Source organism: Streptomyces phaeochromogenes (genome assembly GCF_001418655.1).
Lineage (GTDB): Bacteria > Actinomycetota > Actinomycetes > Streptomycetales > Streptomycetaceae > Streptomyces > Streptomyces phaeochromogenes.
The window spans coordinates 1-55,470 of record NZ_LIQZ01000011.1; the positions used below are offsets into that span (position 1 = coordinate 1).

At 70.5% G+C, this 55,470-nt stretch carries 53 protein-coding genes and 1 pseudogene; 28 read left to right on the forward strand and 26 right to left on the reverse strand.

Annotated elements, in window-relative coordinates; translation table 11 throughout:
- Nucleotides 1-661: helix-turn-helix transcriptional regulator (locus AOK17_RS01620; RefSeq protein ID WP_157881264.1), on the forward strand; the 661-nt coding region annotated here is incomplete at its 5' end.
- On the opposite strand, the gene AOK17_RS01625 is transcribed toward AOK17_RS01620, so the two are convergent.
- From AOK17_RS01625 to AOK17_RS01640, 4 genes are all read right to left on the reverse strand, one after another.
- Complete coding sequence (locus tag AOK17_RS01625; protein ID WP_055610433.1) at nt 649-2,013, reverse strand: phosphoinositide-specific phospholipase C-related protein; 1,365 nt, start codon at nt 2,011-2,013, stop codon at nt 649-651. The two genes, AOK17_RS01620 and AOK17_RS01625, sit on opposite strands and share 13 nt — an antisense overlap.
- A 177-nt stretch (nt 2,014-2,190) precedes the next feature.
- Nucleotides 2,191-3,078, reverse strand: coding sequence for a glycoside hydrolase family 19 protein (locus AOK17_RS01630; RefSeq protein WP_055610434.1), 888 nt, complete (start codon nt 3,076-3,078; stop codon nt 2,191-2,193).
- A gap of 196 nt (nt 3,079-3,274) precedes the next feature.
- Nucleotides 3,275-4,690 carry an aldehyde dehydrogenase family protein gene (locus AOK17_RS01635; RefSeq protein WP_079052735.1) on the reverse strand — a complete coding sequence of 472 codons (1,416 nt, stop codon included), beginning with the start codon at nt 4,688-4,690 and terminating at the stop codon, nt 3,275-3,277.
- 109 nt (nt 4,691-4,799) lie between these two features.
- Nucleotides 4,800-5,246, reverse strand: a complete 447-nt coding sequence (locus AOK17_RS01640) for a MarR family winged helix-turn-helix transcriptional regulator (RefSeq protein WP_055610436.1) — start codon at nt 5,244-5,246, stop codon at nt 4,800-4,802.
- Nucleotides 5,247-5,451: 205 nt separating this feature from the next.
- Between AOK17_RS01640 and AOK17_RS01645 the strand changes: the two genes are divergently transcribed.
- The 6 genes from AOK17_RS01645 (at nt 5,452) to urtE (ending at nt 11,728) form a co-directional block, all read left to right on the forward strand.
- Nucleotides 5,452-6,564 (forward strand): substrate-binding domain-containing protein, encoded by a 1,113-nt coding sequence (locus AOK17_RS01645; RefSeq protein WP_055610437.1) that lies wholly within the window; start codon nt 5,452-5,454, stop codon nt 6,562-6,564.
- A 297-nt stretch (nt 6,565-6,861) separates the two neighbouring features.
- Nucleotides 6,862-8,085, forward strand: a complete 1,224-nt coding sequence (gene urtA, locus AOK17_RS01650; RefSeq protein ID WP_055610438.1) for an urea ABC transporter substrate-binding protein — start codon at nt 6,862-6,864, stop codon at nt 8,083-8,085.
- A 72-nt stretch (nt 8,086-8,157) separates the two neighbouring features.
- Entirely contained in the window at nt 8,158-9,054 is an 897-nt protein-coding gene (gene urtB / locus AOK17_RS01655; RefSeq protein ID WP_055610439.1) for an urea ABC transporter permease subunit UrtB, read from the forward strand.
- On the forward strand, nt 9,051-10,178 hold the full coding sequence (urtC, locus tag AOK17_RS01660) for an urea ABC transporter permease subunit UrtC (protein ID WP_055610440.1): 1,128 nt from the start codon (nt 9,051-9,053) through the stop codon (nt 10,176-10,178). Before urtB ends, urtC begins: the two co-directional genes overlap by 4 nt.
- A gap of 19 nt (nt 10,179-10,197) precedes the next feature.
- Nucleotides 10,198-11,025, forward strand: a complete 828-nt coding sequence (gene urtD, locus AOK17_RS01665; RefSeq protein ID WP_055610441.1) for an urea ABC transporter ATP-binding protein UrtD — start codon at nt 10,198-10,200, stop codon at nt 11,023-11,025.
- 7 nt (nt 11,026-11,032) lie between these two features.
- Nucleotides 11,033-11,728, forward strand: a complete 696-nt coding sequence (urtE, locus tag AOK17_RS01670; protein WP_055610442.1) for an urea ABC transporter ATP-binding subunit UrtE — start codon at nt 11,033-11,035, stop codon at nt 11,726-11,728.
- A 39-nt stretch (nt 11,729-11,767) separates the two neighbouring features.
- On the opposite strand, the gene AOK17_RS01675 is transcribed toward urtE, so the two are convergent.
- The 9 genes from AOK17_RS01675 to AOK17_RS53880 all read right to left on the reverse strand — a co-directional run bounded on the left by AOK17_RS01675 (nt 11,768) and on the right by AOK17_RS53880 (nt 19,932).
- Entirely contained in the window at nt 11,768-12,964 is a 1,197-nt protein-coding gene (locus tag AOK17_RS01675; protein ID WP_055610443.1) for an RNA polymerase sigma factor, read from the reverse strand.
- Between the two features lie 41 nt (nt 12,965-13,005).
- Nucleotides 13,006-13,359 (reverse strand): YciI family protein, encoded by a 354-nt coding sequence (locus tag AOK17_RS01680; RefSeq protein WP_055610444.1) that lies wholly within the window; start codon nt 13,357-13,359, stop codon nt 13,006-13,008.
- A 92-nt stretch (nt 13,360-13,451) separates the two neighbouring features.
- A complete protein-coding gene (locus AOK17_RS01685) occupies nt 13,452-14,168 on the reverse strand; it encodes a nucleotidyltransferase domain-containing protein (protein ID WP_055610445.1) in 717 nt (238 codons plus the stop codon).
- A 143-nt stretch (nt 14,169-14,311) separates the two neighbouring features.
- Nucleotides 14,312-15,457, reverse strand: a complete 1,146-nt coding sequence (locus tag AOK17_RS01690) for an LLM class flavin-dependent oxidoreductase (protein ID WP_055610446.1) — start codon at nt 15,455-15,457, stop codon at nt 14,312-14,314.
- 43 nt (nt 15,458-15,500) lie between these two features.
- A complete protein-coding gene (locus AOK17_RS01695) occupies nt 15,501-16,685 on the reverse strand; it encodes an SfnB family sulfur acquisition oxidoreductase (protein WP_055610447.1) in 1,185 nt (394 codons plus the stop codon).
- A 2-nt stretch (nt 16,686-16,687) separates the two neighbouring features.
- Complete coding sequence (gene ssuE / locus AOK17_RS01700; RefSeq protein WP_055610448.1) at nt 16,688-17,242, reverse strand: NADPH-dependent FMN reductase; 555 nt, start codon at nt 17,240-17,242, stop codon at nt 16,688-16,690.
- 57 nt (nt 17,243-17,299) lie between these two features.
- Complete coding sequence (locus AOK17_RS01705; RefSeq protein ID WP_055610449.1) at nt 17,300-18,517, reverse strand: acyl-CoA dehydrogenase family protein; 1,218 nt, start codon at nt 18,515-18,517, stop codon at nt 17,300-17,302.
- Nucleotides 18,518-18,560: 43 nt separating this feature from the next.
- On the reverse strand, nt 18,561-19,697 hold the full coding sequence (sfnG, locus tag AOK17_RS01710; protein ID WP_055610450.1) for a dimethylsulfone monooxygenase SfnG: 1,137 nt from the start codon (nt 19,695-19,697) through the stop codon (nt 18,561-18,563).
- A 151-nt stretch (nt 19,698-19,848) separates the two neighbouring features.
- Nucleotides 19,849-19,932 carry a putative leader peptide gene (locus AOK17_RS53880; protein WP_359844138.1) on the reverse strand — a complete coding sequence of 28 codons (84 nt, stop codon included), beginning with the start codon at nt 19,930-19,932 and terminating at the stop codon, nt 19,849-19,851.
- Nucleotides 19,933-20,069: 137 nt separating this feature from the next.
- Between AOK17_RS53880 and AOK17_RS01715 the strand changes: the two genes are divergently transcribed.
- Entirely contained in the window at nt 20,070-20,990 is a 921-nt protein-coding gene (locus AOK17_RS01715) for a LysR family transcriptional regulator (RefSeq protein ID WP_055610451.1), read from the forward strand.
- Nucleotides 20,991-21,050: 60 nt separating this feature from the next.
- Here the strand turns inward: AOK17_RS01715 and AOK17_RS01720 are convergent, their stop codons facing one another.
- Nucleotides 21,051-21,239, reverse strand: coding sequence for a hypothetical protein (locus AOK17_RS01720; protein WP_055610452.1), 189 nt, complete (start codon nt 21,237-21,239; stop codon nt 21,051-21,053).
- Between the two features lie 163 nt (nt 21,240-21,402).
- Between AOK17_RS01720 and AOK17_RS01725 the strand changes: the two genes are divergently transcribed.
- Nucleotides 21,403-22,935 (forward strand): SDR family oxidoreductase, encoded by a 1,533-nt coding sequence (locus tag AOK17_RS01725; protein ID WP_055610453.1) that lies wholly within the window; start codon nt 21,403-21,405, stop codon nt 22,933-22,935.
- A gap of 62 nt (nt 22,936-22,997) precedes the next feature.
- Entirely contained in the window at nt 22,998-24,371 is a 1,374-nt protein-coding gene (locus AOK17_RS01730) for a cryptochrome/photolyase family protein (RefSeq protein WP_055610454.1), read from the forward strand.
- Between the two features lie 42 nt (nt 24,372-24,413).
- Here AOK17_RS01730 and AOK17_RS01735 read toward each other — a convergent pair whose 3' ends face one another.
- Nucleotides 24,414-25,592, reverse strand: a complete 1,179-nt coding sequence (locus tag AOK17_RS01735) for a MerR family transcriptional regulator (protein WP_079052737.1) — start codon at nt 25,590-25,592, stop codon at nt 24,414-24,416.
- 112 nt (nt 25,593-25,704) lie between these two features.
- On the opposite strand from AOK17_RS01735, the pseudogene AOK17_RS51900 reads away from it, so the two are divergent.
- Nucleotides 25,705-26,319, forward strand: a pseudogene (locus tag AOK17_RS51900) (sigma-70 family RNA polymerase sigma factor); the annotation flags it as partial.
- 133 nt (nt 26,320-26,452) lie between these two features.
- Nucleotides 26,453-26,893 (forward strand): SPW repeat protein, encoded by a 441-nt coding sequence (locus AOK17_RS01745; RefSeq protein ID WP_079052738.1) that lies wholly within the window; start codon nt 26,453-26,455, stop codon nt 26,891-26,893.
- 132 nt (nt 26,894-27,025) lie between these two features.
- On the opposite strand, the gene AOK17_RS01750 is transcribed toward AOK17_RS01745, so the two are convergent.
- A complete protein-coding gene (locus tag AOK17_RS01750; RefSeq protein WP_055610456.1) occupies nt 27,026-27,811 on the reverse strand; it encodes an ArsR/SmtB family transcription factor in 786 nt (261 codons plus the stop codon).
- Nucleotides 27,812-27,987: 176 nt separating this feature from the next.
- Here AOK17_RS01750 and AOK17_RS01755 point away from each other — a divergent pair, with 176 nt between their 5' ends.
- From AOK17_RS01755 to AOK17_RS01775, 5 genes are all read left to right on the forward strand, one after another.
- Entirely contained in the window at nt 27,988-29,223 is a 1,236-nt protein-coding gene (locus AOK17_RS01755; protein WP_055610457.1) for an aminoglycoside phosphotransferase family protein, read from the forward strand.
- Nucleotides 29,224-29,276: 53 nt separating this feature from the next.
- A complete protein-coding gene (locus AOK17_RS01760) occupies nt 29,277-29,837 on the forward strand; it encodes a GNAT family N-acetyltransferase (RefSeq protein ID WP_055610458.1) in 561 nt (186 codons plus the stop codon).
- Nucleotides 29,838-29,903: 66 nt separating this feature from the next.
- Complete coding sequence (locus AOK17_RS01765; protein ID WP_055610459.1) at nt 29,904-30,449, forward strand: ATP-binding protein; 546 nt, start codon at nt 29,904-29,906, stop codon at nt 30,447-30,449.
- An 84-nt stretch (nt 30,450-30,533) separates the two neighbouring features.
- Complete coding sequence (locus tag AOK17_RS01770; protein ID WP_055610460.1) at nt 30,534-30,800, forward strand: GlsB/YeaQ/YmgE family stress response membrane protein; 267 nt, start codon at nt 30,534-30,536, stop codon at nt 30,798-30,800.
- Between the two features lie 199 nt (nt 30,801-30,999).
- Entirely contained in the window at nt 31,000-31,881 is an 882-nt protein-coding gene (locus tag AOK17_RS01775; protein ID WP_055610461.1) for a GNAT family N-acetyltransferase, read from the forward strand.
- Nucleotides 31,882-31,891: 10 nt separating this feature from the next.
- Here AOK17_RS01775 and AOK17_RS01780 read toward each other — a convergent pair whose 3' ends face one another.
- The 4 genes from AOK17_RS01780 to AOK17_RS01795 form a co-directional block, all read right to left on the reverse strand.
- Complete coding sequence (locus AOK17_RS01780) at nt 31,892-32,677, reverse strand: GNAT family N-acetyltransferase (protein WP_055610462.1); 786 nt, start codon at nt 32,675-32,677, stop codon at nt 31,892-31,894.
- A 109-nt stretch (nt 32,678-32,786) separates the two neighbouring features.
- Nucleotides 32,787-33,290, reverse strand: coding sequence for a methylated-DNA--[protein]-cysteine S-methyltransferase (locus AOK17_RS01785; protein ID WP_055610463.1), 504 nt, complete (start codon nt 33,288-33,290; stop codon nt 32,787-32,789).
- Nucleotides 33,291-33,396: 106 nt separating this feature from the next.
- Nucleotides 33,397-34,719, reverse strand: a complete 1,323-nt coding sequence (locus AOK17_RS01790) for an SGNH/GDSL hydrolase family protein (protein ID WP_055610464.1) — start codon at nt 34,717-34,719, stop codon at nt 33,397-33,399.
- A gap of 239 nt (nt 34,720-34,958) precedes the next feature.
- A complete protein-coding gene (locus AOK17_RS01795; RefSeq protein WP_055610465.1) occupies nt 34,959-35,570 on the reverse strand; it encodes a hypothetical protein in 612 nt (203 codons plus the stop codon).
- 225 nt (nt 35,571-35,795) lie between these two features.
- On the opposite strand from AOK17_RS01795, the gene AOK17_RS01800 reads away from it, so the two are divergent.
- Together AOK17_RS01800 and AOK17_RS01805 are read left to right on the forward strand one after the other, a co-directional pair.
- Nucleotides 35,796-37,082: an MFS transporter gene (locus tag AOK17_RS01800; protein WP_107102270.1), complete on the forward strand. Its 1,287-nt coding sequence runs from the start codon at nt 35,796-35,798 to the stop codon at nt 37,080-37,082.
- Complete coding sequence (locus AOK17_RS01805; RefSeq protein ID WP_055610488.1) at nt 37,072-37,554, forward strand: nucleoside deaminase; 483 nt, start codon at nt 37,072-37,074, stop codon at nt 37,552-37,554. The genes AOK17_RS01800 and AOK17_RS01805 overlap by 11 nt, the downstream gene beginning before the upstream one ends.
- Here the strand turns inward: AOK17_RS01805 and AOK17_RS01810 are convergent.
- Nucleotides 37,539-38,492 carry an SDR family NAD(P)-dependent oxidoreductase gene (locus tag AOK17_RS01810; RefSeq protein ID WP_055610466.1) on the reverse strand — a complete coding sequence of 318 codons (954 nt, stop codon included), beginning with the start codon at nt 38,490-38,492 and terminating at the stop codon, nt 37,539-37,541. The genes AOK17_RS01805 and AOK17_RS01810 overlap by 16 nt on opposite strands.
- 141 nt (nt 38,493-38,633) lie before the next feature.
- Between AOK17_RS01810 and AOK17_RS51510 the strand changes: the two genes are divergently transcribed.
- Together AOK17_RS51510 and AOK17_RS01820 are read left to right on the forward strand one after the other, a co-directional pair.
- Nucleotides 38,634-39,272, forward strand: a complete 639-nt coding sequence (locus AOK17_RS51510) for a TetR family transcriptional regulator (protein WP_055610467.1) — start codon at nt 38,634-38,636, stop codon at nt 39,270-39,272.
- Between the two features lie 60 nt (nt 39,273-39,332).
- Complete coding sequence (locus AOK17_RS01820; RefSeq protein WP_055610468.1) at nt 39,333-40,472, forward strand: acyltransferase family protein; 1,140 nt, start codon at nt 39,333-39,335, stop codon at nt 40,470-40,472.
- Here AOK17_RS01820 and AOK17_RS01825 read toward each other — a convergent pair.
- Nucleotides 40,450-41,307, reverse strand: coding sequence for a GNAT family N-acetyltransferase (locus AOK17_RS01825; RefSeq protein WP_055610469.1), 858 nt, complete (start codon nt 41,305-41,307; stop codon nt 40,450-40,452). The two genes, AOK17_RS01820 and AOK17_RS01825, sit on opposite strands and share 23 nt — an antisense overlap.
- Nucleotides 41,308-41,498: 191 nt before the next feature.
- On the opposite strand from AOK17_RS01825, the gene AOK17_RS01830 reads away from it, so the two are divergent.
- Nucleotides 41,499-42,023, forward strand: a complete 525-nt coding sequence (locus tag AOK17_RS01830; RefSeq protein ID WP_055610470.1) for a GNAT family N-acetyltransferase — start codon at nt 41,499-41,501, stop codon at nt 42,021-42,023.
- A 321-nt stretch (nt 42,024-42,344) separates the two neighbouring features.
- On the opposite strand, the gene AOK17_RS01835 is transcribed toward AOK17_RS01830, so the two are convergent.
- Nucleotides 42,345-43,097 carry a chaplin gene (locus tag AOK17_RS01835; RefSeq protein WP_055610471.1) on the reverse strand — a complete coding sequence of 251 codons (753 nt, stop codon included), beginning with the start codon at nt 43,095-43,097 and terminating at the stop codon, nt 42,345-42,347.
- Nucleotides 43,098-43,379: 282 nt separating this feature from the next.
- On the opposite strand from AOK17_RS01835, the gene AOK17_RS01840 reads away from it, so the two are divergent.
- The 4 genes from AOK17_RS01840 (at nt 43,380) to AOK17_RS01855 (ending at nt 48,772) form a co-directional block, all read left to right on the forward strand.
- Complete coding sequence (locus tag AOK17_RS01840) at nt 43,380-44,966, forward strand: alpha/beta hydrolase (protein ID WP_055610472.1); 1,587 nt, start codon at nt 43,380-43,382, stop codon at nt 44,964-44,966.
- A 108-nt stretch (nt 44,967-45,074) separates the two neighbouring features.
- On the forward strand, nt 45,075-46,172 hold the full coding sequence (locus AOK17_RS01845) for a baeRF3 domain-containing protein (protein ID WP_055610473.1): 1,098 nt from the start codon (nt 45,075-45,077) through the stop codon (nt 46,170-46,172).
- Nucleotides 46,173-46,317: 145 nt separating this feature from the next.
- Nucleotides 46,318-46,947, forward strand: a complete 630-nt coding sequence (locus tag AOK17_RS01850) for a hypothetical protein (RefSeq protein ID WP_055610474.1) — start codon at nt 46,318-46,320, stop codon at nt 46,945-46,947.
- Between the two features lie 313 nt (nt 46,948-47,260).
- Nucleotides 47,261-48,772, forward strand: a complete 1,512-nt coding sequence (locus AOK17_RS01855; protein WP_055610475.1) for a PP2C family protein-serine/threonine phosphatase — start codon at nt 47,261-47,263, stop codon at nt 48,770-48,772.
- Between the two features lie 87 nt (nt 48,773-48,859).
- Here the strand turns inward: AOK17_RS01855 and AOK17_RS01860 are convergent, their stop codons facing one another.
- Nucleotides 48,860-50,359 carry a DNA-binding protein NsdB gene (locus AOK17_RS01860; protein WP_055610476.1) on the reverse strand — a complete coding sequence of 500 codons (1,500 nt, stop codon included), beginning with the start codon at nt 50,357-50,359 and terminating at the stop codon, nt 48,860-48,862.
- Between the two features lie 233 nt (nt 50,360-50,592).
- Here AOK17_RS01860 and AOK17_RS01865 point away from each other — a divergent pair, with 233 nt between their 5' ends.
- Together AOK17_RS01865 and AOK17_RS01870 are read left to right on the forward strand one after the other, a co-directional pair.
- The gene (locus tag AOK17_RS01865) at nt 50,593-51,735 is read left to right on the forward strand and encodes an aminoglycoside phosphotransferase family protein (RefSeq protein ID WP_055610477.1); all 1,143 of its coding nucleotides are present in this window, start codon (nt 50,593-50,595) and stop codon (nt 51,733-51,735) included.
- A 301-nt stretch (nt 51,736-52,036) separates the two neighbouring features.
- Nucleotides 52,037-54,022: an N-acetylmuramoyl-L-alanine amidase gene (locus AOK17_RS01870; protein WP_055610478.1), complete on the forward strand. Its 1,986-nt coding sequence runs from the start codon at nt 52,037-52,039 to the stop codon at nt 54,020-54,022.
- 10 nt (nt 54,023-54,032) lie between these two features.
- Here the strand turns inward: AOK17_RS01870 and AOK17_RS01875 are convergent, their stop codons facing one another.
- Both AOK17_RS01875 and AOK17_RS01880 read right to left on the reverse strand, forming a co-directional pair.
- Complete coding sequence (locus AOK17_RS01875; RefSeq protein ID WP_055610479.1) at nt 54,033-54,395, reverse strand: VOC family protein; 363 nt, start codon at nt 54,393-54,395, stop codon at nt 54,033-54,035.
- Between the two features lie 151 nt (nt 54,396-54,546).
- Nucleotides 54,547-55,404, reverse strand: coding sequence for a (2Fe-2S)-binding protein (locus AOK17_RS01880; protein WP_055610480.1), 858 nt, complete (start codon nt 55,402-55,404; stop codon nt 54,547-54,549).
- Nucleotides 55,405-55,470: the final 66 nt, after the last annotated feature.

A 55,470-nucleotide genomic window follows, 5' to 3' on the forward strand; every position in this document is an offset into this window, starting at 1 on the left:
CCTGAGACTCCGGGTGGGGCGATCCGCGACGCCCCACCCGGAGTCTCAGGTCGACAGTGGCGTACTCATGGCACTCGGCGCCGCCGTCCACGCCCGCGAGGTGCTGCGCTTCGACTACGCCTCCCCACCGGGTGCCGGTGACGACGATCCCGCCATGACCGCACCGCGCCGGGCGGAGCCCCATCACCTCGTCACCTGGGGCGGGCGCTGGTATCTGGTCGCCTGGGACCTGGACCGCGAGGACTGGCGCACCTTCCGCGCCGACCGGATCACCCCGCGCGTCCCTACCGGGCCCCGGTTCACCCCGCGCGAGCTGCCCGGCGGCGATGTGGCCACTTTCGTGGCGGGCCGGTTCCGGGGTTCCGACGGCTCCGGCAGCTCCGGCGACTGGCCCTGCCTCGGCGAGGTGATCCTCGGGCTCCCCGCCTCCGAGGTGTCCCACTACTCCCGCGACGGAGTCGTCGAGGAACTCGGTCCGGACCGCTGCCGACTCGTACTGGGGTCATGGTCGTGGCCCGGCCTGGCCGCCGACATCGGCAGGTTCGACGCCGATATCGAGGTCGTCGGCCCGGCCGAACTCCGCGACGCCTTCGGGCAGTTGGCCCGCCGCTACGCGAGCGCGGCGACGGGCCCACTCGGCGAGAGGGGTCAGTACGTGTAGCCGTTGAGCGTCGACACCGCCGATGCCGGGTTGCCGAGGTCGTACCGGTCCACGGCGAGGAAGTTGGGCTTCTTGCGGGCGGCGGGCTGGCAGAAGCGCTGGGCCCGGTCGGCGAGTTTGGTGTTGTCGGTGGTGGCCGTGGAGGCGATCGCCGCGTCACGGAAGTGGTTCATGACGAAGAGCGGCCGGAAGGGCGGCGCCGTGGCGGTGAGGGGGACGTTGCTGTTGGCGTCGTACCAGCGGCTGTAGCAGGACCAGTCGGAGCCGCCGAGTCCCGAGCCCATGGACCAGTAGTTCTCGACGGTCCACTCGCGCTGGTACATCACGCCGAAGCTGTCGCGGGTGAGTCCGGCGGACTGGTCGGCAGAGCGGCTGTGGTCCGTGAAGATGAGGAGGCGGTCGTTGGCGGCGATGAGTTCCGACATCTTCGGCCAGCCGTTGGTGCGGACGCCGGTCTGGTCGGGGCGGTACAGCACGTCGGACAGGCCGTTCACCCGGGCCAGTTCGCTGCGCAGGACGCCCGGGTCGACGTAGTCCTCCAGGAAGACGGTGACGAACTCGTTCGGGTTCGCCCTCAGGTAGTCGACCATGCGCTGGATGTCCACCCACAGCGCGACCGGCCGGCTGACGAGGGTGCAGCTGTTGTGGCAGAGGATCGCGCCGTCGGAGGTCTGGTGGATGTCCAGCATGAACCCGCGTACACCGTCGGTGAGTTGCTGGTTGATTCCCCGGCTCTGGTTCGGGACGAGGTTGACGAAGGGTGGCGCGAATCCGCCGTCGACACCGTTCGCGTACGCGTTGTGGGACGTGAGGAACGTGACCTGGTCCAGGGTGCGTTGGTCCGGGGACGGCATCGGGGAGGTCGGGGATGTGGTGGGAGTCAGGTACCAGGAGGACAGGTTCCCCGCCGCGCCCAGGGTCAGCTGGGCGGGGTAGTTGGAGCCGGACGGCTTCGCGGCGACCGTCAAGTACTGGTCGGCGCCCGGGACTTTGAGCCGGTACTGGTCGGTCCCCGTCGCCGTGATCTCCCACGGGGCGTCGCCGCTCGTACAGGCGACGGTTCTCGCCTGACCGCCGGAGCGGCCGAGGCAACTGCCCGCCGTGTCGGTGCTCTCCAGCACGTACGAGGAACCGCTCGACCGGAGCGTCCACTGCTGCCGGTCCTCGTTGCCCTTGGGGTTGCGCTGGACGACCGCTCCCCCGCTGTCGGCGGCGTTCAGACCGGTGACAGCGCTCTGCACGTAGAACACTCCCCCCGTCGGGACCGCCGCCGAGTGGGCGGGAGCGGCCAGGACGGAGGTGAGTGCCGCTCCGGCGGCGGTGAGGGCGAGCAGGGGGCGATGCATCCGCATGTCGGTAGGGGTCCCTTTCAGCAGCGCGACGGCGCCGGAAACGGCAGCCGGGAAATGGGGGGTCTGCGCGGGACACTCAATCGGCTTGGTATGTACGGGTCAATAGTCCGACCGGCCGGACAGGGCGGCGACATCGAGCCGCCGCCCCACGGCCGCCGGGGATACCCGGGCGGTACCTCAGCAGTACAGGTTGTTGCCCGGCGTCGTGCCGAGGATCTGGGTGAACCGCTGGTAGTTGTTCACCCGGCTCTGCACCTGGGCGGGGTTCTTGCCGTCGCACTCCAGCGAGCCGTTGATGGAGCGGATCGTCTGGCCGAAGCCCGCGCCGTTGACCATGGCGTTGTGGCCGGTCATCGAGCCGGGGCCGTTCTGCGTGTTCCAGTACCAGAGGCCGGTCTTCCAGGCCACGGCGGCGTCGTTCTGCACGAGCCAGGGGTTGTTGAGGAGGTCGATGCCGAGCGCGTCGCCCGCGGCCTTGTAGTTGAAGTTCCAGCTGAGCTGGATCGGTCCGCGGCCGTAGTAGGCGGCCTGGCCTGCCGGGCAGCCGTACGACTGGCCCCAGTCGCAGTAGTGGGGGTAGTTGGCGGTGTTCTGCTCCACGATGTGGACCAGTCCGCCGGTCTCGTGGCTGACGTTGGCGAGGAAGGCCGCGGCCTCCTGCTTCTTCACCGTGTCGCTGCCGGTGTTCGCGAAGGCCGGGTAGGCGCTCATCGCGGCCTTCAGCCCGCTGTACGTGTAGAAGGAGTTCCGGCCCGGGAACATCTGGTTGAACTGCGCCTCGCTCACGACGAAGCCGGAGGGGTTGCCTGATCCTCCGTCGCAGGCGTACGGCTCCCAGTACCAGGTGCTGATGGTGGGGTCGTAGCCCGGGTTGTCGTGCTCGGCTATGTACGCCTTGCCGTCGGTGTAGCGGACGATGTTGCCGGTGACGTAGGACTTGCCGGCCACCCAGCTCGGGTAGCTCGAACAGGCCGCCGCGGACGCGCTCGACGCCGGCAGGAGCACCGGCGCGGCGCTTGCGAGCATGAGCGCGGCCACGAACGCGGAGATACGACGCCTCGACACAGGACCAACTCCTTCACGGAGCACGGCCGCGCCCGTACGCGGGCAGAGCGAAGCGCAACCTTGTGCGCGCAGGCCGGTGTGACCGGCCACGACGTACGGGGCGGCCGTGGTGGGGGGTGATGATGCACACTCAACTCCCTTGGTCTGGACCAGTCAAGGGTGTAGACCAGTCAACCCGCCCCGTGGCCGCTCCGATTCAGCCCAGCGGCTTCTCCAGCACCGCCTTGCGGTGGCTGAACGTCTCGATGGAGTAGCGGCCGTGGTAGTTGCCCATGCCGCTCTCGCCGACACCGCCGAACGGCAGGTCGGAGACGGTGAGATGGGCGAGCGGCAGACCGAAGCCGAGGCCGCCGGAGGACGTCTCGGCAGCGAGCCGCTCGCGCGTGACGTCGGACTCGGTGAAGACGTACAGCGCCAGCGGCTTGTCCCGGTCGTTGATGAACTCGACCGCCTCGTCGAGCCCCGGCACGGTCACGATCGGCAGGACCGGGCCGAAAATCTCCTCACCCATGACCGGCGAATCGGGGTCCACGTCGGCCAGAACGGTCGGCGCGATGTACTTCGTGGCGCGGTCACTGCCACCGCCCACCACGACACGGCCGGAGTCGAGCAGCCCGCTGAGGCGGTCGAAGTGCCGCTCGTTGATGATCCGGCCGTACTCGGTGGAGGTGGCGGCGTCGGACCCGTACAGGCCCTCGACCGCCTTGGCCAGAACCGGTTCCAGGGCGCGGGCCGTCTCCGGGTCGGTGAGTACGTAGTCGGGGGCCACGCAGGTCTGCCCGGCGTTGAGGAACTTGCCGCGGGCGAGGCGGTCGGCGACGACGGACAGGTCGGCGTCCCGGTCGACGAACGCCGGGGACTTGCCGCCGAGTTCGAGGGTGACCGGGGTGAGGTGCTGGGCGGCGGCGGTCATGACGATGCGGCCGACGGTGCCGTTGCCGGTGTAGAAGATGTGGTCGAAGCGCTCGGCGAGCAGGGCCGTGGTCTCGGGGATACCGCCCTCGACGACGGCGACCGCGTCGGTGTCCAGGTACTCCGGCAGACGCCGGGCCACGAAGGCGGAGGTGGCCGGGGCCAGCTCGCTGGGCTTGACGACGACCGCGTTGCCGGCGGCGAGCGCACCGAGCATCGGCGCGAGCAGGAGCTGCGCCGGGTAGTTCCAGGGCGCGATGACCAGGACGACGCCGAGGGGGTCGTACTGCGTCCAGGCCGTGGCGTCCTCGCCGAGGTGCGCGGGGACGGGGGCGGACTCGGGGCGCAGCCACTCGTCGAGGTGCTCCAGGGTGTGGTCGATCTCCCGCACGACGAAGTTGATCTCGGTACGGAACGCCTCGGTGGAGCTCTTGCCCAGGTCGGCATGGAGGGACGCGGCCAGCTCCTCGCCGTGCGCGGTGAGCAGCTCGCGCAGGCGGCGCAGCTGGGTGGTGCGCCATACGACGGGCTTGGTGCGGCCGGAGCGGAAGGTGGCGCGCAGCCGGGCCACGACGTCGGCGGGCTGCTCGGGGGTGGGCTGGTTCACGGTGCCTCGCTGGTCGGAGCGGGCCGGTGGCCCGCGTGCGGTGGGGGTCGAGCGGTCGGGTCGAGCGACAAGCTCGATGTATATGCCAACCATTTATACGGCATCATGATTCCGCACCACGCGAAGCAAGTGGCCATGAGCGTCACAGATCACACCGAGGGCGCAACGGCCACGCGCGGCGAGGCCCTCCGGCGGCCGACGCCTACACGGAGGACTCGGCCGCCGCCCCGTCGAGCGTGTCCGCCAGCCGGTGCAGGAGCCCCCGCAGCAGTTCGTCGTCGCCGTCACTGAGGACGGGCCACTGGGCGCGGACCTCGCGGTCGACGCGCCGCCAGTGGTCCTCGCCGCGCGGGGTGAGGTGGGCGAGGATGCGGCGCCGGTCCAGGGGGTCGACGCGTCGGTAGACGAGGTTCTGGTCGACGAGCTGGTCGACCAGTTTGGTGAGGGTCGGGGGCGGCAGGAAGGCCGCCTCGGCGACCGCCGCCATCGGGTGGCCCTCGCCGTCGGCGAGCAGGGAGAGCACACGCCAGGCGTCGAGCGAACAGCCGTGCTCGTCCAGGGCGGCCTGGAGCCGGCGCGCCGCCAGTCGCTCGGCCCGCGTCAAGAGGTGCATGAGGTCCTGAGACCGACGCGGAGGTGGGGTCGGCATCCTTCTCCTCGCTCCCGGGGGGTCAGCACATCGTACAAGTCCCGCTTCCCACAGGGATCTCCCACATCTGCCGCCGCACGCGCGCACCAGGTGTCAGGCCCCGACCGCCGCACGCCCATCAAGTCCAGGTTCTCGGCGCCCGCGGGCGCGGACCGTACCCCGAGACGGATTGGAGTTCACCGGGTGTTCCCGGAATCATGCCCTCATGGTCCGGCTCGACCCGCCTCCGCTCGACTGGTTCACGGCAGACGACTCGGTCGTCAGCGTGGCGCTGGTCTTTCCCATGCAGGGCGCCGCGGGGATCTTCGGGCCCACGTGCGAGTTGTGCGCGCGGCTCGCCGTGGAGGAGGTCAACCGCTCGGGCGGGGTGCTCGGCAAGGAGCTGCGGCTGCTGCCGGTCGACGGCGGCGCCGAACCGCACCGCATCGCCGAGAACGTCGAGGCACTGGTCGACCTCGGCATCGTGCAGGGCGTCACCGGCTGGCACATCTCCTCCGTACGACAGCAGCTGGCCCCGCGGATCGCCCACCGCGTGCCGTACGTGTATACGGCGCTGTACGAGGGTGGCGAGGACACGGCCGGGGTGTTCCTGACGAGCGAGACCCCGAACGACCAACTGCGGCCCGCCATGCGGCTGTTGGCCCGTGAGCACCGGGTGCGCCGGTGGTTCGTCGTGGGCAACGACTATGTGTGGCCCCGCCGTACGGCCCGGGCGGCGCACCACTACGCGCGCGAGTCGGGCGGCGGTATCTGCGCGGAGGCGTATCTGCCGCTGGGCACGCACGACTTCGACGGGGTGCTGCGGCGGATCGAGCGGTCGGAGGCGGACGCCGTGCTCATGCTGCTCGTGGGCAGCGACGCCGTCCGGTTCAACCGGGCGTTCGCCGCGTCCGGCCTCGACGAGCGGTGCCTTCGGCTCAGCACCCTGATGGACGAGAACATGCTGATGGCGAGCGGCCCCACGGCCACCGCCGGGCTCTACAGCACGGCGGGCTTCTTCGCCTCCCTCGCCAACCAGGACACCCTCGACTTCCACGGCCAGTACGCGGAACGGTACGGGGTCGAGGCGCCGGTCCTCGGCAGCCTCGGCGAATCGTGTTACGAGGGCGTCCTGTTGCTGGCCGCGCTCATCGACCGGGCCAGGACCCTCGACGTCTCCGCGATCGGCGCGGCGGCGGACACCGTCTCGTACGAGGGGCCGCGCGGGCTGCTGCATCTGCGCGGCAGCCATGTCCGCCAGCGCATCTACCTCGCGCGGGCGGACGGCGTGGACTTCGACGTCGTGGCCCAGCTGGATCTTCACGAAACCCGGCCTTGACATGCTCGCGCTTCCGCGAAGATACTTCCCGCAGGAAGTAATTAGAATGCCTCGGGCGAACTGTGAATTCATGCGAAGAATTCCGCCCCGGGCATTTTTTGTTGCCCGATGAGAGCCGGAAGATACCGCTGGGAAAGTACCGCGAAACACCATCGAAACAGGGTGACTTGAGGCTGTGGACCGCACTTCAGGAGGAGGTTGTCCTCCCAGCCCGAGGGGGTTCTTTTGTCCAGCGGTTCCAGTGACTTCAGCCGTTTCAGGGGTTTCAAGGGGTCCGGTCCTTCCCGACGCCGGGTGATGGCGGGCGCCGCCGCGCTCACCGCCGTCGTCGTGCTCTCCGCGTGCGGCGCCAAGACCGACGCCGAGGGTGGCTCGTCCGACGCGGCCGCCAAGGCCGACACGAGCGGCGACACGGTCAAGGTCGGGCTGCTCAACTCGCTCTCCGGCACCATGGCGATCAGCGAGGTGACCGTACGCGACTCGCTGAAGCTGGCCATCGACGAGATCAACGCCTCGGGCGGAGTGCTCGGCAAGAAGGTCAAGCCGATCAGCGAGGACGGCGCCTCCGACTGGCCGACGTTCGCCGAGAAGGCGAACAAACTCATCAAGGAGGACCGGGTCACTGCCACCTTCGGCTGCTGGACCTCCGCGAGCCGCAAGGCCGTGAAGCCCGTCTTCGAGAAGAACAAGTCACTGCTGTTCTATCCCGTGCAGTACGAGGGACTTGAGGAGTCCCCGTACATCTTCTACACGGGTGCCACCACCAACCAGCAGATCGTCCCGGCGCTCGACTACCTCAAGAGCCAGGGCAAGAAGAGCATTTACCTCGTCGGCAGCGACTATGTCTTCCCGCGTACCGCCAACAAGATCATCAAGGCGTACGCGAAGGCCAATGGCATGAAGGTGCTCGGCGAGGACTACGCGCCGCTGGGTTCCACCGAGTTCAGCACCATCGCCAACAAGGTGAAGGCCGCGAAGGCCGACGCGGTGTTCAACACCCTCAACGGCGACTCGAACGTGGCCTTCTTCAAGGAGTACAAGTCGGCCGGCCTGACCGCCAAGAGCATGCCGGTGGTCTCGGTGTCGATCGCCGAGGAGGAGGTCAAGTCGATCGGATCGCAGTATCTGGCGGGCCAGTTGACGGCCTGGAACTACTACCAGACGACCGCGGGCGAGGCGAACACCAAGTTCGTGAAGGCGTACAAGGCCAAGTACGGCCAGGACAAGCCGACCAGTGACCCGATGGAGGCCGCGTACACCTCGGTCTACCTGTGGAAGGCGATGGTCGAGAAGGCCAAGTCCTTCGACCCGGAGAAGGTGAAGGCGGCCTCGGACGGCATCACGTTCGACGCTCCCGAGGGCGAGGTCACCGTGGACGGCGCGAGCCAGCACATCTACAAGACCGCCCGGATCGGGAAGATCGGCACCGACGGGCTGATCGAGCAGGTGTGGGACTCCGGCAAGGCGATCAAGCCGGACCCGTACCTGAAGGGCTACGACTGGGCCTCCGGCCTCTCCTGACCGACCGTCACGTGCGGGCCGGCCTTCTGAAGAGAGGGTCGGCCCCGTGTCCCGCCTCCCCGGAGCCGCCGTATGACCGTGATCCTCGGTCAGACCTTCACCGGCATCAGCATCGGTGCCGTCCTGCTGCTCATCGCGCTCGGTCTCTCGCTCACCTTCGGCCAGATGAACGTCATCAACATGGCCCACGGCGAGTTCATCATGGCCGGCGCCTACACCACGTACGTCCTCCAGAAGTCCATCTCCAGCGCGGGCCTCTCGCTGCTCGTCGCGCTGCCGGTCGCCTTCCTGGTCGCCGGCGCTCTCGGCGCGCTCCTTGAGTGGGTGCTCATCCGGCGGCTGTATCTGCGGCCCCTCGACACCCTGCTCGTCACCTGGGGTGTCTCGCTGATGCTCCAGCAGGCGGCCCGGGACATCTTCGGCGCGCCGAACGTGCAGACCCGCGCGCCCGATCTGCTCACCGGGAACATCACCGTCATCGGCGGCGACGATCCGCTGACCTTCGCCAACAGCCGTCTGTTCATTCTGGGGTTGGCGATCGCGGCCGTGGTCGCGCTGTCGCTGACGCTGCGACTGACCCCGCTCGGCCGCCGGATCCGCGGGGTCGTGCAGAACCGGGATCTGGCCGAGGTGTCAGGCATCTCCACCTCGCGGGTGGACCGGACGGCGTTCTTCATCGGGTCCGGGCTCGCGGGTGTCGCGGGCGTCGCGCTGACGCTGGTCGGTCCGATCGGTCCGACGATGGGCACCAACATCATCATCGACGCGTTCCTGGTGATCGTGGTCGGCGGCATCGGACAGCTCAAGGGAACGGTCATCGTCGCCTTCGTCCTCGGCGTCCTGCAGTCCGTCCTCGAATACTCCACCACCGTCAGCGTCGCGAAGGTGCTCGTCCTCGTGGCCATCGTCGCGTTCCTCCAGTGGCGGCCCCAGGGGCTGTACACGCTGCGTACGAGGAGTCTCGTATGACCCTGCTGCCCCTGCTCAAAGGCCGGTCGGCGCGCGCCTGGGCCGGATTCGCCGCGGCCGGCTTCGCCCTGTTCGCCGTGGCCCCGCTGGCACTCTCGGACTTCCGGCTCGGGCTGCTCGCCAAGTACCTGTGCACCGCGATGGTCGCCGTCGGCATCTGTCTGGCCTGGGGCCGCGGCGGGCTGCTCACGCTCGGGCAGGGTGTGTTCTTCGGGCTCGGCGGCTACGCCATGGCGATGCATCTGAAGATCGCCGACGCGGGTCCCGGCAACCTTCCCGACTTCATGCAGCTGTACGGCACCGCGACCGAACTCCCCTGGTGGTGGCGGCCGTTCGAGAACCCGCTCTTCGCGCTCGCCGCGACCGTGCTGCTGCCGATGGCCGTCGCCGCGATCCTCGGCTCGTTCATCTTCCGCCGCCGGGTGAAGGGCGCGTACTTCGCGATCCTCAGCCAGGCGCTCGCCGCGGCCTTCGCGATCTGGCTGATCGGCCAGCAGGCCACGACCGGCGGCACCAACGGACTCACCGACATCCAGGGCTTCTTCGGCTACGACCTCAACGACCCGGTCAACCAGCGGATGGTGTACTTCATCATCGCCGCCGCGCTGTTGCTGCTGATCGCCCTCGCCCGGCAGCTGATCCACAGCCGCTACGGCGAACTCCTCGTCGCCGTCCGGGACTCGGAGGAGCGGGTGCGCTTCCTCGGGTACAACCCGGCGAACGTGAAGCTCGTCGCGTACGTCGTGGCGGCCGGTATGGCCGGGCTCGCGGGCGCGCTGTTCGTGCCCGCGGTCGGCATCATCTCCCCCGCAATGATCGGCATCGTGCCGTCGATCGAGTTCGTCATCGGTGCCGCGGTCGGCGGCCGGGCGAGCCTGGTCGGCGCGGTGCTCGGCGCGGTCGGGGTGGCCTGGGCGAAGACGGCACTGTCGGAGGAGTTCCCGGCCGCCTGGACCTACTTCCAGGGGCTGCTGTTCATCGTGGCCCTGGCGTTCCTGCCCGGTGGTCTCGCCTCGCTGGTGGGGATCGTACGGCGGCGCAGGTCCTCGCGCGCGACCGGCGACGCAGCCGGTGACGGGACCGGGGAGAAGACGCCTGCCCTTCCTCTTGGAGAAGCAGCATGAGTGCTCTTGGAGACGCAGCATGAGTGAACTCTCGGGTCTTGAGATACGCCGACTGCGGGTGTCCTTCGACGGGTTCACCGCGGTCGACGGGGTGGACCTCGACGTGCGGCCGGGCGATCTGCGCTTCCTGATCGGGCCGAACGGCGCGGGCAAGACCACACTCGTCGACGCCGTCACGGGTCTCGTGAAGGCCGAGGGCTCCGTGCTCTTCGGCGGCACGGAGCTGCTGGGGCGGAGCGTGCACACCATCGCCCGGTCGGGGATCGGCCGTACGTTCCAAACGGCTACCGTCTTCGAGGAGTTGACGGTCCTTCAGAACCTGGACATCGCGGCCGGTGCCGGACGCGGCATGCTGACGATGCTGCGGCGCCGCAAGGGACTGCCGGAGCCCGTCGCGCGTGCGCTGGAGACGGTCGGGCTCGCGGAGCTGTCCGACTCCCCCGCCGGGACGCTCGCCCACGGGCAGAAGCAGTGGCTGGAGATCGGCATGCTGCTCGTCCAGGACGTACGGCTGCTGCTGCTCGACGAACCGGTCGCCGGGATGAGCCACGACGAACGGCAGGCCACGGGTGAGCTGTTGGAGCGCATCAGCGAGGAGCGGACCGTGGTCGTCATCGAGCACGACATGGACTTCATGCGGTCCTTCGCGCGCAGCGTCAGTGTGCTGCACGCGGGCAAGGTGCTGAGCGAGGGGACGGTGGCCGAGGTGCAGGCCGATCCCAAGGTGCAGGAGGTGTACCTCGGGCACGCGGCGGTCCAGGACGCCGAGTTGATGCTGCCTGAAGAGCCCGAGCCCGCGAGTGGCGCCACCGCGCCGAGTGCGGTCGTACAGGAACAGGAGGCGTGAGGCCGACATGAAGCTGGAGATCGACGACATCCGGGTCGGCTACCACCGCAGTCTCGTCCTGCACGGAGTCTCCGTGGAGGTGCCGGACGACGGCGTCGCCGCGGTGCTCGGGCACAACGGCGCGGGCAAGAGCACGCTGCTGCGGGCGGCCGTGGGACTGCTCACCCCGTCGAGCGGGGCGATCCGTCTCGACGGCGAGGACATCAGCCGTCGCAAGCCCCACGAACGCGTGGCGCGCGGCATGGCGTACGTGCCCCAGGGCCAGCAGGCCTTCCCCCATCTCACGACGGCGGAGAACCTCCAACTGGTCGCGGACGGACGCAAGCGCGGCCGGGCGGCGATCGACGAGGCGCTCGACCTGTTCCCCGCCCTGAGGACTCTGTCGGGGCGGCGGGCGGGGCTGCTCTCCGGCGGCCAGCGGCAGCAACTGGCCATCGCCCGGGCCCTGGTGACGGAGCCTCGGATCCTCCTCCTCGACGAGCCGACCGAGGGCATCCAGCCCTCGGTCGTGGCCGAGATCGAGGAGACGATCCTCGCGCTGGCCGCCCGCGGCGGGCTCTCGGTGCTCCTCGTCGAGCAGCATGTCGGCTTCGCGATGCGGGCGGCGCAGCGGTACTACGTCCTGGAGGCCGGCCGGGTCACGTCGTTCGGCAAGGGCGGGCAGGAGGCGGAGCGGTCGGTGCGGGAGGCGCTGAGCGTGTAGTGGTTCGCTCCAGGTTCACTCCGCCTGGAACGCCCGGGTCTACTCCACCTGGAGTTCCGTCCTGCGGCGCTCCAGGTGGGCGCGCTCGGCCGGGTTCTCGGTGAGGGCGATGGCCGCCTCGTACGCCGCCACCGCTTCCGTCGGCCGCCCGAGGCGCCGCAGCAGGTCGGCTCGTACGGCGTGGAAGGCGTGGTAGCCGGCGAGGTCGAGGGCGTCGACGAGAGTGAGGCCCGTGCGCGGGCCCTCGGTCTCGGCGACCGCCACCGCGCGGTTGAGGGCGACGACCGGGCTCGGGGCGCGGACCATCAACTGGTCGTAGAGCGCAAGGATCTGGCCCCAGTCGGTGTCGGCCGCGGTGGCCGCGTCGCTGTGGACTGCGTTGATCGCGGCCTGGATCTGGTAGGGGCCGGGCTGGTTGCGGCGCAGGCAGCGGCGTACGAGGGACTGTCCCTCGGCGATCAGGTCACGGTCCCAGCGGCGGCGGTCCTGGTCGGCGAGGAGGACCAGGTCTCCGTCGGAGGTCTCCCGGGCCGGGCGGCGCGCCTCGATCAGGAGCATCAGCGCGAGCAGCCCGAGGACCTCCGGCTCGTCCGGCATCAGCTCGGCGAGAACACGCCCCAGTCGTACGGCCTCCGCGCACAGGTCCTCCCGGCCGCCGTACCCCTCGTTGAAGATGAGGTAGACGACGGCCAGCACTCCCCTGACCCGTTCCGGGAGGTCGGCGTCTCGCGGGACGCGGTACGGGATACGGGCGTCGCGGATCTTGGCCTTGGCCCTGACCAGGCGCTGGGCCATGGTGGGCTCGGGCACGAGGAACGCGCGCGCGATCTGTGGCGTGGTGAGCCCGCCGAGGAGTCGCAGAGTGAGGGCGACCTGGGCCTGGGTGGCGAGCGCGGGGTGGCAGCAGGTGAAGATCAGGCGGAGCCGGTCGTCGCGCACGGGGCCCTCCTCGGGCGGTGCGTCGGGGGCGTACAGCTGGGCCGCCTCGGCGTGCCGGGCCTCACGCGTGGACTCGCGGCGCAGCCGGTCGACGGCCCGGTTCCGGGCGGTGGTGATGATCCACCCGGCCGGGCTCGGCGGGATCCCCGTCTCGGGCCACTTCCGCACCGCCGTGGCGAACGCGTCCTGGACCGCTTCCTCGGCGAGGTCGATGTCGCCGAGGAAGCGGACGAGGACGGCTACCGCGCGGCCGTACTCCGCGCGGAAGACGGCCTCGATGCCGGCCTTCGCGGTCATCGGTACTCAGTCCTCACTCCCCTGCCGCCACTCCCCCGCCCTCAGCCCTCGGCCTCGCCCATGAAGGGCCGCACCTCGATGGGGAGCGTGGTCGCCAGAGTCGCCTTGCGGCCCCATTCGAGCGCCGCGTCGAGGTCGGGTGCCTTGATCAGGCAGATCCCGCCGAGGTACTCCTTGCTCTCGGTGTACGGACCGTCGGTGATCAGTACGTCCCCCTTGTCGGCCCGCAGCACGGTGGCCGTCTCGGGCCCGTGCAGTCCCCCGGCGAACACCCAGGCGCCGGCCGCTTTCAGTTCGGCGTGGAAGACATCGAGGTCGCGCATGATCCCTTCCAGGACCTCGGGCTCGGGCGGCTCCCCCACCGGCTGCATCACACTCAACAGGTAGTGCTTCATGACATGTCCTCCTTGGTGGTCTCTCACTGACTACACGAAGGGGGAACCGCCGGATCGACACACGCCACGACATCCGCGGGAGATTTTTTCGGTCACCGCACGGGCGCACGCGCCGACGTGGAGTCCAGCGTGTAGTAGTGGGCCCGGACCCGGCGAAGCCACGCCTCGACGGGCGCCTCGTCGGGCTGTTCCGGCAGGGCGCTGCGGGTCTCGTCGAAGGCCGCCTCGTACCGCTTGAGCAGGGGCAGCGCGGCCATGGCGTCGGCTGCCACCTGTTCGCCGAAGCGGTGGTACTCCTCCGGGTTCTCGACGCGGATGCTCACGCGGCCGGTTGCGTACAGCTCGAAGCCCTGGTGGCACAGGCGTCGCAGATGCCGGGCGTGCTTGGCCGTGCGCTTGCGGGTGTCCGCGGAGAAGGAACTGTCGCCACGGTCGTAGAGGCGCTTGAACTGCTGGGTGGCGTACCCGAGATAGGCGTCGCGCACGCGCTTCGCGGACAGCAACGTGGTGCGGATGCCGATGAGTTCGTCGCCCAGCGGGGTGCGGACCTCGTACAACTCGTCGGGCAGCCACACCAGTTCGGTGACCGTCGGATTGCCGCGCAGGGCGAGTCGGCACCACTTGGCGGCTTCGTGGAGCGTGCTGTCGGGCTTGGTCGTGACGTGGGACTCCTTCGGCGGGTGCAGGCCGTGGAGGTCATCGGTGGGGGCGGCGAACATGCCGAGGCGGTCCACGTCCGAGCCCTCGTGGGCCAGGCCGTAGGCGGTGGATCCGACGATGCCGGACAGCAGGATGTTCGAGGTCGTCACAGCCGTCCCCCCTTGTTTGTGTGAGTTCCCTGGATACGGGCCGGGCAGCCGGTTCCTGTCGGGCCCGCGTCAAGGTCATCACCTGGGAGGCGTCGGAGTACAGCGGTTTTCCGGGGACGAGCAGGGGCCGCGCCCCCGGATCCTCAGCTCGCGAACGGCACCTGCGCCGCGGGGGCCGGCCGCTCGGCGAACGGGTGCTGCCACAGTCCCTGCGCGGCGAGCCGGGGCAGTACGCCCTCGCCGAACCAGTACGCCTCCTCCAAGTGCGGGTAGCCGGAGAGGACGAACTCCTCGATGCCGATGGCCTGGTACTCCTTGATCCGTTCGGCGACCTCGTCGTGGCTGCCGACCAGAGCGGTGCCCGCGCCGCCGCGCACGAGGCCGATGCCGGCCCAGAGGTTGGGGTGGATCTCCAGGCCGTCGCGGTTGCCGCCGCCGTGCAGGGCGAGCATGCGCTGCTGGCCCTCGGACTCGCTGCGGGCGAGACCGGCCTGTACGGACTTCACGGTCGCCGGGTCGAATCCGGCCAGCAGCCGGTCCGCCTCCGCCCAGGCCTGCTCGGAGGTGTCGCGGGTGATGACGTGCAGCCGGATGCCGAACCGGACGCTGCGGCCCTCCTTCGCCGCCAGCGCGCGGACCCATGCGATCTTCTCGGCGACCTGCGCGGGCGGTTCGCCCCACGTGAGGTACACGTCCACGTGCTTGGCCGCGACCTCGCCCGCGATGGGCGAGGACCCGCCGAAGTAGACCTCGGGGACCGGGTCGGGGACGCGGGCGAGCCTGGCGTCCTCGACCTGGAGGAACTCGCCGGACAGGTCGACGGTCTTGCCCTCCCACAGGTCCCGGACGATCTGCAGGAATTCGCCGGTACGGCGGTAGCGGGCGTCCTTGTCGAGGAAGTCGCCGTACGCGCGCTGCTCGTGGCTCTCGCCGCCGGTGACGACGTTGAGGAGGAGCCGTCCGCCGGACTGGCGCTGGAAGGTGGACGCCATCTGCGCGGCGAGCGTCGGGGAGACGAAGCCCGGCCGGAAGGCGACCAGGAACTTCAGCCGCTCGGTGTTCTGGCTGACCATGGCGGTGGTCAGCCAGGCGTCCTCGCACCACGCGCCGGTGGGCGTGAGTGCGCCGACGAAGCCCAGGTCCTCGGCGGCGCGGGCGATCTGGCTGAGGTAGGCGACCGTCGGCGGCCGGTCCCGGCCGGACACCGTGGCCGGGGTGCCGTGGCCGCCGCCGACGACATGGCGGCTGTCGCCGTTGGTGGGCAGGAACCAGTGGAAGGTGAGGGACACGGGTCCGTTCTCCGATCGGGGGGAGCTGATGGGGGGGGCGGTCTCAGAGGAGTCCGTGCCGTGGAGGCGGCGTGCCGTTCAGTACGTACCGGCCGATGTGCTGGATCTTCCAGCGGGCCGGGTCGTGCAGTGTGTGGGTGCGGGCGTCGCGCCAATGCCGGTGCAGATTGAGGGAGTTGAGGGCTGACCTGGTGCCGGACACCTCGAAGAGCGCGCCCGACACCTCGACGGCGGTGCTCGCTGCGTGCGCCTTCGCCGCGGCCACGGCGATGGACGCCTCGGCCGCCGAGGTCTCCGTGAGGTCGGCGCGGGCCGTGTCGACCGCCCGGGCCGCCGCGCCGAGCAGCGCCTCGGTGGCCCGCACCTGAATGGCCAGCTCTCCGAAGCGCTGGATGAGCAGCGGATCCTCGGCGGCGGTCTCGGCACCGCTCTCGAACCACGGGCGGCTCTTCGTGCGGACGAACTCCGCGGCCTCGGCGAGCGCGCCCGCCGCGATCCCGGCGTCGATGGCGGCGTGCAGCAACTGGGCCACCGCGCCGTGGAGTTGGGGGCCGTGGAAGGTGAGGTGGTGCGGGAGGACCCGGTCGGCGGGCACGGGTACGGCGTCGAGCCTGACGGTGCCGCTGGCGGTGGTGCGCTGGCCCATGCCGTCCCAGTCGTCGACGACCGTGAGGCCTTCGGCGTCCCGGGGTACGTACGCGACGTGCAGGTTGTCGTCCTCGGCGCGGGCGAGCACCGGAATCCAGTCGGCGAAGAGGGCGCCCGTGGAGTAGTGCTTGACCCCGGTGAGGACGTACGAACCGTCCGCGGCCGGCTCCAGTCGGGTGCGGATGTCCTGGACGTGCTTCGTGCCGGCCTCCGACTGGGCGTTGCCGAAGCGGCGCCCTGCCAGCACCTCGCCGAAGAAGAACTCCCGCTGCTCCGGGGTTCCCTGACGGCGGATCACATTGACGTAGACGAAATGGCTCTGCGGGATCTGGGCGAGGCTGGCGTCGGCCGAGGCGAGGAGCCGGAAGATCTCGGCGAGGGTCTCCTGCCGTACGTCGGCGCCGCCGTGCTCGGCGGGCACGGTGACGGCGAGCAGGCCGGAGTCGGAGAGCCGGTCCAACTCGTCGCGGGGGAGCCTGCGTTCGGCGTCCCGCCGGGAGGCCTCGGCCCGGAACTCGTCGGCCAGTGCAGCGGCGACGGTCAGGGCCTCGGCATCACCGGTGATGGTCTTGGCCGACATGGTCAGCCCGCCGCGGCCAGGATCGGCGTGCGGCCCAGTGCCTCGGAGAACTGGTCGAGCACCTGGGTCAGTGCCTCGGCCGCCGCGGGTGCCACGGTGAGTCCGCCGTCCTCGCCGACCGCGATGTCCTTGTCGAGGGTGAACCAGCCCTGGACGATGTGCCGGGCGCCCATGGAGCTGAGAACCGGGCGCAGGGCGTAGTCGATGGCCAGCACATGGGCGGTGGTGCCACCGGTGGCCAGGGGCAGCACGGTCTTGCCGGTGAGGGCGTACTGCGGGAGCAGGTCGAGCAGCGCCTTGAGGACGCCGGAGTAGGCGGCCTTGTAGACGGGGGTGCCGATGACGATTCCGTCGACGCGGGCGAAGAGCGCGGTGGCCTCGACGATAGCCGGGTGCCTGAAGTCGGCGCCGAGCAGGGCCTCGGCGGGGATCGTACGGACGTCGAGCGGGATCACCTCGTGGCCCTGCGCGGTCAGCCGGTTGTCCAGGTGGCGCAGGAGCCGGTTGGTGCGGGAGGAGGCGGAGGGACTGCCGGAGACGGACAGGACGGTGGCCATGGGTCCTCTTTCGGGACGAGGGGCGCCTCCGTGCGGGAGGCGCCCCGGAGTGAGCGGTCAGGAGTACCAGGTGGGTTCGGGCAGTTCGCCCTCGAGGAACCAGCGGCCGACCTCGCGCCGCTTGTAGGCGACGGGGTCGTGGAGGGTGTGGGTGCGGACGTTGCGCCAGAAGCGGTCGAGGCCCTCGACGGTGGCGGTGGAGCGGGCTCCGGTCACCTCGAAGATGCGGTTGCTGATCTCCAGGGCGACGTCGGTGGCACGCGCCTTGACGGCGGCCACCCGGACCTCGAAGTCGCCGCGCGCCTGCTCGGTCACGGCGTCCGGGTCGTCGTGCAGCTTCTGACCCTCGGCGGCGACGGTGTCGGCGAGGGCCTCGACTGCCCAGAGCTTCGCGGTCAGATCGCCGTAGACGTCGATGACGTACGGCTCGTCGACCGCCCGCTCGTGCCCGCCGTGCAGCCACGACCGGGCCTTCGTCCGGGTGTAGGTGGCCGCCGTCTCCAGGGCGCCGCCCGCGATGCCGAGGTAGAAGCTGACGAAGACCAGCTGGATGGTGGGGACGTTGAGGGTGTTGTAGATCCGGGGCCGGAACTCCTTGTCGATGTAGCCGGCGGCGGAGGCCCACGGCGTGCGGACGCCGTCGAGGGTGACGCCGCCGCTCTCGGTGAGCCGCTGGCCGATGTTGTCCCAGTCGTCGTGGAAGGCCAGGCCGGGGCTGTCGGACGGCACGATGACGAAGACGTGCTGGTCGGTGCCTTCGAGGACGCCTTCGAGGACGGTGACGTCGGAGACCTTGCTGCCGGTGGAGAACGATTTGCGTCCGGTGTAGACGAGGTCGTCGCCGTCCTCGGTCACGACGACGTCCTTGTCGCGCGGGTTGACGGCCCCGCCGAAGAACCACTTGTTGCGGGCGGCCTCGGCCTCCACGTGCTCCCACTGCTCGCGGGTGCCGACCAGGCGGGCGGCCCAGTTCCACAGGTAGTGGTAGCCGAGGAGCTGCCCGATGGAGCCGTCGGCCTTGGCGATCTCGCGGACGACCCGGTAGGCGGTCGGCCAGTCCTGGCCTCCGCCGCCGTGTTCCGTGGGTCCGAGCAGGGTGACGAGGCCGGCGTCCTTCAGCAGACGGACCTCGGCGTACGGGGTGGCGCCCGCGCGGTCGCGTTCGGCGGCGTCGGTGGCGAGGACTGCCGCGACCTCGGTGGCGCGGGTGATCCAGTCGTGGGCTGTTTCGGGGGTGGGGCGGGTCTGCCAGTCGGCGGGCGTGGCGGTGCTCATGCTGGGGACCTCTCTCGCAGTGCGGTGCGGAAGGAGCGGGCGCTCACGCGTGGGCGGGGGCGGACTCGGGCTCGGTGTCCGGGAGTTGGGCTTCCAGTTCGCGTACGAGGGGCAGCACGCGGCGGCCGAAGTACTCGACCTCCTCGTGGTAGTGGAGGAAGCCGAGCAGCAGGAGGTCGACGCCGAGTCGCTTGTACGCGACGATCCGCTCGGCGATCTGCTCCGGGGTGCCGATCAGCCCCGTACGGAAGCCGTCGTTGTACTGGACGAGGTCCTCGAAGGAGGAGTCCTGCCACATGCCCTTGCCGTCCGCGGCGGACTGTCCGGCCTGCTTCACTGCGGCGCCGAATCCCTCGACGGCCTCGCGGTCGGCGTGGGCGACGATCTCACGGAGGGTGTCGCGGGCCTCGGCCTCGGTGTCACGGGCGATCAGGAAGCCGTTGAGGCCGAACTTCGGTGCCCTGCGCCCGACTTCGGCGGCGGACTTTCGGACGTCGTTGATCTGCTCGGTCACTCCGTCGAAGTCCTTGCCGTTGGAGAAGTACCAGTCGGAGACCCGGCCGGCCATGGCGCGGGCGGCGGTGGAGTTGCCGCCCTGGAAGATCTCGGGGTGGGGGCGCTCGACGGTGTTGAGAGGCTTGGGCTTGAGGGAGAAGTCGCGCAACCGGTAGAAGTCACCGGCGAGTTCGGTGTGGTCCTCGGTCCAGATCTGGCGCAGGGCCTGGATGAACTCCTCGGAGCGGCGGTAGCGCTCGTCGTGCTCCAGCCAGGGCTCGCCGAGGGCGGTGAACTCGCCCTTGAACCAGCCGGATACGACGTTGACCGCGAAGCGGCCGTTCGACAAGTGGTCGGCGGTGGCGCCGAGTTTGGCGAGGACTCCCGGGTGCCAGAGGCCCGGGTGGACGGCGGCGATGACCTTCAGACGCTGGGTGGCGAGCAGCAGGGCGAGGCTGAAGCTGGTCGACTCGTGCTGGAACTCGGCGCCGTAGCTGGCCATGTAGCGGACCTGGCTGAGGGCGTAGTCGAAGCCGTTGTTCTCGGCGAGGACGGCGAGTTCGCGGTTGTACTCGTAGCCCCAGTCGGTGCGCTGCTCGATCTTGCTGGTGACCAGGCCGCCGCTGACATTCGGCACCCAGTAGGCGAAGCGGACGGGGTCTGCGGACGGGTTTTCGGCAGGCATGCGGAACTCCTGTTGCGGGGAATTCAGACACGCCGAATTCGGCGGGAGGCGGTGCGTCGCCGAATTCGGGCGGCGGAAAGCGACTCACGGCTTTACGGCAGCCGTGGGCGGCGGAAGAAGAGGGGGTGAGAGGCGCAGCGGATCCGGTGGATCAGGCCGCGGAGCAACAGGCGGCGCTGGAGACACGCGCAAGGTCGACATGGCGTCGCCGCGTGAGGTCCAGTCGCATCATCATGTTCTCGATCGTGGCAGCCGTCGGTCCTGACCGTCAAGGAATACCCGATCGGTCTCGCATCGCGGACCGGCGAATTTCACGAAGGCGTGACAGGGCAGCCCTTGAACAGGGCGGTGCGCGCACCACATTCTGCTGGGGTGCGAATAGAGCAGCTGGAATACATCACGGCGGTCACCCGACTCGGTTCGCTGCGCCGCGCGGCCGAGGAACTCCACCTCTCCCAGCCCGCGTTGAGCGAGACCGTGCGGAATCTGGAGCGGGAACTCGGGGTCGACCTCCTGGAGCGCAAGAGGTCCGGTGCGAAGATGAGCGCGGAGGGGCGGGAGCTGCTGCCGCATATCATCAACGTCCTCGACGCGGTGGACCGGCTGCGGGGCGCCGCGGGCGAACAGCACCGCATCAGTCGCATGGTGCGCGTCGGCACGGTGAACGCGGCGACGGTCCCGCTGCTCATTCCGGCCGTACGGGAGTTCCGCGCCACGCATCCGGCGACACAGGTGGAGGTCGTCGGCGCCCAGCAGTCGGAGATCCACCGGACCCTGCTGGAGGGCGGCTTCGACCTCGGCCTGGTGAATCACCTGGAGGGCGACGACGTTGCCGCAGACTTCGACTCCACGGAGCTGCTGCGCGGGCGGCCGGTGGTGTGCGTGCGGCCGGACAGTCCGCTCGCGTCGCTGTCAGTGGTGTCCGTGTCCGACCTGCTCGCCGAACCGATCATCGCGATGCGCTCCGGCTATGTGATGCACCGCTACGTCCACCGGCTGCTGGGCGACCGTGAGCCGTCCTTCTCCTACTCCACCGACGGCGCGGAGATGGGCAAGCTGATGGTGGCGGAAGGGCTGGGGGTCACGGTGCTGCCCGACTTCAGCGTGATCGACGATCCGCTGGAACGGCAGGGCTCGATCGTCTGCCGTCCGCTGGCCGACGACTCGACGCGCGTGCTGTTGATGCTGCAGCGGCGCAAGGCCGACTCCGTGCCGCGGGCCGCCCACGATCTGCACGAGGCCTTCGTGCGCCGGGCGGCGGCACTCGGGGGAACGGTGACCGGCCAGCCGTGACGCGGCACGGGCCGCACTCGCCCCGAGCCGGCGCCCGCCCGTGCGGAATCAGTCGCGGAATCAGTCCTCGTCGAGCCCCGGGACCACCACGAGGAAGGTGTCCGACTTCAGGTCCATCACGACCACCGCGGGCTCACCCTCGGCACGACGCCGTGCCGCGTACTCCTCCGCGGGCCACGATCCGCGCGGGGCTCCCGCGGGAAACCGCTCCAGCACCTTGGCGCTCATGACGGCAGCCACCTCCAGCATCGAACAACGACTCTCTTCTGGACCTCGTCTGCCCCCGATCTGCGAAGACATGTACCGGCGTCCGCAACCCGGATGGCCGCAGTGTCCCGGTCGGCGCATCCGTCGGGGCCTTCACGAGGGAAGTGATCAGGAGGGGGACACCGACACGGAAGGCTGAGGACTCATGAGCGGTGACGTCTCCGAAGGCGGGCTGCGGTGCCTGGTGACGGGCGCGACGGGATACATCGGCGGCCGGCTCGTCCCGGAACTCCTCGCCGCGGGCCACCGGGGGCGCTGCATGGCCCGCTCCCCCGGCGCCCTCCGCGACCATGAGTGGGCGGGTGACGTCGAGGTGGTGCGCGGGGACGTCACCGACCCCGAGTCCGTCGCCGGGGCGATGCGGGACATCGACGTCGCGTACTACCTGGTGCACGCGCTCGGCACGGGCAAGGGCTTCGAGGAGACCGACCGCAGGGCCGCCCGCACCTTCGGGGAGCGGGCCCACGCGGCGGGCGTACGCCGGATCGTCTATCTGGGCGGGCTCACCCCCGCCGGGGTGCCGGAGGCGGAGCTGTCGCCGCATCTGCGGTCCCGGGCCGAGGTCGGCCGCGTCCTGCTGGACTCCGGGGTGCCGACGACCGTGCTGCGCGCGGCGGTCATCATCGGTTCCGGTTCGGCCTCCTTCGAGATGCTGCGCTATCTCACCGAGCGGCTGCCGGTGATGGTCACTCCGAGCTGGGTCCGTACGCGGATCCAGCCCATCGCCGTACGGGACGTGCTGCGCACGCTGGTGGGCGCCGCGCGGATGCCGGAGGACGTCAGCCGGGCCTTCGACATCGGCGGCCCCGAGATTCTGACGTACCGGGAGATGATGGTCAGATACGCGGCGGTCGCGGGCCTGCCCCGCCGACTGATCGTGCCGGTACCGGTCCTGACGCCCCGGCTCTCCAGTCACTGGGTCGGACTGGTCACGCCCGTACCGAACTCCATCGCGCGCCCGCTCACCGAGTCGCTGCGCCACGAGGTCGTCTGCCACGAGCACGACATCGCCCGCCATGTGCCCGACCCGCCGGGCGGGCCGATCGGCTTCGAGGAGTCGGTGCGGCTGGCGCTGCGACGCGTCCGGGAGGCACGGGTCACCACGCGCTGGTCGTCCGCCTCGGTGCCGGGTGCCCCGAGTGACCCGCTGCCCACCGACCCCGACTGGGCGGGCGGCAGCCTCTACACGGACCGGCGCGAGCTGACGGTCGACGCCCCGCCCGAAGCCCTGTGGCGGGTGATCGAGGGCATCGGCGGCGACAACGGCTGGTACTCCTTGCCTCTCGCCTGGGCGGTACGCGGCTGGCTGGACCGGCTGGTCGGCGGGGTGGGCCTGCGCCGAGGGCGCCGCGACGCGACACGCCTGCGGGTCGGCGACTCGCTCGACTTCTGGCGCGTCGAGGAGATCGAACGAGGTCACCTGCTGCGGCTGCGCGCCGAGATGCGGCTGCCGGGCCTCGCGTGGCTGGAGATGTACGTCGACACGGACGAGGACGGTGGCGTCCGTTACCGCCAGCGCGCCCTCTTCCATCCCCATGGGCTGCTCGGCCACGCCTACTGGTGGAGCGTGTCGCCGTTCCACGCGGTCGTGTTCGGCGGCATGGCCCGCAACATCGCCCGGACCGCGGCCAGATCGCAGCCCGCTCCGGCGGCCCGGCTCAGCTCACCCGGTGGCTGACGCCCGACACCGCTTCCCTTCCCGTCCGTCCCCGCCCCGTCCCGGAATTCCGGAGTCATGCCATGAACGTCTCGGTCGTCCTGTTCACCTCCGACCTGCGACTGCACGATCATCCGCCGCTCCGCGCGGCGCTCGACGGCTCCAGCGCGGTGGTGCCCCTGTTCGTCCGTGACCGGGCCGTCGACACAGCCGGATTCGCCGCTCCGAACCGGCTGGCGTTCCTCGCCGACTGTCTGCGGGACCTCGACACGGGACTGCGGGAGCGCGGCGGCCACCTCGTCTTCCGGTCCGGCGATGTCGTCGACCAGGTGTGCCGGGTGGTCAGGGAGGCGGACGCCGACGATGTTCACATGGCTGCCGGTGCGAGCGCCTACGCCCACCGGCGCGAGGAACGGCTGCGCACCGCCCTGGAGTCGGAGGGGCGCCGACTGCACGTCCACGACACAGTGATCACCGCGTTGGCACCGGGGGCCGTGACCCCGGCCGCCTCGGACCACTTCGCCGTCTTCACGCCGTACTTCCGGCACTGGGCGCGGCAGCAGCCGCGCAACGTGCTCGGCGCGCCCCGAGCCGTGCCCGTACAGGAGGGCATCGGTTCGGAGGCACTCCCCCGGCGTGGGGATCTGTCCGCCCTGTCCGAGGGGCTGGCCGAAGGCGGCGAGAGGGAGGGCAGGACGCGGCTGACGGCCTGGCTGCGGAGCGGGATCGGCTCGTACGAGGACCGCCACGACGACCTGCCCGGGGACGCCACCTCGCGCCTCTCCCCGCACCTGCACTTCGGCACGCTGTCCCCCGTCGAGCTCGTCCACCGGGCGCGGAAGGCGGGCGGGCCGGGCGCCGAGGCGTTCGTACGGCAGCTCGCGTGGCGGGACTTCCACCATCAGGTGCTGGCCGCACGGCCGGACGCCGGCACGACGGACTACCGCACCCGGCGTGACCTGTGGCGGTCACAGACGTCGGCCGCACGGGACATCGACGCCTGGAAGGAGGGGCGGACCGGCTATCCCGTCGTCGACGCGGCCATGCGCCAACTGCGGTACGAGGGCTGGATGCACAACCGGGGACGCCTGCTGACCGCGAGCTTCCTCACGAAGACGCTGTACGTCGACTGGCGGGTCGGCGCCCGTCACTTCCTCGAACTGCTGGTGGACGGCGACATCGCGAACAACCAGCTCAACTGGCAGTGGGTGGCGGGAACCGGCACCGACACACGGCCCAACCGCGTCCTCAATCCGGTCCTCCAGGGCAAGCGGTACGACCCGGACGGCACGTACGTCAGGCGCTGGGTGCCCGAACTCGAAGGGCTCGACGGGGCAGCCGTGCACGAGCCGTGGAAACTCAAAGGGCTCGAACGCGCCGCCCACGACTATCCCGAGCCGATCGTCGAACTCGCCGACGGGCTGGCCCGCTTCAGGCATGCCCGCGGGCGGGCCTGACGACCCGCCGCCGATCCCTCGATCCCTCGATCCGCCGGCCCGTCAGTCCGACGGGCCGTCAGTCCGCGGTCCCGGCACGCTGTTCTCGTAGCGGGCCGCGAGGACGGCCAGCGCGTCATGCAGGCTCGATGGCCGCAGCATGCCCTGCGCCGATCGCCCTGCCCATCCCGGGCCGCCCAGCACGAGCGTCGGATGTCTGCGGGCTCCCTTCACGCCCCAGTGCGTGGCGGCGACGTGGCGGGCCAGGGGGATGCTCGCCGTGGAGCGTGCCTGGGCCCACAGGACGACGGCCGAGGGCCCCAGGCGTCGTACCGCCGCGGTGAGCGCCTCCGCGGGCACGGCCGCGCCGAACATCCGGGTGGGCAGGCCGTGTTCGGCGAGTCCGGCGTTCAGCGCCTCAAGCGGCAGGGTGTGCTGCTCGCCGGGTACGCAGGCCAGGACGACCGGCCCCTCGGAGGTCTCCGGTCTGCCCGGTCGCGGGGACGGAGACAGGGACAGGGAGGGGGTGACACGGCGGAGCGTGGTGGAGATGTGCCAGGACAGCAGGTGCTCGACCTCGACGTACCGGTCGCCGGACGACTCCCATCTGCGGCCGACGGCGTGCAGCGTCGGAACCATCACGTCCTGCCAGGCCGCGGTGAGTCCGTATCGCTCGACGGCCGAGGTCAACCGGCCGTCCACGGCCGGGGCGTCGAGCCGGACAGCGGCCCGGGCCAGGCCACGGCACTCCTTGCGGATGTCGCCGGGGAGCGGCGGGCCCGCCGTGGGTGGCCGGTCGTCGTCGGCGGGTGGGCGCGCGTGATCGGTCCGGTCGAGGGAGGGCGAAGGCGAGCCGATCGGCTCCCTGACGGCCTTCTCTCCTGCGCCCCACTCTTTCGGGGCTTTCGGAGCCTCCGCGTTGACGGCCCTCTCCTTGGCTGCCCTCTCCTCCACAGCCCCCTGTCTGGCGGCGCGTGCCGCTTCGGCGGGCGGGACCCCGGCGGAGGTCAGCCGGCACATCGCTTCCAGCATCGCGACGTCCCGGGTCGACCAGCGGCGGTGGCGGCCGTCGGCGCGGACGGCGGGGCCCAGGCCGTAACGGCGGTCCCACGAGCGCAACGTGGTCGGCGACACCCCGAGCCGGCGGGCCACTGTCCCGGTCGTCATGGCCGTATCGGCCGCCTCGACAGCTTTCGGAGAGGGTTCGTCCGGGTGGTTCCGCCCGCCCGTCGGCTCGTACATGGGCCGACTATACGACGCAGAATCGATGCGGATTGATCACCTCACGGCCCGGCTCCGACGATGGCCGCACCGGGGCACGACGTGAGGAGCCATGGTCATGACCGGAGACGCGATGCCCGAACCACCGACGGTCACAGCGGAGGCCGGCACACCCTCATGGGTTCGTTCGAAGGAGTCGTTCAGCGACGAGCAGCCGCTCACCGACGAGGAGTTGGCCCGCGGCCTGGCCGACGGCGACGAGGCCTGTCTGGCCGCCGTCCACCACCGATGGTCCGCGCTGGTCCACACCCTCGCGCGGCGTGCACTGGGTGACGCGAGGGAGGCCGAGGACGTCACCCAGCAGGTCTTCCTGGGGGTGTGGCGCGGCCGTCACGGTTACCGGCCCGAACGCGGCGCGGTCTCGGCCTGGATCGTGGGGATCACCAGACGCAGGATCGCCGACGCGCTGGCGGCCAGGACGCGCCGAGCGGAGCTCGTCGCCCGGGCCGGATCCGTCCTGGCACTCGGCGATCCCGGTGACGAACAGCCCGAAGCGGTCCTCGACCGGATCCTGATCCGCCGGGAGATGGCGAGGCTGCCCTCGGCCCAGCAGCGGGTCCTGCGTCTGACGTTCTACGAGGACCTCACCCAGGCCCAGATCGCCCAGCGCACGGGCTGGCCGCTGGGGACGGTCAAGAGTCACGCCCGACGCGGGCTGTACCGGCTGCGTCGCTGTCTGCGTACGGACTACGCAACTCCCACCTCCTCCGACCCGCTCACCTCTACACATAAAGAAGAAATAAGAGCAGAATGTACATACGCGGCGTCTACCGCATACCGCACAGTCGCGGTCAGGCCTGCAGAGACAAAGGAGTCGAGTCATGGCCAACGTCTCGAACGCCAGAGGTGACATAGGCAGCCACCCTGATGTATCCGAAATGCGGGATCGCTACGCCCGCATGCTCGGTGGTCGCGATGTGGCGCTCGTGGACGGACCGGTGTTCCTGCTCGGTCTGTACTGCGCCACCTCCCCGTGGATACTCCACTACACGACAAGCCAGCCCGCACTCGTGACGCACAACCTCATCATGGGTATCGCGATAGGCGTCCTGGCCCTCGGATTCACCACCACGCCGACCCGGATGTACGGCCTCAGCTGGGCCATGTGCGCGATGGGTACATGGATGATCATCTCGCCGTGGATCGTCGGCGAGAGCCCCGACGCGGGCGTCGTGCTCAACAACATCATCATCGGCGTTCTCGCCGTGGTGCTGGGGTTCATATGCGCGGCCACGTCCGCGAAGAACACATCACAGACGTAGCAGGACGTCTGCGCCGACGAGGACCGCCGGCCGGCCCGCGCGCTCACACCGCGGGCCGGCCGACGCATGCCGGACCGGTCGACACCTCGGCACCTCGGCACTACGGCGCTTCGACACCCCGGCCCCACGCCACTACGGCACCAGCCACGGCTCCTGCGGCAGCGGACTGCCCGTCTCCAGGAGCGACTTGAGGTTGGCCAGGACGGCGGGCCAGCCGGCCGACACCTCCTTGACCGCGGTCTCGTCGGCGAGATCCTCGTGCGTGACGGTGAGCCGGACGATCCCGCCGTGCGGCCGGATGTCGTAGGTGACCTTGGAGTACTTGTCCTCCTTGCCCTCGTCCTCGGGCGAGGCCCAGGTGGCCACCAGCCGGGTGGGCCGTTCGCTCTCCACGACGGTGCCGACCACGTCGGCGATCCCCGATCCGTCGATGCGCCGGTGCTCCCACCGGGATCCGGGGCGCCAGTCCTCGGAGACGTTGCTGTGGCCCCAGTACGAGGCGGTCAGGTCGGCGTCGGTGAGCGCGTCCCAGACCTTCTCGGGTGTGCTGGCGATGTAGGTGACGTACACGAATGTCGGCTTGTCGCTCATGTCTTCCTCGGCTCGTCGTTTGACCGCACTGAGCGCGCGCAGACGCGGGCGCTCGAACTTGTCGATCCAGCGCTCCTGGATCTCGTGGAGCGGTACGGGGTTGAGGTAGTGCAGCTTTTCCCGCCCGCGCCGCACCGTGCTGACCAGGTTGGCCGCCTCCAGGACGGCCAGGTGCTGGGTGACCGACTGCCGGGTCATGTCGATGTGCTCGCACAGCTCTCCCAGCGTCTGTCCGCTGTGCTCGTGCAGCCTGTCGAGCAGCCGTCTGCGCGTCCCGTCGGCCAGCGCCTTGAAGACCTGGTCCGTCTGCGCGCCCTTACCCGGCACTGGTCCGCTCTCCCGCTCTCGTTCCTCGTCCGATCACACACTCAACGTTATGCAGGCAATTACCTGCATGTCAATCGTCCGGCACGGTCTGCCATCCCGTCCAGCACCGTCTGCCATCCGGGGTACCCCGGCGATATTCGCTGGCCGCGGGCGCGCGGCTCGCTCAGACTGTCGCGGTGAGCCGAACTTTCAGTGCGTGGGTTACGTCGGGTGAGGACTTTCTCGGCGCCGTCGGCCCCTTCTCCGTCGACGTGCCGTGGTGGTCCGAGGTCGAGCCGGTCGTCCGGCGTCTGCAACAGGCGCTCGGGGTGCGGGTGTTGGTGATCCGTCTGCTGTCCGTGGACGGCGGGGAGGGCGGGCGCGACGGCCATGTGACGTACCACGTCGAGGCGTTGGAGCGTCCGGGCATGCTGCTCCAACTCCCGGCGGATCCAGGGATGTTGTACGGACTCGATCCGCTGCGGGCTCCCTGGGCACGGATCGACGGGCTCCGGGAACTGCTCGACTGGTCGACGCGCACGCTGGCCACGCAGGGCCGGCCCGTGACCGGGCCGGTGGAGCAGCGCCGCACCTGGAACCTGGCCGGGCTCTTCCGGCTGCCCACCGACCGAGGTCCGGTCTGGCTCAAGGCCACTCCCCACTTCGCCTCGGACGAGGCGGAGGTCATCGCCGCGTTCGCCCGAGTCGATCCGGGGCTGGTCCCGACCGTCCTCGCTTCCGCCGGCGGGCGCGTCCTGATGGAGCACATCCCCGGCGAGGACTGCTGGAAGGCCTCGGCGGACACCGCCGCCTCCGGAGTGCGGCGCTTCGTCGCGGCACAGGCGGCCCTCGCCCTGCGGCCGGAGGAACGGCCCGCGAGCCTGCCGGACCGCCGTACGTCCGTCTTCGCCGAGCGGGTCCGGGAGTTGCTCGACGGCCCTGTCTCCGGCGGGCTCACCGCCCATGAGCTGCGCGTGGCACGGGAGTTGACGGACCGTTGGCGGCTGCTGGACGAGTGCGGACTGCCGGACACGGTCGTGCACGGCGACTTCCACCCCGGCAACTGGCGCAGCGACGGCGGGCCGCCGGTGGTCGTCGACTTCGCCGACGCGCACTGGGGCAGCCCGGTCCTGGACGCGCTGCGCGTGCACGACTTCCTGCCCGAGGACGTACGAGCCGGTGCCGTCCGCGTCTGGGCGGACGCGTGGCTGGAGCAGGTGCCCGGCAGCGATCCGGCCCGCGCCCTGGCCGTCGCCGAGCCGCTCGCGCATCTCGCGTACGCGGTCCGGTATCAGGAGTTCCTGGACGGCATCGAGCCGTCGGAGAGGATCTACCACCAGGACGATCCCGTGTCGGTGATCCGCGAGGCCGTGCGCCGCGCGACCGCTCCCGACCAGGGGCTCGCCGATCTGGGGCGCTCCGTCGTGCGGTGAGCGAGACCGACGCGCCCTTGGCCGCCCGTCCGCGCGCGAGGCAGGATCGCCTCATGGACAGCCCGCTGACACTCGCCCCGCCTCCGCACCTGCGGCTCGAAGGAGAGGGTATTCACCTGCGCGAATGGTCCGAGGAGGACATCCCCGCCCTGGTCGAGGTGTACGACGACCCGGAGATCGCCCGCTGGACGCCGGTGGCCTCGCCGTTCGACACGATGGCGGCGCAGGTCTATCTCACCGAGGCCAAGGAGGCGCGGGCGCAGGGACGCAAGGTGCAGCTCGCGATCACCACGGACGGGGTCCTGCCCCGGGGCGAGGTGCTGCTGTTCCGCAGCAAGGCCGACGAGCGGGACGTCGAGATCGCCTACGGCGTCGGAGCCGCCCACCGGGGCCGGGGTCTTGCCTCCCGGGCCGTCCGCCTCCTCTCCGAGTACGCCGTGCTGCATACGGGAGCGCGGCGCGTGGTGCTGTGCATCGAGGAGGGCAACGCGGCCAGTATCGCCGTCGCCAGGTCCACCGGCTTCACGCTCACCGACGACGAGCCCGTCCTGCGCACGTCACGTGGGCGGCCGATAACCCTGCGGACATGGAGCCTGACCGGCGGCGGCGCGTAACCCTTCGGGCGGTTTTCGGGCGGTTCTCGATCGCGGGAGCCCGTCCCCGGCTGGCAGGCTGCTCCCATGGATCATGCGGAGGTTCTGCTCATCGGTGGGCGCGCGGGTGTCGGGAAGTCGACCGTGGGCTGGGAGGTCTCGGCCCGGCTCCGGCGGGCGCAGGTCGCCCACGCCGTGCTGGAGGGCGACTTCATGGGGCAGGTGCATCCGGCGCCGGAGGACGATCCGCACCGGGCAGTGATCACCGAGCGCAATCTGGCGGCGGTGTGGGCGAACTTCGCCGAGCTCGGCCACCGGCGTCTGATCTACACGAACACCGTGAGCGTGCTGACGGAGGCCGCGGGCATGTTCGAGCGGGCGATGGGCGAGGACGTACGGCTCGTACGGGTGCTCCTCACCGCTTCCGACGCCACCGCCGCCAAGCGGCTGAAGGGGCGCGAGCTGGGCTCCGAGCTGGAACAGGAGCTGCGGGGCAGCGCGAACAAGGCCCGGCTGCTGGAGGAACGGGCGCCCGCGGACACCGTACGGGTGGTCACGGACGACCGCGAGGTGATCGACATCGCGCGCGAGGTGCTGGGCGTCACCGGCTGGACCGGAAACGGCGTCGGCTGAGGGAAACCGCCCGGACTGCACTCACGACGACGGGGCACTTGTAGGCGTAAGGAGCATGACGAAGAGGGGCGAAGAGGGGCTGAGATGGAGATCTCGGGCATTATCAGTGCCATCGTGATCGGCATCATCATCGGTGTGCTGGGCCGGCTCGTTGTGCCGGGCCGTCAGCGCATCGGCATTCTGTGGACGATCGCGGTCGGCATCGTGGCCGCGCTCATAGGATCGGTGCTGGCCAACGCGTTCGACGTGTCCGACACCAACGGAGTGGACTGGATCGAGTGGCTGATCCAGATCGGACTCGCGGCGCTCGGCGTCACGGCCCTGGACCGGTCGAAGGCAGGGCGCCGCTGACCACGACAGATCGCGGCGCACCGCATGCCGGGGCTCCACGAGGCGTCCGCCGTCTACCGCATGGCGCGTCGCAGTACGAAGACCGGCAGTACGAAGAGTGGCAATACGAAAAGCTGTTGCAGGTCGTTCTCCGTCACGGCTAGCGTCTGCGGGTTTCCCCCCGCAGCCCGCACCGCACCTCAACCGTGACGGAGACACCTTGCCGCACCGCATCACCGCGCTCACCGATCCCCAGCCCAGCGCGTCGAGCCGCCGTCTGGCGTGGCTCGCGTCCGAGGACGAGGGGGCGCCGGTCGGATCCGCCTTTCTGCGGCTGTTCACCAAGGAAGGGCAGGAGCATCTCGCCGAGTTGGAGATCGCCGTGCACCGGGCGGAGCGCCGGCGCGGTGTCGGCGGCGGCCTCCTGGACGCGGCCGTCGCGGCGGCACGGGACGAGGGGCGCCGCTCCGTTCTCGCCCAGGCCGAGGCCGGTTCTCCCGGCGACCTCTTCCTGTCGGCGCGCGGCTTCCGCAGGGTGCTGGCGCTGACGTACGCCCGGCTCCCGCTGGCCGACGCCGACCTTCGCCGGATCGACGAGATCGTCGAACAGCCCCATGAGGGCTACCGGTTGGTCCAGTGGGACGGCACGGTACCGCCCGAACTGGCCCTCACCTTCGCCCACTCGCGCCGGGCCATGGACGACATGCCGATGGACGGGACCGACTACGGCACGGTCGTCTGGGACGTGGACCGGGTGCTCTCGGCCGCCGAGGCGATCGCCAAGGGGGGCGAACTGCTGCACACCGTCGCCGTGGTGGACACCGCGAGCGGTTCGGTCGCCGGCTTCTCCGAACTCGTGGTTCCCGGCGACGGCCGGGGGGACGCACAGCACTACGGGACCGGGGTGCTGCCCGAACACCGGGGCCACGGTCTCGGCCTCTGGATGAAGGCACAGTCCATCCGGCAGGCCCGCGCACACCATCCGGAACTCGGCGGCCTGCTGACGGACACGGCCGACAGCAACGCACATATGCGCGGCATCAACGACAGGCTCGGCTATCTGCCCACGCACAAGGCGGTGGAGTACCAGCTCGATCTGTGAGACGGCGTCGTCACAGCCGTGCGACGGGGTGCACGTACGGCGTGGTCGTCGTCAGTGGGGCGAAGCCGAGTCGTTCGAGGATGGGTCGGCTCTCGTCGGAGGCGTCGACCTGGAGGTAGCGGTAGCCGCGGTCGGCGGCGATACGGGCGCGGTGGGCGACCAGGGCGCGGTAGATGCCGCGACCGCGCCAGGCCTCTACTGTGCCGCCACCCCACAGCCCCGCGAACCGTGTGCCGGGGATGAGTTCCATACGGGCCGAGCTCACCGGCACGTCATCGGCGAGGGCCACGACGGCGACCACGGTGTCCGGCTCTTCGGCCAGCTGGGTGAGCAGCAGGTGGCGGAGCCGGGAGCTGTCCGAGCCGAAGGCCTGCTCATGGACGTCGGCCACGAGGTCGACGCCCGCGGCGTCGGTGACGGGCCGCAGCTCGATGCCCTGCGGTGGCCTGACGTCGAGGTCCAGCTCGCCGACCTCGACGATCATCAACGTCTCCTCGGGTTCGGCCGTGAAACCGGCCGCGCGCAGCCGTCGCCCCAGGTCGACGGGCCGGTCGTGCGCGTACAGCTTCCACTCGAACTCCAGGCCCAGGCCCGTGAAATGCCTGACCTGCTCGGCGATCGCCGCGTCCGCGTCGACCTCCGAGAGGTCCGACCAGAGCACCCCGTTCCAGCCCTTCTCAGGTCCGACATGCCGCACCACCCCTCCGACGCGCTCCACCACGGAGTCGAGACCGAAGGGGCGCGCACCCTCGCGCATGTCCCGGTCGAACAGTGCCAGTACCGCTGCGTGATCCATTACTCCACTCCAGCACCCGTGGGACGGACGGGCAACGGGGTTTCGGCGTGATGGCGGGCCATGCCGATGGTCGCGCGGAAACGTTCGCCCTCGTCGTTGCCTCAGGGGGTCAGAGGAGGGTGGGCTGCAGGACGCCCTCGTGGGTGAGGAGCTGGACCTTGCGCTCCACACCTCCGGCGTAGCCGCGCATGGTGCCGTCCGCGCCGATCACCCGGTGACACGGGCGCACCAGCAGCAAAGGGTTCGCTCCGATCGCCGCGCCCAGCGCCTGGATCCGTTCGCGGGGCACACCGAGCCGCTCGGCGAGCGCGCCGTACGTGGTCGACGTGCCGTACGGGATCTCCTCCAGCGCATGCCACACGCGCTGCTGGAACTCCGTACCGCTCGGGGTGAACTCGATGTCGAACCCGGTGGGTTCACCGGCGAAGTAGGCGGCCAGCTGCCGGGTGACGGCCGCGAAGCGGTCAGGATCGCGCCGCCAACCGGGCTTCACAGCAGGGGCGTTCCGCTGCCCCGGCATGGACAGCGACGTCAAGGTCACACCGTCCAGAGCCTCTTCACCGACCAGTAGCAGTTCGCCCAACGGGCTGTCGATCGTCGTAAAGGCGGTCATCGTGGCCTCCCTTTCATCCACTTTCGTTCCACTCCTCATAGTGGGGTGCCCCGATCACTGATGCTGGCGGGATTCGGACGCCACGCTGCGTTGCCGGTGGACGTGGTCACTTGAAGAAGCGCAGCGGCACCGCCCGTGCCATCGCCTCCCGGCCCGCGTCGTTGGTGTGCAGGTGGTCGCCGCTGTCGTAGGCGGCGAGGAGTCGTTCGGGATCGGCCGGGTCCCGCAGCGCGGCGTCGAAGTCGATCACACCGTCGTACTCGCCGCTCGTGCGCAGCCAGTGGTTGAAGGTCTGGCGCGCCGCCGCGTTCTCGGGCGTGTAGAAGCCGAGCGTGTCGTTCTTGAACGGCGTGATGGTGGCTCCGTAGATCCGCAGTCCGCGCTCGTGGGCGCGGGCGATGAGTTGCCGGTGGCCGTCGATCAGGTCCTGGCCGGTCACCTTCTCGGAGAGCGGGGCGATGTTTCCGGGGTGGCCGAGGTCGTTCACGCCGAGCAGGACGAGGACATGGCGGACTCCTGGCTGGGCGGCCACATCACGGTCGAAGCGTTTGAGTCCGCTCTCACCGAAGTACGCGGCGTACGCCTCGGAGGGGTGGCCGGCCGGCGGGTTGGGGTCGTGGAGCAGGCGGTTGCCGCTGATGCCCTTGTTGAGGACGCCGACGGGGTGGCGGGGGCCGCCGGGTCCTTGGAGGCGCTGAGCGAGGTAGTCGGTCCAGCGGTGGTTGGTGCCGAGGGTGGTGTCGGCCGTGATGGAGTCGCCGAGCGCGACGGCGGCCGATGCCTTGCCCGTGCCGGAGGAGCCTGTGGCCGTAGGCCGTGTGGAGGTGGCTCGGACGCTCACGCCTGTCAGGAAGTACCAGCGTTCCGTGACGGACTGGGGCTCGATCTTCGTCTCGCCCGTCACGTTGCCCGCCGCGATGTAACTGCGTTGCGCGGCGAAGGAGTTGACCGTCGATCCCGGAGTGCTCTCGGGGAGGTGGAGGCTCACGACGAGCTCGGAGCGCGCGGGTACGCGGAGTGTGACGGGGTCGCTGAGGGCGGGCGCTCCGGCGGGGATCGTGACCGATGACTTGCCCGAGAAGGTCAGTTCGCGGTCCGTGGCGGGGTCGATGGTCGGCTCGTCCGTACCTGACGCGCGGCGGGCGACATGCACCTCGCCGATCTTCAGTGGCTGCTTGCCGAACTCGTTCGAGAGGCGGATGCGCAGGGCGCTTCCGGCAATGCTGGTGTGAACGATCTGCCGGATCGTCTGATCGTGGAAGGCCGTGGCGTCCGTCTTGGGGACGGTGGTGGGGGCCGTGGCCCAGGTGCCCGTCCACGTGGTCGATTCAGGTGCCTGGGCAGAGGCGGAGGGAGTGAGAGCGGCTCCCAGCAGGAGGGCTCCGGTGAATAACGCGGCGAGTCTCTGGCGAACAGTCAGGTGTCCCATGTGCGGCTCCTCGTCGTCCGGAGGAAGGAAGGGGTGGGCAGGTGCTGGGCGTTGGACGTCGGCTGCCGGTGCGTTGTGCCTTGTCGCGGTCGCGCGGTTCCCTGCGCCCCTGGCGGGGCCTCAACAAGGCATATTCGAAAGTTTCGGGGAACTTTACGAACGAGCGGTCGTGACGATAGAGACGGCTGTTACTCCCGTCAAGACGTGGACGCCAGGAGGTAGACGTCGGAAGGCGGACGTCAGGACGTGGAGGCATGCACCGCGGCCCTGCCCGGGGCCTCCGGCACGGCCCACGCCGCGGTGAACCCGCGCCCGGTCGCGACCAACCCCATGCGCTCGCCCAGGAAGTAGCCGCGCGGACTGGCCTCGTCCGGGATCCTCGGTGCCCGGCGCATGTCGTACGACGTCGGGGTCAGCCGGGTCTCCCGCCAGGTCGCCGCATCGCTCGTACAGTCGGCGGGCCCCGGTCGGCAGCGCGCCGGCCAACGGTCCGTCAGCAGCGCCTCGCCCGTGCCGTTGTGCCGGAAGTCGGTGTGGGAGACGGCGACCGTGCCGTCGTCGCCGACCGCCAACGCCACGGTGAATGCCTGCTGATTGGACAGCGGGATTCCGGTCGGCGTGCGGTTCACCTTCACCGGCGTGGACCAGGTGCGGCCACCGTCGTCGGAAGCGGCCATGGCCACGGAGTCGGCGGCGCCGTCGGCGAACCGCGAGTCCTGCCAGGCCACATGGATGCGCCCGGTGCGACGGTCGATGGCGGTGTCGGAGAGCAGGCTGGTGGTGTGCGAGACCTGTTCACCGGATTCGGGGTCCTGGAAGAGGAACCTGGTGCGCAGGCCGGCCACCTTCACCGGCGCGGACCAGGTCCGGCCGCCGTCGGTGGACCGTACACCGCCGGGCCGGAGGCGACCCCGCCCCGCGTCGGATCGGTCTCCTCGATGATCACGGCGGGGTGTGTCCAGGTCCGGCCGCCGTCGTCGGAACGTATCGACAGGCCAGTCCTCGACCCGCGGACCCGCCTCGGTCGCCCGGCGGACTTGCCCTCACACTGATGTGAACGTTTCAGCATGGCCCGTATGACGACCGCACCGACCGGCGAAGGCCCCGGCACGCCCACATCCAGGCCCACGGCCACGCCTGCGCCCGCCGAGCCCGGTCTGCCGCTCTCGGGACTGTTCGCCCTGTCCACGGCCGCCTTCACCGCCGTACTGACGGAGCTTCTTCCGGCGGGTCTGCTGCCGCGGATGGCACCGGATCTCGGGGTCTCCGAGTCACGGGTGGGCTTCCTGGTGACCGGCTACGCGGTCGCGTCGTTCCTCGCTGCGATCCCGCTCACCGCCGCGCTGCGCGGGCTGCCGCGACGGCCCGTCCTCATCGGCGCCCTGCTCGGTTTCGCAGCCGCCAACGCCGTCACCGCGCTGTCGTCCTCGTACGGGCTGACCTTCGCGGCACGGCTCGCGGCCGGGGCGATGGGCGGCACGCTGTGGGCGATGCTCGTGGGGTACGCCGCCCGGATGGTGCCGGCCGAGCGGCGCGGCCGGGCCATCGCGATCGTGCTGGCGGGCATCACGCTCGCGCTCTCCCTGGGACTTCCCGCGGGCACGGCGCTGGCAGACGCACTCGGCTGGCGCGCGGCCTTCGCCGCCCCGGCGCTGCTGGCGGTGCTGCTCGTGGTGTGGATACGACGCCGAGTGCCGGGGTTTCCCGGTGAGGCGCGGGGCAAGCGCGTGTCGTTGCCCCGCGTCGCCGCGCTGCCCGGCATCGGCACGGTCCTGTCGGTCACGCTGACGCTGCTCGTCGGTCATCAGGTGATGTACACGTACGTGGCACCGTTCTCGGAGCACGCGGGCTTCGGCCGTACGGGGCTGGTGCTGCTGGTGTTCGGTGCCGCGACCGTCGTCGGGATCTGGCTCACCGGGCTGCTGATCGACCGGCATCCACGCCGGACCCTGCTGGGTGCGCTCGCCCTGCTCGCGTCCGCGATGCTCGCGCTGGGCACGTACGCCGGTCATGGAGCCGTGCTTCTGGTCTCGGTCGCGCTGTGGGGTGTGGCGTTCGGTGGCGCGCCGACGCTCATCCAGACCGCGCTGGTCGACGCCTCCGGTCCCGCGAACGCCGATGTGGCCACCTCGCTGCAGGCCACCGTCTACAACGCGGGCATCGCAGCCGGTTCACTCACCGGCGGTCTGATCCTGGAGGGCTCGGGCGCCGAAGCCCTCCCCTGGGCGACATTCCTGCTGGTCACGGTGACGCTCGCGATCGTGGCCGCGGGGCGTCGGCACGCTTTTCCCTCGCGGCGCCGCACGGAGTTGAGTACGGTCGGTCCAAGGTCAACAGGAGGGCGGGTACGCCATGGTGAATGAAGCCGAGCTGAAGCATCTGCGCCGGTGTGTCGAGCTCGCGACCGAGGCGCTGGACTCCGGTGACGAGCCGTTCGGGTCGGTCCTCGTGGGCGCGGACGGCACGGTCCTGGCCGAGGACCACAACCGGGTGGCCTCCGGTGACCGCACCCGCCACCCGGAGTTCGAGCTGGCCCGCTGGTCGGCGGCGCATCTGACACCGGAGGAGAGGGCCGCGGCGACCGTCTACACCTCCGGCGAACACTGCCCGATGTGCGCGGCGGCACACGGCTGGGTGGGCCTCGGCCGCATCGTGTACGTGGCGTCGTCCGAGCAACTGTCCGCCTGGCTCGGAGAGTTGGGCGTCCCCGCCGGCCCAGTTCGTCCGCTGCCGATCCAGGAGGTGGCACCCGGCGTGCTCGTCGAGGGGCCGGTCCCGGAGCTGGCCGACGAGGTGCGGGCCCTGCACCGGCGGTTCCATCACGCGGAGGGATAGGCCCCCTTGGCGGCGACCAGCCGTTCCAGTTCCTCCCAGAGTTCGGCCTCGCGGGCGGGGTCGTACGACGCGGGCGAGGACCGGACGGGACGGCCGCGGTCGAGATAGCTCCCGGACGGGGCGACCGGCTCAGCAACGGCGGCCTGGGCGAGTTTGCGGCCGGACGCGCGCGGGTTGGTCGAGCTGGGATGGACGCGGGTGAGGTGCAGCAGGCTGTTCCAGGCGAGGCGGTCCAGCGGTCCCGCCTCGCGGGCGAGGCCGGTGCCCGGCATCAGACCGGGGTCGAAGGTGTAGACGCCGATGCCCTCGGGGGTGCGGCGGTCCAGCTCGTGGGCGAGGTGCACGGTGGCCAGTTTGCTCGCCGCGTACGCGGACCGGCCCGCCTTGACGGTGTCGGCGTCCGGGGTCGTCCAGGGCAGCGCCAGCTCGGCGACCGGTGCGGTGCGCGGCGGAGGAGTCAGCCCCCAGGTGTGCCGGAAGTCCCCGAAGTGCGTGCCACTGCCGACGAGGACTATGCGTCCCGGCGCCGTCAGCCGGTCCTGAAGCCGCCGGATCAGCAGATGGTGCCCGAGGACGTTGGTGCCGAAGGTGGCTTCGAAGCCGTCGGCCGTCCGATTCGTGGCAGTGACGGCCTGCGTACCCGCGTTCGCCACCACGGCACGCAGCGGCGGGAGTTCCCCGGAGTCGAGCAACTCCCTTGTGGAGTCGGCCGCTTGGCGTACGGAGTCGAGTGAGCACAGATCGCAGGCGATGCCGCGCACCCGCGGCGAACCGGTCTCGGCGGCGAGCCGCGCCGCGAGTCCGTCCGGATCCGAGCGGACGGCGACGAGGAGATGGAGGTCGGGACGGTCACGCAGGAGCGTCAGGGCGGTGGCGCGTCCGAGACCGCGCCCCGCGCCGGTGAGGAGGACGGTTCCGGGAGAGGGGATGGCAGACATGGCTTGCTCCGACCGTGAGAGAGGAGGTGAGGCACGCGCGTACGGAGAATCGATCCACCCGCGGGTAAATCGGCTCTCAGTACCAAACGGTACTCGATACCATTATGGATCGGGTACCCCGCGGCCCGATATCCTGACCCCATGAACAACGGCAAGCCGCTGAGCAGCGACGATGAGATCCCTCTCCGGGAGCGCAAGCGACTGCGGACCCGCGGGGCCCTGATCGACGCGGCCATGGAGCTCTTCGTCGAGCACGGCTTCGAGGCGGTCACGGTCACCGACATCGCCCGCCGTGCCGAAGTCGGCCGGACGACCTTCTTCCGCTACTTCACCGACAAACAGGAAGTGCTCTTCGCGGACGAGGAGCAGCACCGCGAGGCACTCGTCTCGGCCGTCGACGACGCCGCCGCCTCCCTCGCTCCCATCGGCGACTCACTCGACCGCGCGCTGGACGCGGGCCGCGCGGGCCTGAGCGCACTGGTGGGCAGCATCGCCGAACACACCACCTGGCTGGCCGAGCGCGAGCGCCTGATCAACGGGGATCCCGCGCTGCTCGCCCGCAGCCTGCTGAAGCAGCGCGCGTACGCGGCGGCGGCGCTCGACGTGCTGGAGCGCCACGGGGCCGACCGGGAGACGGCCGTGCTCGCCGCCGCCGTCTGCCAGGCCTGCTACGAGGCCGCCATCGTCCTGACGGACGCCGACCCGGACCGGCTGCCTGGTGCCATCGTGGCCACTTTCGAACGGTTGTCCGCGCGGCACGCGAACGTACGCGACGACTGAGCCGTACGAGAGGGGGCAGGCGGGACGGATCGGTTCCCCGCCCCGAGGCCAGGAGATGTGGTGTCGCAAGACTTATCAGCCCCCGCGCCCGTCGCTCTGCGGGAACGCCTGCCGGAGAAGCGGGCCAGGCCGGCACCCGCCCGCAGAGACCCGTACTTCGACAACGCGAAGTACCTCACCATCGTGCTGGTGGCCTGCGGTCACGCCTGGGAGCCGCTGACCCACGGCAGCAGGGCCGCGACGGCGGCGTATCTGACCGTGTACGCCTTCCACATGCCGGCGTTCGCGCTCATCTCCGGCTATTTCTCCCGGAGTTTCGACATGGCGCCGGGCCGGGCGCGCCGACTGCTGACCAGCGTGGTCGTGCCGTACTTCGTCTTCGAGACCGCCTACACGCTCTTCTATCGCTGGGCGCGGGACGATCCGGGCTATCCGTTCAGCCTGCTCGATCCCTGGTACGTGATGTGGTTCCTGGTCGCGCTGTTCGTCTGGCGGCTGACGACCCCGATCTGGCTGGCGCTGCGCCACCCGGTTCCGGTCGCGCTGGGTTTCGCCGTACTCGCCGCCGTCTCACCCGACCTGGGCGGGGACATCTCGATCCAACGGATCCTCGGATTCCTGCCGTTCTTCGTGCTCGGACTGACGCTGCGCGCCGAGCACTTCGAGCGGCTGCGCACCTGGCGCGTACGGCTGCTCGCGCTGCCGGTGGTCGCGGTGGCCCTCGGTACGGCGTACGTGGTGGCGCCCTGGTTCGGCGCCGGATGGTTCTACCACCGGGGCAGTGTCACGGGCCAGGGCGCGCCGGCCTGGGCGGGGCTGTTCACCACCCCGGCGCTGTTCCTGCTCGCGCTGGTCCTGACCGGCTGCTTCCTGTCCTGGGTACCGGGTCGGCACCTGTGGTGCACTGCACTTGGGGCCGGGACGATGTACGGCTATCTGCTGCACGGCTTCGTCATCAAGTCGTCCCGCTTCTGGGACTGGTACGACCACGCATGGGTGCGTACCCCGCTCGGCGAACTGGCCGTCACCGTGGCCGCCGTGGGGCTCATCACGGTGCTGTGCTCGGGCCCGGTCCGCTCCGTGTTCCGGTTCGTCGTCGAGCCCCGCATGGCATGGATGTTCAGCCACAGCGGCGAGACCACGACGGCCGACAGACGGCCGACAACTGCCCGTCCGGCTAGCCCAGTTCGAGAGTCGTGACTCCATAGACCCGGTCCGCGGCGTACGGGCGGACGGGCCCGGTGTACATCCGGGCCGTCTCGAACGACGGGGTCAGACCGTACTCCTCGGCCAGGGCGACTCCGGCCGCGCTCGTCTCGGGGATGTCGACGGAGACCGGGCGGCCGTCGGCCTCGGCTGCCAGGGCGGCGAAGAGGGCGCGGGCGTCCTCGGCGGTGTCGGCGAACAGCGGTCCGATGCGCAGCGAGGTGAGTGCGGGCCGGATCACGCTGTAGCCGGTGAGCCGCCCGTCGACGACACGGACCAGGGCGCGGTGCCCGGGCTCTGTGAGCCAGCGCTCCACAAAGCCCGGCCGGTCGGCGGGGTAGCAGGCGCTGTCGTAGGCCGTGATCGCGTCGAGATCCGCCGCCTCGGCCGCCCGGACACCGGTGCCTGCGGACTCCCCGGCGGCCGGGACGCCTCCGAACCGGAAGGTCTTGTAGGCGAGTTCGAACCCCGACTGCCGGTAGTTGCCCTGCTGGGCGACCACGCCGTCGAGTCCGACGGTCCGGCCGCCCGCGTGGGCGAGGGCCGTCTTCCAGGTGGTGAGACCGTAACCACGACCACGCACATCGGGGCGTACGAGATAGCAGCCCAGGAAGGCGTAGTCGGCGCCGTAGTTGACGACGGAGATCGCGGAGACCGGCTCCCCGTCGATCCTGCCGAGGAAGAACCCCTCGGGATCCTGGGTGAAGAAGCACGCGCCGTCCGACTCCCCCGGATCCCACCCCTCGTCCGCCGCCCACCCCTTGATCACCGGCCAGTCGTCGAGTGAGGCCTGAGTGACGACGAGGCCTGCGGGGCTCGGAGGGGTCATCTGTGCGCTCCATTTCGTCGGAATGCCGGAAGGGGGGCGGAAGGGAGTCGGAACACGGCAAGCGGAGTGCGGTGATCAGCCGCGCCCGCGCAGCATCCTTCCCGATGTCCTCGGCGCGTGGCGCGGCAATGAGCCAGTGTCCTTCCCAGGAGGGAGTACAGAGCCGATGGCCGCGCCTAGGGTGGCCCTTCATGGATCACGTGACACTGCGCCCGGTGGACGAGGACGGCCTGACCGTGATGGAGCGGTTCCTGACCGACCCGGAGGAGTCCTCGCCCTTCCAGTGGTACGGCTGGTGGGACACCGGACGCTGGCGACGGCAGTGGTCCGAGACCGGCCTGATCACGGACGAGGCGGGCCATCTGATCGTGGAGCTCGACGGGGAGGGGGTGGGGTTCGTCGCCTGGCGCAGGATCGTCGCCACCCGTACTTCGTACTACTGGAACATGGGGATCGCCCTGCTGCGGGAGGCCCGTGGCAAGGGGGTGGGTACGCGGGCGCAGCGGCTGCTGGTCGAGTACCTGTTCGCGCACACGCAGGTGGTCCGGATCGAGGCGGACACCGAGGTGGAGAACATCGCCGAACAACGGGCCCTGGAAAAGGCGGGGTTCACCCGCGAGGGCGTGCTGCGGAGTGCGGGGTTCCGCGATGGGCGGTGGCGGGACGCGGTGCGGTACAGCGTGCTGCGCGACGACGTGGCCCCGGCCGACTCCTGAGCGCCGGGCCGCGGGCGATGCCCCTCGGACCTGGGGCGCGCGGGCGCTGTCAGAGGGAGACCCCACCGGTTGGTGTGCCCGGTGGGGTCTTCCGTCCTCGGAGGTGTCACTCGGCTGAGAATCGACGCGGTGCTGCCGTGACGCGATTCAGCGCACTGCCGAGGGGGCGGCACTCGGAGGACCGTGGGTAGGGGTCCGTCCGCGACCGGGACCACGTCCGCGGGCCCGGTCCGGCTGGGCGACCGCGGGCCAGGTCGACGTACGGTCACCGGCTCGGGGCCACGACCGGCCACGAGCCCGGCGGACCGACCGCGGGTCGGGTCAGGAGCCGTCCGCGGACTCCGGACCGGCCGAACCGGCGTGCCCGGACCCGGGCGTGACAGCCGTCCGGAAGCGCCGGTACAGCGCGGCACCGCCCAGCATCAGTGCGGCGCTGGCCGCGACCGTCGGGCCCATCAGGTCGGTGCCGGTCTGGGCGAGGGACGCTCCGGGCCCGTGCGGCACGGCCCGCGGAGCCTCGGGCTCCACCTCGGGCTGCGCCGGACGCACCGGCTTCTTCGGCGGCTCCACCGGCTTCGGGGCGGGCGGCACCACCGGCTTTTCCGGGTGGTGCGGTCGCTCCTGGGACGTGTTCGTGGACTCGTTGCCGACGGCGGGGTTGCCGATGCCGACGACGCTCACCGAGTTGCCGGTGACGTTCACGGGGAGCTGGACCGGGAGTTGGATGCCGTTGCCGGAGATCACACCCGGTGAATCCTTTGCCCCTCCCTCGGCGACCGCACCGCCGGAACCCTCGTGGGCACCGCCCTTGCCGTCGCCGCCCTTGCCGTGGCCGCCCTCGTTGGCGCAGCGGTTGCCCGCTGCGGGGTTGAGGAGTCCGACCACGTTCACCGTGTTCCCGCACACGTTCACCGGAACGTGCACCGGGAGCTGAATGGTGTTGCCGGAGATCACCCCCGGCGATTTGGCCGTGCCGCCGTCCGCCGCGGAGTCCGCGTACACCGGCATCGTCACGGCCACGGCGCCGGAGGCGGCGGCCGCGATGATCAAACCATTTCGGGCAACCCGTTTCATAGGTTCCCTGCCTTCCAGACATGGTCGCGGGCACTCACCCGCACCGGATAAAACGCCGGTGGGCGATGCGGGTTAGTGGGTTGCCGATTTTTCACCCCAACGGGCGGTGCCCCAGTCGAACTGTCCGGCGCGCTGCCGTGACGCCGCGCCGTGGGGCGCGCGGCGGGCAGAGTAAGGCCTCCGGCGCAGGTCCGCCCGCCCGGAGGCGTGGCCGGGAGTGCCCCCTTATCGTGATCGAGGGGGAATCCCCGGCTGCGCGCCGGGGCGTTCCGGGAGGCCTTCATGCTGTCCACGCATCAACGCCGGGCGTTCACCGGCGCCGTGACGCTGGCCCTGCTGGGAGCCGGGCTGCCGACGGTCGCCGCGGCGGACCCCGACCGTCCCGATCTGTCCCGCTTCTACGACCAGCGGATCAAGTGGTCCGCCTGCGAGGGCGACGGCCTGCCCGACGACCTGCAGTGCGGGAAGGCGACCGTCCCGGTCAACTACGCGAAACCGGCCGACGGGACACTCGACCTCGCCCTGGCCCGTATCCGGGCGACGGGGAAGGCCAGGGGTTCGGTGGTACTGAACTTCGGCGGTCCCGGCGGCCCCGGAGTCAGCGAACTCGCCGCGGGCGGCGAGGACTTCATGGGCCTGACCGACGGCTACGACGTGGTGACCTTCGACCCGCGCGGCGTCGGCAGAAGTTCCCCGGTCAGCTGTGGCGAGGGAACGGGCGAGGCCGTGGACGAGGCGGATCCCGACGCGGACGACAGGGACGACCCGCGGGCCGCTCTCGACATACTGCGCCGGGCCGCCGACGAGTGCGCCGAGAACTCCGGGCCCGTGCTGCCCCACATAGGCACGGTCAACGCCTCGCGCGACCTCGACGTGCTGCGCGAGGCCCTCGGCGACAAGAAGCTCAACTACCTCGGTTTCTCGTACGGAACGCGGCTGGGCGCGGTGTACGCGGCCCAGTTCCCCAAGAAGACGGGCCGGTTGGTGCTCGACGGCGTGGACACCCTCACCGAACCGCTGAGCGAACAGGGCATCGTCGGCGCGCAGGGCCAGCAGACAGCGCTTGAGGACTTCCTCGACTGGTGCACGGAGGACATCAACTGCGCGTTCGGCCAGGACACGCGCACCGCCCGGCAGGACGTGGTCCGGCTGGTCGATTCGCTGGACGAGGACCCGGTGCCGGGGGACTTCGGCGAACCGTTCTCCGGCCAGGACCTGGTGGGCGCGATCGTTCAGGCCCTCTACAGCAAGGAACTGTGGCCGGCCCTGTCACAGGCGCTGACCTCGCTGGTCCAGGACGGCGACACCCGGGGCATCATGCGGTTCGCCGGCGGCGGCATCTCCCTGCCCGGCGGCATCACGGTTCCCAACGACGGCGGGCTCGCCGAGGACGGGGAGGGGGGCCTGGTCGACGAGGGCGACATCCCGGTCGACAACCTCCCGGCCGCGCTGATGGCCGTCAACTGCGCCGACGACCCCGACCGGCCCACCGCCGACCAGATCACCGAGAACATCGACCGGCTGCGCGCCGAGTACGAGGCGGCATCACCGGTCTTCGGCGAGTACCGCCTCACCCAGGTCCTGATGTGTTACGGCCGCCCCAAGGGCACCACCTACATCCGCGACAAGGTCCGCGACGTGGACACCCCGAAGCTGCTCCTCGTCGGCACCCGCGGCGACCCCGCGACCCCGTACCGCTGGACCACGGAGACCGCGGCGCGGCTCGGTTCGTCGGCGGTCGTCCTCGACAACAAGGGCGAGGGCCACACCGGGTACGGGTCCTCCAAGTGCGTGCACCGCAAGGTCGACGACTTCCTGCTGTACGGCTCATTGCCGGCCGACGGGAGCTCGTGCGGGGCGGAGGACTGAGGATCGCGAGGGCCACGGCGCCCGCCTCGCGCCGTTGGCCCGATCCGGTTCCATTCCTCTTCCACTCCTCCGCATGCCCGTTCACCCATTCGGTCATATGGTGCATATATGGAGCATGTTCTGAGCCCCACCACACTCACCGAACTGCGCCGCCCGCGGCCCTATCCGGCCGTGTCGGTGCTCACTCCGACCCATCGCCGCGAACCCGACAACGCGCAGGATCCCGTCCGGCTGCGCAACGTCCTGGCCAAGGCGAAGAAGCAGCTGGAGTCCGATCCCGCGGTCACCCGTGAGCTGCGGATGGACGTCGCCGGTCAGCTGGAGCAGGCGCTCGCGGAGGTCGATCTGGCGCACGCCGAGGACGGCCTGGCGATCTTCGCCGCTCCCGGGGAGCACCAGGTGTGGTCGCTGGCTCGGAGCGTGCCGGAGCGTGTCGTCCTCTCGGACACCTTCCTGACCCGCAATCTCGTCGCCGCGCAGGCCGCCGAGCGCCCGTTCTGGGTACTGGCCGTCTCCGCGGACCGGATCTCCCTGTGGAGCGGCGGCGGGGGGCATGTCGTCGAGTCCGGGGCGGCCGGTTTCCCGCTGACGCGGAGCCTGGAGGACCCGGACGCCGAGCGCCAGGAACGCGTCGGCGACCTGCCGAGCACCTTCCGCGACGAGCGGACCCGCCACTTCCTGCGGGACGGCGACACCGTCCTGGCCAGCGTTCTGCGCGGCGACCCGCGACCCGTGTACGTCACCGGCGAGCAGGCAGCACTCTCCCTTCTCGACGAGGTCGGCACCGTCACCAAGGACGCCGTCCACATGGCGCGCGGCGGTCTCGCGCACGCGAGTGCCGACGCCGTGTGGCAGGCGGTCAGCCCTCTGGTCACGGCCGAGGACCGCAAGAGCGCCGACACCGTGGCTCGGGAACTCGAAACGGCCAAGGGCCGACGGGCGTTCGCGGCAGGTGTCGACGAGGTCTGGCAGAACGCGACCGCGGGCCGGGTCCGGCTGCTGGCCGTCGAGGAGAACTACCGCGTGACCGTACGCGACGACGGCGGCGACCATCTCGTCCCGGCCGACACCGACGATCTGGACGCCCGCGACGACATCGTTGACGAGATCGTCGAGCAGTGCCTGGACACCGGCGCGCAGGTCCGCTTCGTCCCGGACGGCACGCTCGGCGACGCGGCGGGCATCGCGGGAGTACTGCGCTACTGACCGCGAAAGCGGCAGACCCGGTGCGGGGCGAGTGACTGGGGCCCGGCCGATCCGAAATGCCTTGCCGGAATTTCCGGCATAAGGTTCATTTCGTCGACCGATCCGGCAGTGATCGACCAGGCACCGACAGCAAGGACAGCGCGCGATGAACACACGCTCGCCCCGTGGCCCTCGCCGGCCTGGCAGGACTCGTTCGGCCGCCGTCGCACTGGCGGCGGTCGCCGCGGCCATGAGCACGCTCGCGGCGTGCAGCACCGACAGCGACTCCGGCGATTCCGACCCGTCCTTCAGCGAACGGCCGTCCCCGCCCGACACGGCGTCCTTCTCGGGTACGGCCCCCTCCGTCAACGAGTCGGCCGTCGAGTCCGCGCGCGCCCGGGCCTCAGCGGCGGCTTCCTCCGCCTCGGCCGCGGCGTCCTCCTTCGAGGCGTCCGTGTCGGCGGAGGTCGGCCGGGCCAACGAGGCCGCGGAGAACGAGCTCAAGGACGTCGACGGCCAGGGCAACGCGATGTCCGACGTCTCCATGACGGGCAAGCCCAGGTCCGAGACCGGTGGCCTGCTCGCCGTCGTCGTGAGCATCACCAACAAGACCGACGCGCAGGCTTCGTACGCCGTGCAGGTCGACTTCCTCGATTCCTCCGGCAAGACGGTGGAGACGAGGTTCGTGGGCGCCGAGGACCTCGACCCGGGCGAGCGCGCCCAGCCGCTCGCCATCAGCCGCAAGCCCGCCGAGCCGGTGCTGACGCCCAAGCTGGTCAAGGCCCAGCGGTACTGACGCAGGGCAGCGCGGCACCGACGCGGCGAAACCTCGATCGAGCACCGCACACATGCTCACCGAACATACGATTGAGTGAGTCGCAGCCACTGCCGTCACTCCATCAACTCGCCTATCCTGTCTGCGACTTGACCGACCGGTCCGCGTACTGGATTCACCCCGCCCGCACCCTCCATGAGGACTGCGACATATGCCACAGGCACCACCGCGTCGTGTGTTGCCAAATCCCTTACAGGGCGTCGCAGGCTGTGCGACAGTCGTAACCGGTCCTTCCTTCAGCCTTGGTCGTACCGTGCCTGTATCGGAGTACGTCATGCCGTCCCATCTCTCGGCGGACCACCCTGCCGCCCAGCCGCCCCCGCGCGGCTCGGTCGACGCGCTCATTTCGCAGACGCGCCGGTTGCGGGGCGAGGTGGACGCCGTACGGCGCGACGCGCCGGCCGACGGCACAGATCCGGAGGGACGCTGGCAGCGGGCCCTGTGCGATCTGGCGATGCATCAACTCAGCGATCTCGACGAGCACTTGGCGCAGTTGAGGGACGGCCCGCCGGCCGTTCCCGTCGAGCACGAGGCGGCGGCTCAAACCGTACGGGCCGTGCCTACCGCACCCCGGCACGGCTCACTGCTCAGCCGGGTCGGCAGCGCCGAGTGGAACCTGCTGACGGACGAGGCGACCTGGTCCGGTGAGCTCTACCAGATCCTCGGCCGTGACCCCGCCGCTCCCCCGCTCACCCTCGACGAACTGCCCTCCGTGGTCCTGGAACAGGACCGGCCGAGGCTGACGGCGATGGTCACGGACTGCCTCATCGACGCCAAGCCGATCGACGGCGAGTTCCGCATCGTCCGGCCCGACGGCGACGTACGGACCGTGCACGTGATGGGCGAGCCCGTGCTCGACACGGACGGCAGTACCGCCTCGATGTGGGCGGTCCTGCGGGACGTCAGCGAGCTGCGCCGCAGCCAGCGGACCGTCAGTGAGACCCGGGACTCCCTGCAGCACCAACGGCACTTCGCCCAGACCGAGCGCCGGCTAGCGGTCGAGTTGCAGGAGGCTGTGCTGCCGCCGTGGCGCGGTTCTCTGCGCCTCCCACGCCAGGGACCCGAGACGCTGGACCTGGCCGCGCGCTATCTGCCGTCCTCGACGAGCGAGCTGATCGGCGGCGACTGGTACGACGCACTCGAACTGCCGAGCGGGGACACGCTGTTGAGCGTCGGTGACCTCACCGGCCGCGGTGTGACCGTCACCTCCGGCATGGCGATGATGATCGGCGCCCTGCGCGGTATGGCCGTGGCTGGTACCGAGCCCGGACAGCTCATGGCATGGCTCAACCAGTTACTCGACGCCTCGGTCCAGCCGGCTCTGGGCAGCGCGATGTGCTGCCGCTACCGGCCCGAGAGCCGCACGCTGACCTGGGCGCAGGCAGGACACCCCGCCCCGCTGCTGTTCCGCAACGGGACGGGGCGCGTGCTCTCGCCGCCGGACGGCGTCCTGCTCGGCGCCACCTCAGGCGCTGTCTACGGACAGGCCGAGGAGACGCTCGAACCGGGCGACCTGCTCCTCCTTCACACCGACGGACTGGTTCCCCGGCGCTGGGTGTCTCCTCAGACCCGGTCATGGGACCAGTCCCAGTCATGGGAGTCCCACGACTCGAGCGAGGTCGGGGGTGGAGGCGACACCGCGGCCGTCAGCCGTCTCCTCGACCTGGCCCCCCGCTTCGGCGAGGCGCGCGCCGCACAGGACTGCGTACGGATGGTCGTGGAGGAGTTCGGCGAGACGGAGCGCGAGGACGACGCCTGCGTACTGATCGCCAGGGTTGCCACCTGACGCGGGCACGACCCGACAGCACGCGGGCAGAACCCGAAAGCACGCCGGCACGGTCCGACGCCTGTGGTGAACAGCCGCACAGGCCCCCTATGCCCGTGCGCTGTTGCCGCCCCTGGCCTTCAACGCGCCCTTGGGCAGCGCCAGTTTGATCTCCTCACGCAGATCGTTGATCTTCGGATAGCTGGAGTACTGCCCCGTCAGCCGGTACATCTCACGCAGCCGGTCCCAGGTGCGGTGGGAGGAGTTCGAGCCCATCGAGGTCAGGGCCAGGCGTGCGTACCGGTCGGCCTGTTCGGGGTCGTCGGCGATGAAGCATGCGGACGCGAGCGAGATGTGGTCGAAGATCTTCGACCGGTCCCGGCCCTTCTCCCGCAGCTCCAGGGCTTCCTTGGCGTGGCGCTGTGCGACGGCGGCGGCGGACGGGTCGTGCTCCGCGAGCGTGCGGTAGGCCAGGGCCTGCATCCCGTGCATGTCCGCCTCGTCGAACAGCTGCATCCAGCTCGGCGGCGGCACGTCACCCTTGTCCGAGACGAAGAGGTCCTCCGCCTCCCCCAGGGTGCGCCGCATGGCCTGGCCCTTGCCCAGCGACGCCTGTGCCCAGGCCTCGATGGTGTAGAGCATGGCCTGGGTGCGCGGCAGGACCTCGTCGCCCGATCCGGACTTGGCGAGCTTCATGAGGTCGAGCGCGTCGTCGGGCCGGCCCAGGTGCACCATCTGGCGGGCCGCTCGGGAGAGCGCCTCGCCCGCGCGGGGCCGGTCACCGCCTTCTCGGGCCGCGTGCGCGGCGATGATGAAGTACTTCTGGGCCGTGGGCTCCAGGCCGACGTCGTGCGACATCCAGCCCGCGAGGACGGCGAGGTTGGCGGCGACGCCCCACAGGCGCCGCTGCAGATGGTCGGGGTGTCGGTAGGAGAGCATGCCTCCCACTTCGTTGAGCTGTCCCACGACAGCCTTGCGTTGCAGTCCGCCCCCGCGGGCCGCGTCCCAGGCCCGGAACACCTCGACCGAGCGCTCCAGTTCCTCGATCTCCTGCGACCCGATGGGGGCGGCCTCGTAGCGGTCGAACCCAGCGGGGTCGGCGTGCAGGGGATTGTCGATGTCAGGGGCGTCGGCCGCGAGGGCCGGATCGGAGTGCAGCCAGTCCTGCATGGCGCTGCTGATAGCGGATCCGGCGGCGAGCGCGGCGCCCGCGCCCACCAAGCCGCGTCGGTTGAGCATGAGGTCCATTCCCGTGAATTCGGTGAGGACCGCGGCAGTCCGCTCGGGCGCCCACGGCATGCCGTCGGGATGTTCCACACTCCCGCCGCCCGGCCGTTTCCCCGTGCGCCCGTGCCGGACCAGACCGAGATCCTCGATGGTCACGACACGGCCGAGACGCTCGGTGAACAGTGCTGCCAGCACCCGCGGCACCGGATCGCGCGGGATCTCTCCCGTGTCGATCCACCGCCGCACTCTCGAGGTGTCCGTCGCCAGCTGGGGGTGGCCCATGGCCGCCGCCTGCCGGTTGACCATCCTCGCGAGTTCCCCCTTGGACCAGCCGGCCAGGCCGAACAGGTCCGAAAGGCGGGTGTTGGGTTGTCCGCTCACGTCAAGCCCCCAGGTTCTCGGCTGAGTTGACACTAACCGTCTGTCAGTTGCTGAGCGACTATTCGCCAGGGTTCGCCAGGGCACGCCAGATGGTGTGCCACTGGGCATCGGGTGTCAGGTAGGAAAGCGCCACCCCGACCCGGTCGCCGAAGGGACACTCCCCAGGGTGCACCAGGGCGGCCGGGGCGGGTAGCGCAGCAACTTGCAGGCACACGAAGGGATCTGTTTCGCCCATGTACGCAGCATCGTCCTCCGTGTCCGCTCCGCCCCGGTCACTGCACGCCCGCCCGGTCGGCAGCGGCCCTTATCTCGACCCCGCACGCCCGGGGGCGGCTCCCGTGCTCGGTGCCGGTAGGTCACGGCGCGTGCCGGGGCTCGGTACCCAACCGCTCAGCGGGAGACTCGACTTGTCCGGCCCCCAGGGGGCGCAGCTGCGCACGGCGATCGCGTCGGTGCACCGGATCTGTCCGGAGTTCTCTCCGGTACAGGTGCTGCGCCGCAGCGGCCGATCCGTGCTCCTGGTCGGCACGACAGGGCGCAGCACCGCCGTCGCCAAGTGCTTACTGGATCACTCCCCGGTGTGGAGCGAGCGGATCCGTCATGAAATAGCGGCGTACCGCTCGTTCGTGCGGCACCGGCCCCCGGTGCGGGTGCCGCGCCTGATCGCGGCGGACCCGGACAACTGCACCCTGGTGATCGAACGGATGCCGGGGCGGGTGGCGGCGCTGCAGCGGCATCCGGCGGAGTCCCCGCCGCGAGCGGACATCAGGGCGGCACTCGGCGCGATCTGCCGGCTCAACGCGTGGCGGCCACCGGCGGGGACGTTCGACGCCCCGCTGGACTACGCGGCCCGGATCTCCCGGTATCACGAGCTGGGGTTGCTCACCGACCGGGACATGGGCGATCTGCAGAAACTGGTGCACGGCATCGCGCACTCGGCGGGCCGCCAGGGCATGGGCCAGTTCTGCCACGGCGACGCGCTCCTGTCCAACATGCTCCTGTCACCGGCCGGTCCAGTGCTGGTGGACTGGGAGCATGCGGGCTGGTATCTGCCGGGCTACGACCTGGCGACGCTGTGGGCGGTCCTCGGGGACGCGCCCGTCGCCCGGCGGCAGATCAGCCAGCTCGCGCAGTCGGCGGGACCGGCGGCGCGCGACGCGTTCCTGGTGAACCTCATGCTCGTCGTCACCAGGGAGATCCGTACGTACGAGACGGCCGTGCAGCGGTCGATGCACGAGACGACCCCGGCGGCACCAGGACCGGCCCACCCGGGTGCTGCGCCGTCCGGCGAGGAACAGCGGCTGCTGCTCAGGCGGCTGCACGACGACTGCCAGATGGCCCGCAAGGCCGTCCGAGCGGCGGTCGGCACTCGCTGACGGGGATGGTGGTCCGCGGTGCGCCCAGGACAGGGCGCATCGCGGACCTTCGTCATGTCGGGCCGCCGTTCGCGCCCGTCACTCCTTCATTGAGGGACGTTCACCCGAACAAGCCACAGGTCCACTCCACTGACGCCTCGCAGGCCGGGTCGCCGTCGCCGCGAAACCCGCGACACCCGCCGCTGACGTGGGAAATCAACTGTCTCTGGGCATGATTGACGGATCGTCGGGGACCCGGTACCACTGACGCACGCCCGGCCCCGCACGCACCATCGCGACCGATCGTCCCAGGAGGCCTGCTTTGCGAGGATCCGCCACCGACTCCAGCCCCTCCACCGGGCACAGACGAGCACGCAGGACGGCCGGTGCCGTCGCGTCGGCGGCCCTGCTGCTTCCCCTGCTCGGCGCCGCCCCGTACGACAGCGGCGCCCGGACGTCCTCCGCTCGTCTGCAGAGCGCGTTCGCCGACGCGGCGGCCCAGTACCACGTACCGAGGAATGTGCTTCTCGCCGTCTCCTACCTGCAGTCCCGCTGGGACGCGCACGGCGGGGCGCCGAGTGTCACCGGCGGCTACGGTCCCATGCATCTGACGGACGCCCGGACCGCGATCGCCCGGACGGTGGCACCGCACCACAGCGAGGGCACGGAGGACGCACGCGGCGACGACTCACGCGCACCTCTCCTCCCCGACACCAAGGTCCCGGAGAACACCCAACTCCCGCCCCGCCTCAAGACGTTGACGAAGGCGGCCGAACTCACGGGCATCCCCGCGGAGCGGCTGCGTACGGACACGGCGGCCAATGTCGCCGGCGGTGCGGCACTGCTGGCCGCCGCCCAGAAGCAGCTCGGCGAACCGCTCAGCGACGACGCGGCCGACTGGTACGGGGCGGTGGCACGCTACTCGGGCGCCGACGACACGGCGACGGCTGCGACGTACGCCGACGACGTCTTCGACGTGATCCGCCGCGGAGAGCACCGCACGACGGACGCCGGCCAGCAGGTCGCCCTCGCGGCTCAGGCTCAACTGCAGCCTGCAACACGGACGTTGAGCGAGTCGGGACTGCGGGCGGCCCGCGCGGCCGGCACCGAGTGCCCGGCGACCGTGTCCTGCGAGTGGATCCCGGCGCCCTACGAGGAGTTCGGCGACGGCGACTACGGCAACCACGACCTCGGCGATCGCCCCAAGTCCCAGAGCATCAAGTACATCGTCGTGCACGACACGGAGGGTGCCTGGGAAGGCGTCCTCAACATGGTGCAGGACCCCACCTATGTGTCGTGGCAGTACACCCTGCGCTCCACCGACGGGCACATCGCCCAGCATGTGAAGGCCAAGGACGTGGCCTGGCACGCGGGCAACTGGTATGTGAACGCCAAGTCGATCGGCCTGGAGCACGAGGGGTTCCTCGCGGCGCCGGACGCCTGGTACACGGAGGCGATGTACCGGTCGTCGGCGCGGCTGGTGACGTATCTGGCGAAGAAGTACGGCATCCCGCTGGACCGGCAGCACATCCTCGGCCACGACACCGTGCCGGGAACGACGACGGCGAACATCCCCGGGATGCACACGGATCCGGGCCCGTACTGGGACTGGCAGCACTACTTCACCCTGCTCGGCAAGCCGCTGCGCGCCACTCCGGGATCGAACGGCGGGCTCGTGACCGTGCTGCCCCAATTCAGCAAGCACAAGCCGAAGTTCACGGGTTGCGTCACGAAGGGCGAGCCCTGCGCGGCGCACGGTTCGAGCGCCGTACGGCTGCACACCCAGCCGCGCTCGGACTCTCCGCTCGTCAAGGACATCGGGCTGCGGCCCAAGGGCGAGGACTCCACGATCGATGTGAACGACGTGGGTTCGCGTGTCTCCACGGGCCAGCGGTACGCGGTCGCCGGGCGCGACGGCGACTGGACCGCGATCTGGTACCTCGGCCAGATGGCCTGGTTCAAGAACCCTGCGAAGCAGCCGACCGCGGTGAACGCGACCGGTCTCGTCGTGACACCGAAGGCCGGGCTGACCGAGATCCCCGTGTACGGACGCGCGTACCCGGAGAAGACGGCCTATCCGGCAGGCGTGCCCGTCCAGGACATTTCTCCCCTGCCGTACAAGCTGCTCAAGGGGCAGAAGTACGCGGCGGGTGACAAGGTGCCGGGCGAGTACTTCTACGCGCCGACCTTCGACACCACGCCGCACCGGGTGGTGCGCGGCAAGGACATGTACTACGAGATCCAGTTCGGGCACCGGGTGGCGTATGTGCGCGCCGCCGACGTACGGGCGGTGCCGTCGGCCTCGTAGCGGCAACGGGTCACTTCGGCGGCTCGTGCAGTCCGAAGGCGGAGCCCTGGTCGTCGCGGCACAGCTTGAAGCGGCCGAACCGGGCGGCCGACTCCTCGCTGTCGCCCCCGTCGCCCAGGTCCTCCACCGTGCCGCCCAGTTCACGGACCCGGGCGACGGCGGCGTCGAGGTCGTCGACCCTGAAGAAGAGGTAGGGGGAGGCTCCGGCGTCGCCGCCGTGCATTCCGCCCGGCACTCCGTCGGTGGTGATGGCGAAGCCGCCGCCTTCGGACGTTCCGGGTTCGAAGGCCCAGCCGAGGAGGGATCCGTAGAAGGCGCGGCCCCGCTCGGGGTCGGCCACGCCGATTTCGAAGAAGGTCGGTTCGCCGCTCATCGCGAGTCTCCCGTCGTGAGACATGTGCCGGCCGCCTCAGACCACCGTACGCGGGACGGAACGCGGGCGCCCTCCGTGCCGGTGCCGCTCGTGCGGCGGAGGCCCGTCGTGTGACGGGCCCGCCGTGTGACAGGCCGGCGCGTGACCGGGTTCAGCCCTCCTCGATCCGCCGCAGCCGTTCGGCGTCGCAGGTACGGGGGCAGGTGGAGCAGGCCTCGGCGGGGCGGATCGTGTAGTACATGCAACAGCCCATGCGGGTGCGGGTCGTGTGCTCTCGGCCGTCGCTGCCGGTGAGGTGGCGGAACTCGGCTCCGCCGGGGAAGGGTACGACGGCCGAGGGCAGAAGCGCGGTGGCCGCCCGGACGGCGTCGGGCTCCTCGCCGAGCATGCGGCCGAGGTACCAGATGCCGGAGACGAGATCATCGGTGACCATGCCCCACAGGGCGCGCGGGCCGCGCCGGATGTGTGGGGCGATCGCGGAGAGCAGCGGTTCCATGTGATCGGCGACGGCCACCCTCAACTCGGCACGCAGGGCCTCCTCGTGAGGGGCCGTCAGCGTGCCGGGGAGTGCGGCGGCCGGGTCGCCCGGGAGACAGGTGAGATCCGAGCGGGGGCTGATCTCGAACACGCCGGTCGTGAGGTCGAGCCGTACGTCTTCGGGGTGGATGCGCGGCACCCGGCCCGTGAGGTACCAGACGCCGCTCATCAGCAGCCCGACGGACCATGCGTAGTCGTGCAGAGCTCGGGAGGCGGCGACGTCCCGGCGCGGGGTGTGGTCGTAGCGGTCCTGGATGCGGGTGGTCTCGGCCAGGAGGAAGGCCTCCATGGCCTCCTGATCCTTCGTCAACTCGGCGCCACTGACGCCCATTTGGGTGACGGCAGGATCCGGGTCGGCGACTCGCACGGCCAACGCCTCGCACACCTCGCCCAGTTGCCGGTACGTGTCCACGAGCAGGCCGGACACGGACGTGGCCGCACCGGTCGACAGAGTCTCCACGGCCACGGTCATTGGTACTCCTGTGCATGGGGGGCGAAGCAAGCGAAGCAGGTAAGGCTTACCTTAGTATAGAGATCG

Bases quoted from the DNA above. Each gene is read 5' to 3' on its own strand.
- AOK17_RS01625 (WP_055610433.1), bottom strand. From the start codon at position 2,013: ATGCGGATGCATCGCCCCCTGCTCGCCCTCACCGCCGCCGGAGCGGCA.
- AOK17_RS01635 (WP_079052735.1), bottom strand. From the start codon at position 4,690: ATGGTTGGCATATACATCGAGCTTGTCGCTCGACCCGACCGCTCGACC.
- AOK17_RS01640 (WP_055610436.1), bottom strand. From the start codon at position 5,246: ATGCCGACCCCACCTCCGCGTCGGTCTCAGGACCTCATGCACCTCTTG.
- AOK17_RS01645 (WP_055610437.1), top strand. From the start codon at position 5,452: ATGGTCCGGCTCGACCCGCCTCCGCTCGACTGGTTCACGGCAGACGAC.
- urtA (WP_055610438.1), top strand. From the start codon at position 6,862: ATGGCGGGCGCCGCCGCGCTCACCGCCGTCGTCGTGCTCTCCGCGTGC.
- urtB (WP_055610439.1), top strand. From the start codon at position 8,158: ATGACCGTGATCCTCGGTCAGACCTTCACCGGCATCAGCATCGGTGCC.
- urtC (WP_055610440.1), top strand. From the start codon at position 9,051: ATGACCCTGCTGCCCCTGCTCAAAGGCCGGTCGGCGCGCGCCTGGGCC.
- urtD (WP_055610441.1), top strand. From the start codon at position 10,198: ATGAGTGAACTCTCGGGTCTTGAGATACGCCGACTGCGGGTGTCCTTC.
- urtE (WP_055610442.1), top strand. From the start codon at position 11,033: ATGAAGCTGGAGATCGACGACATCCGGGTCGGCTACCACCGCAGTCTC.
- AOK17_RS01675 (WP_055610443.1), bottom strand. From the start codon at position 12,964: ATGACCGCGAAGGCCGGCATCGAGGCCGTCTTCCGCGCGGAGTACGGC.
- AOK17_RS01680 (WP_055610444.1), bottom strand. From the start codon at position 13,359: ATGAAGCACTACCTGTTGAGTGTGATGCAGCCGGTGGGGGAGCCGCCC.
- AOK17_RS01695 (WP_055610447.1), bottom strand. From the start codon at position 16,685: ATGTCGGCCAAGACCATCACCGGTGATGCCGAGGCCCTGACCGTCGCC.
- ssuE (WP_055610448.1), bottom strand. From the start codon at position 17,242: ATGGCCACCGTCCTGTCCGTCTCCGGCAGTCCCTCCGCCTCCTCCCGC.
- AOK17_RS01705 (WP_055610449.1), bottom strand. From the start codon at position 18,517: ATGAGCACCGCCACGCCCGCCGACTGGCAGACCCGCCCCACCCCCGAA.
- sfnG (WP_055610450.1), bottom strand. From the start codon at position 19,697: ATGCCTGCCGAAAACCCGTCCGCAGACCCCGTCCGCTTCGCCTACTGG.
- AOK17_RS53880 (WP_359844138.1), bottom strand. From the start codon at position 19,932: ATGATGATGCGACTGGACCTCACGCGGCGACGCCATGTCGACCTTGCG.
- AOK17_RS01720 (WP_055610452.1), bottom strand. From the start codon at position 21,239: ATGCTGGAGGTGGCTGCCGTCATGAGCGCCAAGGTGCTGGAGCGGTTT.
- AOK17_RS01725 (WP_055610453.1), top strand. From the start codon at position 21,403: ATGAGCGGTGACGTCTCCGAAGGCGGGCTGCGGTGCCTGGTGACGGGC.
- AOK17_RS01730 (WP_055610454.1), top strand. From the start codon at position 22,998: ATGAACGTCTCGGTCGTCCTGTTCACCTCCGACCTGCGACTGCACGAT.
- AOK17_RS01735 (WP_079052737.1), bottom strand. From the start codon at position 25,592: ATGTACGAGCCGACGGGCGGGCGGAACCACCCGGACGAACCCTCTCCG.
- AOK17_RS01745 (WP_079052738.1), top strand. From the start codon at position 26,453: ATGGCCAACGTCTCGAACGCCAGAGGTGACATAGGCAGCCACCCTGAT.
- AOK17_RS01760 (WP_055610458.1), top strand. From the start codon at position 29,277: ATGGACAGCCCGCTGACACTCGCCCCGCCTCCGCACCTGCGGCTCGAA.
- AOK17_RS01765 (WP_055610459.1), top strand. From the start codon at position 29,904: ATGGATCATGCGGAGGTTCTGCTCATCGGTGGGCGCGCGGGTGTCGGG.
- AOK17_RS01770 (WP_055610460.1), top strand. From the start codon at position 30,534: ATGGAGATCTCGGGCATTATCAGTGCCATCGTGATCGGCATCATCATC.
- AOK17_RS01780 (WP_055610462.1), bottom strand. From the start codon at position 32,677: ATGGATCACGCAGCGGTACTGGCACTGTTCGACCGGGACATGCGCGAG.
- AOK17_RS01785 (WP_055610463.1), bottom strand. From the start codon at position 33,290: ATGACCGCCTTTACGACGATCGACAGCCCGTTGGGCGAACTGCTACTG.
- AOK17_RS01790 (WP_055610464.1), bottom strand. From the start codon at position 34,719: ATGGGACACCTGACTGTTCGCCAGAGACTCGCCGCGTTATTCACCGGA.
- AOK17_RS01800 (WP_107102270.1), top strand. From the start codon at position 35,796: ATGACGACCGCACCGACCGGCGAAGGCCCCGGCACGCCCACATCCAGG.
- AOK17_RS01805 (WP_055610488.1), top strand. From the start codon at position 37,072: ATGGTGAATGAAGCCGAGCTGAAGCATCTGCGCCGGTGTGTCGAGCTC.
- AOK17_RS01810 (WP_055610466.1), bottom strand. From the start codon at position 38,492: ATGTCTGCCATCCCCTCTCCCGGAACCGTCCTCCTCACCGGCGCGGGG.
- AOK17_RS51510 (WP_055610467.1), top strand. From the start codon at position 38,634: ATGAACAACGGCAAGCCGCTGAGCAGCGACGATGAGATCCCTCTCCGG.
- AOK17_RS01825 (WP_055610469.1), bottom strand. From the start codon at position 41,307: ATGACCCCTCCGAGCCCCGCAGGCCTCGTCGTCACTCAGGCCTCACTC.
- AOK17_RS01830 (WP_055610470.1), top strand. From the start codon at position 41,499: ATGGATCACGTGACACTGCGCCCGGTGGACGAGGACGGCCTGACCGTG.
- AOK17_RS01835 (WP_055610471.1), bottom strand. From the start codon at position 43,097: ATGAAACGGGTTGCCCGAAATGGTTTGATCATCGCGGCCGCCGCCTCC.
- AOK17_RS01840 (WP_055610472.1), top strand. From the start codon at position 43,380: ATGCTGTCCACGCATCAACGCCGGGCGTTCACCGGCGCCGTGACGCTG.
- AOK17_RS01845 (WP_055610473.1), top strand. From the start codon at position 45,075: ATGGAGCATGTTCTGAGCCCCACCACACTCACCGAACTGCGCCGCCCG.
- AOK17_RS01850 (WP_055610474.1), top strand. From the start codon at position 46,318: ATGAACACACGCTCGCCCCGTGGCCCTCGCCGGCCTGGCAGGACTCGT.
- AOK17_RS01855 (WP_055610475.1), top strand. From the start codon at position 47,261: ATGCCGTCCCATCTCTCGGCGGACCACCCTGCCGCCCAGCCGCCCCCG.
- AOK17_RS01865 (WP_055610477.1), top strand. From the start codon at position 50,593: ATGTACGCAGCATCGTCCTCCGTGTCCGCTCCGCCCCGGTCACTGCAC.
- AOK17_RS01875 (WP_055610479.1), bottom strand. From the start codon at position 54,395: ATGAGCGGCGAACCGACCTTCTTCGAAATCGGCGTGGCCGACCCCGAG.
- AOK17_RS01880 (WP_055610480.1), bottom strand. From the start codon at position 55,404: ATGACCGTGGCCGTGGAGACTCTGTCGACCGGTGCGGCCACGTCCGTG.